The organism is Pseudoalteromonas sp. NZS71 (assembly GCF_015864715.1).
GTDB lineage: Bacteria > Pseudomonadota > Gammaproteobacteria > Enterobacterales > Alteromonadaceae > Pseudoalteromonas > Pseudoalteromonas arctica.
In genome coordinates this window covers 1-57,671 of record NZ_JADYWS010000016.1, presented here as the reverse complement: position 1 = coordinate 57,671, position 57,671 = coordinate 1, and the positions used below count along the sequence as shown (strand labels likewise).

Below are 57,671 nucleotides of genomic sequence, written 5' to 3'. Positions count from 1 at the left end.
TGCATTGCGCTGTTCCTCCTTGAGAGGCTGGTCAAATTCTCCTTCAAATGCAATGTCGGTATAGTGACCTTGTGCATTTGCTGAAAAGGAAACTATTCGAATGCGATCACCAGGACCTAAAAGTTGCTGCACTTGTTTATGGACACTTTTTTTAAGATTTGTATCTAAATTCACTGTCTGATCGACTAAAACAACAACATCTCTAATTGAGGTAGCTGGTTTTAATTCAGTCATATCAGCGTAAGTATAACAAGAAATAATGTCATCTCTATCCGTCTCAGCAAAGGCTAAAGAGCTAGTCATTACTGCTAGCAACATCAATTGCTTAATCATAATTTACCTTCTGCTTTTAATTTTTCAAGAACACGAGCTCTCTGCTCTTCTGGAGTTTCTTGTTTCTTAGCCTGTGCTTCGGCAAGAATCTGCTTTTCTAGTTCTTCATCACTTAACGATTGCTCTTTTGTTTCGGTAAGAATCTGGCTCTCAATCTCTTCATCTGTAGGTTGTTCAATCCGAGAATTAGAGCTCACAGCTTTAAATTCATCCGCCGTAACTTGGCTAGCAGACTTAGAAATAATATCTGAGTGCTCACGCTCTCTCTCAAGCATAGTTTGTGTTTGTCGATTTCGACTTGATAAAGACTGTTCTGACTCTTGCTCTACATACCTAAGGAAAGTTCGGTCAGATGCCTTCTTAAGTAAATCTGATACACTGCTATTCATAGTGCTATCTATAAGCACTTTGGCCATACGAGATTGCAAGTCTCCAAGTGTTTTTTGAGCACGTTGTGATATTCTCTTGCTCTTTGCATCCATTGCAGCTTCATATTGATTTTTTGTGTTGAACTTGTGTGTATTCTTCCAAGCCGACTTTGAATGTTTACCTACAAAACCAAACTTAAAAGAAACCCAAGTAGCGAATGCTTGTAAAACAATAAATAAAATAGCAAGCATACCAAATGTAGCCCAGCTACCTTCTTTTGTTGCCTGACAGATCTCACTTTCACCTTTTCCTACAGCTTCTGCTGAAACTTTCTGAGACTCAAGCGGAGGTGGTGGTGTTGAACTATATAGGTCATCCAAGCTTGTTAAAGCTGCATTTGATGTTGCTGAACTAGGTTGGCACATTGCATCTTGTGTTTGTGCAACTTCGAGTGTTTTAACTCGAACAAAAGTAATGATGATACCTATAGCAATAATTGCGACTAAAGCACCTATTGTAAATGTATGTTTCTTCCTTGGAGAATTAACATCTAACCGATTAAGCCGTTGCTTATATTTTGGTCCATTTTCATCAGTAAAATTGTCAATTTCGTAGTCAAAATCGATATCATCTAAAGTTCTAGGTCTACTTTCTGTATCATCAACTTGCCAGTTATTACGTATACGACCAAGAATGCCGTTACGATAAAGCTCATGACCCATCATATGAGTCAAAAATGCAAGAATAACTGCAAAAGCAATTGCCACAATCCAAGTCATTGTAACTCGTGTATTTTCAGATGCGCTTAAGTCAATGAAACCAGCCATTGTGTAGCTAAAACCCCAAGCTTCTAAAACGAGAACTGCAAACAAGCCAAGCATCAATAATGTACCTAAGGGCTTCCTCCCTGATTCACCTACAATTGATAAATATTTTTTACTAGATTCGTAATAATCTCCATCTTTATGAATTTGAGAGTACAATTCACCATAGTCTTGACAGACAACTGTTTCTGAATGAAACCAGCGTCCGGCAGTATCTGGGTTTTTAGCCAGTGAACGTAATTTACTAAATAAAAAGTTATGATATTTAAATCCTTTCCACCACAAACTAACAGCATCCCAGTTGGTGTATGCAATGTACGCAAAAATAGAAAGCGTAGCAGCGATAACAATAAGAATATCGCGATAAGTTTGTAATACACTGAATAAGTCCATCGTTTTATCCTTTTACTAAATTCATGTTGAATGCTTTTGCCATTAATTCATTATTTTCTTGATAAATAACAGCACTAGCTTGTGTCTGAGTAGAACCATTGGTACTAAATACCACATCACTACAGCGCATTAGTGCATTATCATCCTGAGCAAACATACGAACTAAAACAGTTCCGTCTCCACGGTATGTTTCTACACTTACAGGGTATTTAAGATCAGCCTTAGTTGCGCTGCCATCATATTGTTTATAGAAACTGAAATATGGTTTATGCGTAGGGTTAAGATTATTCTTTTCTATACCGATAGGACCAAGTGTTATTGCTGTAGAACCAGCCATACCGTACCATGCAGTTCCAAAAAGATTACTAATACTGTCTGCAACTTTAGCTTTCTGAATAGGCCTTCCGTTATATGGTTTAAGTGAAGATTGAACAACTGGTGCCGCATAGGCACAACTTCCCATAAATTCGGAATCGTCAGCATTTGCAGCTGTAAAAAAAGTCATAAACGACTCTTCTTCTCTTTCACCCAAAGCTGTTATCACATAACTCTTATCAAACTCTTCAAGTTTAACTCCCTGTAACCCAAGGCTTGTAGAGTGCTGATTATTACTTACAGACACGGTGGGGGTAGGTAGTGATTTTTTAGTTTTAACTTTAACAGGAAGGTCATTTATTACATTTTCAATACGTGTTTTCTTTGCACTTGCAACTTGGATAACCTGCTCATCTGATACAGTATTCGCTTGAGCCGACTCGCCGGTTGTATCTATGAGCACGTCTATTATTTCAAAGCGACGATTTTTGCTTTTTCCTTCATTCGTTAAGTTACTCGCTACAGGTTGTGACTCGCCCACACCTTCAAAAAACAGACGGTTCTCATTTACGCCAGCATTTACAAGTTCATTAGCAATAAATTTTGCGCGCTTTTCTGATAAGCGTTGGTTAAACGCTGCAGACCCTGAACTGTCTGTATGCCCAACAACATATAGTTTTGAAGCTGGATCAAGTGATTTTACATAACCTTTGAGAAATTTTTGTAAGTTTGCAAGTTGTTCAGAATCTGTTATTTGGGCTTTTCCTGAGTCGAACATTGGCTTTTCGGTGGATAATGAAAGCTGAGACGCTATCACGTTTTCAGTGGCGTTTTCTGAAAAGCTAGCCCCATTAGCTTCGTTATTAGAGATACGCTCAAATTCTGGTTTTAATGAGCTTTCCTCTGCAAGTTTGGCTAACTCCTCTTCTCTTTTATCTAAATAGTAGCCTGCGCCACATCCAGCAATAAAACCTACCCCTGCGCCCATGACTGCTTTTTTTGGATCGCCTGTTACCAAAAAAGTACCTAACGCACCAACTACAGCCCCACCAACACACCCTATAGTTGTGTTAGATATATTATTTGTAGCAGCACAACCGCTTAGTACTAACGGAGCTGCAAGCACTAAGGCAGCAGTTCTATGGATTTTTTTACATTTCATTTTTTATTTTCCTTTTTGAAATGATTACTTTTAATTTATACAACGCAAAAATAAACTGCAATTTAAAGCTTTGCCTGGAAGCTGCGCACCTAAAAATGATCAAATTACTCTGGTACTATTTGTTTAAACCGTGCGAACGTTCGCATGTTTTCATCTGCAATCATTACTTCGTAATCTGGATTTTGAGCAATTAGCTCGTATTGCCCATTCGATAGTTTATTAACTTTGCGCAATAAGTACTGGTCATCTCCGCCTATATCATCTCGCTCTATCGCGACAATTTGGCCACGTAACGATCCGGCTTTATCGGATGTTATAAGCTCAAGTAGCAGTAAATCGCCATCGTAAATTGGGTTTTTACCACCGTTCATAGAGTTGCCCGATGCGCGTGCTAAAAAATGCACGTTTGGATCAAGCTTGCCCGCGCCAAATGGTGCGTCCATTAATTCCATATCGCTTTCATCCCCTGTTTTAAAATGTCCGCAGGCAATTTTAATATTGGGGAAGTACGGTAGTTTTAATGCGTTATCTTGCTCTTTTACTGTATCTGCAAGATCTTTAAACTCTAACTGAGTTACATTGTCAGCTTTTTGCTCTGTATTTTGTTTCGTGGTTGGCGTTTTAACTTTTAGTCGCTGGCTGTATTTAGCTAAGGTGTATTCAACCAGCTCTAACACGGCGCTGTTTAGTAATTCGCGTTTTTCTGCGGTTACGTCAAACATGGCTTTTACGGTGTCGTTTTGTAAGGTAAACCATTGAGTGCCGTCTTTATTTTTATTGGTGTAGGCTTTAATTGGATTTTTACGCCAGTAGCTTTGCCATGTTTGGGAATCTGCAGCTGCTTGCTGTTCTTTAATAGGTAAATCGTGTTGCTTTAAATTTGGATGGCGCGCGAGTACCTTTGCGCTCATGGCTGCAAGTTCTGCAACTGTTGGGGATTTAGCAAAGCCATTTAAAGCGACATAAGCTTCAAGCAAAATAGCTTTGAAGCATTTGGTCATACTGGTTGTTTGTATGCCTTTATGTAAAAAGTCGTAAAACGGCGCTAATTGCTCAGCACTTTGCTGTGCTTCGTCATCAATGTTTTGTGTTTTAGCAATTAGCTCAAACCAACTAGTATAGTTGCTGTTTATCTTTTTTATATCGCCGTAGTGGTAGTAAAACTCACTTAATGTGGGTAAATGCCCAAGTTGTTCAGCCAGTTGCATTATATCTTCTAACGCTGTGGTGCGTTGTGATTTAGCAAGTTGTTGCCAAAAGTCGGTAACTTTTAAATCAATATTTATAAAGCAGCCATCAGCAAGGTTTGGTTTTTTAAGCTTTTTAACTACACCAGTTGGCGTGGTTTCATGAAGTAGCGCATAAGGTTTATTTAAAAAGCTGTGGTGGTTACCAATAAAATCGAGCACCACTAAATGTGTTTTACCTTCGAGGGTGCGTAAACCCCGCCCTAATTGCTGTAAAAAGAGTATTTTAGAGTCGCTTGGGCGCAACATTAATATGGTATCAATGCTTGGTAAATCAGTCCCCTCGTTAAACAAATCAACGGTAAATAATACTTCAACTTGACGCTGTTCTAATTGTTTTAGTGCATCATTACGGCGTACTTTTGACTGGTTATGTACAGATAGCGCTTTTACACCCGCATTATTAAATGCAGCCGCCATATAATCAGCATGTTTAGTAGATATACAAAAACCTAATGTGCGCTGCTGTTTGTATTGCTGCCACTGTAAAAGTGCGTGGTCTGCCCGTTTTTCGGTTGCAAATTTGTTTTCAAGTGCTGTTGGATCAAATCGGCCATTACGCCACGGAATAGCTTGGTAGTTTACGTTTTCATCCCAAATACCGTAGTAATGAAATGGAACTAACGTTTTTTGGTCTATCCCCTGCGTTAAGTTACGCTCAAATACTAGGTTGTTGTCGCATAACCCTAAAATATCAGCTTGGTCGGTACGCTCTGGTGTAGCTGTTAAACCCAGTAAAAACTTGGGTTCAAAGTAGTTTAAAAGCTGGCGATATACGCGCGCACTTGCATGATGAAATTCGTCAACAATAATGTAATCAAATGCTGTTGGTGCAAACTGCTTTAAGTGATTACTTCGGCCAATGGTTTGAATAGAGGCAAATAAACACTCAGCGTTTTTGTCTCGCTGTTTACCGTTATAAAACCCAGTAGATAGAGTAAGTAATTCAGAAAAAGTACGCTGTGCTTGCAAAAGTATTTCTTCGCGATGCGCTACAAATAAAACGCGTTTAGCTTTGAATTGTTTTACATCAAATGCACTTAACCATGTTTTACCCATGCCCGTTGCTAATACCACTAAACCACGTTTAAAACCCTCTGTACGGGTTTGCGCTAGGGCATTAAGCGCTTCAATTTGAGCTGGCCTTGGTGTTTTAGCTTCATTCTTTTCAATAACTTGCTCAGCTGTATCAGCGTGGTTTACCGATACAAACTGCTGTGTTTTACGCCTAGTAATGTAGCTATTTATCCATTCATGGCTTAAATGGGTAACAAATTCGTGATTAAAAATATTTTCAAAAGCTGTGCGAATACTTAAAAACTGCTTTGCTGCTTGGCTTGTTTTTGGTTGTGTATAATCGTGTCTAAAATTCCACTCATGACCTTTGGTTAATGCGCTGGCACTAATATTACTTGAGCCAATAAAGGCACAGCCATCAGTAATCTCTTTTTGGTCGTTTGTTTTTATAAAAATATACGACTTCATATGAAAACTTTGATTACTGTGCGTTTGGTAAATACGCACATCGGCTCCACGATCTACTAATGCCATAAGTTCTCTCAACGCATTAGGGTGAGTAATATCAAGGTAGTCTGAGGTAAGTAGTTTGAGCGTTGCGCCGCTTTGTAAAGCTTCGCTTAGGGGGTCGAACAACAGTGCTAAGCCACTTGGCTGAATAAATGAAACTGTAATTTCAATCTCAGTGGCATTGTTTATGGCATGTACAAGGTTGGGTAATAACGGATCATTATCACCCGTAATAAGCTGTCGGTTATTATTCTGCAGGTGTTGATGTTCGCTAAAACTATTCACTTATAATTTCGCTTTGCTATGCGTTAACAAGGCATTTAACCATACTTCGCTTTCGCGCCCTGGGCGCTGATCAACACTTTGCCAGTGCTTCATTATGCTCAATTGCGTGTGCTGATTGATTAAATCACTTAATAATTGCTCGGTTAAATCGGTAAATTCACGACCATTATGCACACGTTCTGTATCGCCATATTTAAACGATATATACAAAACGCCATTCGGTTTAAGCGCATTTTGTAGGTTTAAAAACACCTGCGGTAACTCAGCCTTTGGAACGTGCAATAAACTAGCGCAGCACCAAATCCCGTCGTATTGATTTACACTATTTAGCTCTTGGAATGTTTTAACCGCCACAGGTTGCTGTAAGTAACTGCTTGCCAACTCTGCCAGCTCTGGGCTTGCATCAAACGCACTTACAGTGAAACCCTGCGCTTTAAAAAATGCGGCATCGCGCGCACTGCCACAACCGGCATCTAAAATACTCCCGCGTTGTGCAACGTGCGGTAAAAACTCAGCATAAAGCGCCGACATATCAACGTTAAGTGTTGAGTCGCTAAAAGCTTTGGCGTTTTGGTTGTAATAAGTAAGTGTGGTGTTTGACACGAGACTCACCGCTCCTTGGCTAATCGTTTAACAGCTAAGGCGCTGTTAATACTGCATTCATTATTTGTTTAATCTACAGGAACAAGCGCATTAAATATAGGCTTAATAAGTAGAAATTTTTAAATTAATACGCCGTTGTTATTAAGCACTGATGCTGAGTGATACATACGCAGTATAAAATTTAAAATGCAATACAAACGCCCTTATCTGTGTTCCTCTAGTGTGTTGTCAGATTCCAAGGGCGCTTGCAATCCTTAGTAACGAGATATTAAGCCGCCTCTCATTAAAAATCTCTGCTCTAAAACACCAACAAACAAATTACCAATAACTTTTAAATCATCACTTTTATTTGCAAACAAGCCAAATACCGCTAAAATAATCATTAACACCTTAATGACCGAGTAGGCACTCATTAATGAGATCGGAACAAGCTTTAAAAATGGCGCAGCGATTAGGGGATTTAATACGCCAGCACCGCACTTTGCATTACACGCAAAGCACCTTTGCAAAAATGATTGGTGTGTCGCGCTCTACTGTGCAAAAACTTGAGCAAGGCGAGACAGTTAAAAGCGATATTTTATTTGAAGCTTTAGTCGTGTTGCAATTACAAGGATCGCTCCTTGATGAAATTAATGAATTAGCCGCCGATGTAGGTGGCTACAATGCACGGCAACGTAAAACCAATAAAGCGCAGGTTATTAACGATGACTTCTGAATGTTATGTGTTTATTGACGGGTTTGAAATTTATTATTTCAAGTATGGCGCTTTACGAACACAAGCGACATTGATGCTGCACGCTTAACAAGCGTGATTTCTACTATTGAATAAAAAACTCAAAAAGCGGTTATGCACTTCAAAATTGAATCTGCGTTATGTTTAGCGCGATATAAATCACGCTAAACGTTTTTTGTTACTTTTTTCTTAGCCAAAAAAGACTCGCAGGCACCGAAATCCACGCCTGCTTACCTAACGAATCAAGGTAAACAGCTACTTCTTCTTTACTGCCTGGGCTGAAATATGACGGCTGTTGTTCTTTTAGTTTTTCTTGTCCGGTGAGTATTTTGCTAAAGTGTTTATTTTGCTGCTGGAGCATTTTTTTGTATTCGTTAGCGGGTTTTGAATCACCATGCATTACAAAAGCACTTAGCGCACGGCTTGCTGTTGTGTGTAGTTCTTGAAAATCAAAGTCGGCCAATAGCGCTTCTAACTTTTCCCATTGTTTATTAATAATTAGGCAGTTCATTAATAAAAAGCGGTTTGCTTGATTGTCGTTTGGGTTTAGCTTTAATAACTCTTCGAGTTCTGATTGCGCTTTTTGGGTATAACCATGCAGTGCGTGTATTTTTGCTCGATGCGCGCGAAGCATCATATAAGGTCGGGTTTCGTGCAAACCCCAAAAGTACCCGGTGTTGTCTTTAATAAACTGCTTTGTTATGAGCCCACTTTCCATTATTTCTAAAAGCATTTGCATTGGCTCAAGTGCTTTTAGCTCGGTATCGGCAAGTACTAGTTCAAGTAGTTCATCAAATTCATCTAATTCATTTGGCTCTTCGTCTAAAAAGTGGTTGTTAAATTCGGCTTCGTTTTCATCAAATACTGCTCGCTCGTTACTAAATCGAAGTTCAAAAATAGCGTCGGCCATAAAATAAACATAATTACGTTTATATTCTTGGGCGTTGTATTGGGCAAATTCACCAAACTCTTTTGCGGCGATTTTGGGGCTTGTAAATGCTTTTAACACTGTAGTAAAGCTGTTTATAGAACGTTTTTGCTCTGTATTGAGCATGCGTTTATTTATATTTTTAAGCGCCTGTAAAACCCCTTTACAGTAATTTGGTAGGGGCATATTCGGCTTTAGTGACTCACGGTAGTCTTGTTTAGATAGGCTGCATTTTGCTGGCATTTTTAATTCGTTTTGAATTATTTTATCCATGCTTTGGTTATACAGAGCCATTAAGCTTTCGAGGTATTTTAGCTCAGTCTCGTTTTGAATATTAAACTCTCCAAATAGATCTGGGTGCCACTCACTGGGAACAAGTAGTTGAGGTAATACACCTAATCCCATTAAGTAGCCTTGGATAAAGTAATAATCTGGTTTTTTAGTGCTTAATTCACTGAGTTTTATAACATCACTGCGTATTTTGGCTGGTGACATAACGTGCCCTGCTATGTATAAATTTATTATTAGTGTACCCATAGATAAAGCTACCAACAACGCTAGTTTAGTTGTTTTATCCTAAAAATGAATTTTTAACGGAATATTTACAAATTTAACAAGCCCGCGCCGCTAAAATACAAAAGCTGGTTTATACTGTTGTAATAATAAGCAAAAATAATAACTATGAGGCGCAATGAATAAATTAATTACTGTATTTTTATGTTTGCTGTTTACGGCTCCGTTTAATGTGTTTGCTTGTGAGAGAACCTTTAGCGTGGCATCGCACGATGCTTTTTGGCCACCTTATGTAATGGGTATTAACGGTAAACTGCAAGGCTCGGAGGTTGATGCGCTTAACATTATATTTGCTGACTCCCCTTTTTGTTTTGAAGTTAAGTTACTACCAAATTCTAAGCGGGCTTTTATTGAGCTTAAATACGGCCGTATTGATTTAGGATGGGCAGCAAGTTATACCGATAAACGCGCTAAATATGTGCACTTTAGTGATACCTACCGAACTGAAGTTATGCGTTTGTACGAAAATACAAACAATCAGCATAACGTTAAAAACCTCGAAGATATTTTTAAACAAGGCCTTACCGTGGGCGCTAACTTTGGAAGCTATTACGGCGAGGAATTTGAGCAATATAAAACTAAATATAAAAAGCAGATTGAATACACTAGTGCAACTAGTAAGCGCTTTGAAATGCTTAATAAACAACGTATTGATTTTGCTATTGAAGACGAGTTAGTGGGGGCTTATTTTGGCAAAAAAGGCTCAAATATAAAATTAGTAACCAATATTGAGTATGTAAACAAGGACGACATTTATTTAATGTTTAGCAAACAAACGGTGTCGGTTACTGAGCTTGCGGTAATTAATGAATATATAAACAAAAATAAAACAGCACTTAAAGCGTTGTTTGAACACTAATTTAAGGAGTGTAATGAAAACTTTATTTTTAGCATTTACTACACTGCTATTTACTCACTTTAATGCCCTTGCGTGTTCAAAAACATTAGTAATGGGCACTAACGAAACTAATTGGCCGCCTTACCTTGTTAAGCAAGGTGATACATTTTTAGGCGCAGAAGTGGATGCTGCAAACGCTATTTTTAAAGATTCAAAATTTTGTATTAAATGGACTTATTTTCCGAGTTTTTCACGTGTTCAAGCTGAGCTTAAAAATGGCCGAGTAGATATGACCTACGCGGCAAGTTATACAGAACAACGCGCTCAATATGCGCATTTTAGCTTGCCTTACCGCGACGAGGTTATGCGGCTTTATAAACATAAAGATACGCCTGATGTAACAAGCTTAGCTGAGCTTTTTAGTAAAAAGTTTACAGCTGGTATTAACCGTGGGAGCTTTTTTGGTAACGAGCTTGAACAGTTAAAAACTAAGTATCCAACACAGGTGGTGCTTACTGCTCAAGCAAATAATCGATTTAGTATGTTAGATAAAAAACGAATTGACTATGTTATTGAAGACTCTGCTGTTGCACAGTACTTTGTAAAAAAACATCCCTCAATTACGCAGGTAAAGTCTATTACACCGATTAACGTTAACAACGTACATTTTATGCTAAGTAAAGAGTCGCTAACTCTTGATGACGTGGCAACCGTTAATCAATTAATTACTAAAAATGCAGCCGCTATAAAGTTAATTTATCAACCTGTGCATTAAAGCATGGGTAATAACTTAGCTCTTTGACTGCAACACTTCTTTAATATTACTGTCGGTGGTGCTTACGCTCCCCTCTGTAAGTAAGCAACACCGCTCACGCTAAAAATAGTGGCTTAAAATCGAGAATTGCCGTTATTTTCGCTTGGTTATAAATTAGCTGCCTTTTATCTTTCATTCGTTGTGGCTGATCTGTATAATTCGCCAGCTAATTTACCCTATTGTCTGGTTCTTGTTTGTGGCGTTTTGCTGCAGCGTACTCCTGTCAGTACTAATCTAGGATTACCCTTTTTGATCTCCACCGCAAATATTACGATGCAGTTTGGCGCAGAGCCGTTGTTTGAAAACATTTCAGCTAAATTTGGTAACGGTAACCGTTACGGTTTAATTGGCGCTAACGGCTGCGGCAAGTCGACTTTCATGAAAATTTTAAGCGGTGCGCTTGTTCCAAGTGCGGGTAATGTATCTATTACTCCAGGGTTGAAATTAGGTAACCTAAGCCAAGACCAGTTTGCTTTTGAGCAATACAGCGTTGTAGACGCGGTAATTATGGGCGACGTGGAGCTTTGGAAAGTAAAGCAAGAGCGCGAACGTATTTACTCGTTACCAGAAATGAGCGAAGACGACGGTATGAAAGTAGCCGATCTTGAAAGCATATTTGCTGAAATGGACGGTTACACGGCAGAGAGCCGCGCTGAAGAAATTTTGCTTGAAGCGGGTATCGATAAAGAATTTCATTACGGGTTAATGGCAAACGTTGCTCCAGGTTGGAAACTACGTGTGCTTTTAGCACAAGCGTTATTTGCAAATCCTGACATTTTGCTACTGGATGAGCCTACCAATAACTTGGACATTCATACAATTACGTGGCTTGCTAACGAGCTTAACAAACGTAAATGTACGATGATTATTATTTCGCATGACCGTCACTTTTTAAACTCGGTATGTACACACATGGCCGACATTGATTACGGCGAGCTGCGTATTTACCCTGGTAACTACGAGAAATTTTTAGATGCTGCGGGCCTACAACGCGAGCAACTTTTAGCTGAAAACGCTAAAAAGAGCGCTGAGATTGACGAGCTACAAGACTTTGTTAACCGTTTTGGTGCTAACGCTTCTAAAGCTAAACAAGCAAGTTCGCGCGCTAAAAAAATGGATAAAATTAAGCTTGATGAAGTTAAATCTTCAAGCCGTATGAGCCCATCACTTTCGTTTGACGAAGGTAAAAAAATGTATCGTCAAGCGCTTGAAGTTAATAAGCTTGGCCATGGTTTTGATGGCGAAACATTATTTACTGGTGGCGACTTACTACTAGAAGCTGGCGCTAAGCTTGCTGTAATTGGCGAAAATGGTGTGGGTAAAACTACATTTTTACGCTGTTTAGTAGACGAGCTTAAAAGTAATGAAGGCGAAATTAAATGGTCTGAAAATGCGACCTTTGGTTATTGCCCGCAAGACAGCACTAAAGATTTTGAAAACGATTTAACGTTGTTTGATTGGATGTCGCAATGGCGTACAGCTAAGCACAACGATTTAATGGTTCGTGGCATGTTAGGCCGTTTGTTGTTTACAGCAGACGATTCAAACAAAAAAGCGCGTAACTGTTCTGGTGGTGAAAAAAACCGCCTGTTATTTGGTAAGTTAATGATGCAAGACGTTAATGTGCTTGTTATGGACGAACCAACTAACCACATGGATATGGAAGCCATTGAAGCGCTTAACAATGCGCTTAAAGACTTTGAAGGTACGCTTATTTTTGTAAGCCATGACCGCGAGTTTGTATCGTCATTAGCTACGCGTATCATTGATATTAAAGATAAAAAAGTAATCGACTTCCAAGGTACGTTTGACGAATACCTAGCAAGTTGTGAAGAGAAAAAAGCGTAAACTTTTTCTTATTGCTTATAAAGCGGTGCTAAATTTAGCGCCGTTTTTTTATGTGTGGTGAAAGTTAAATTTTTAGAGGCCATAACCCCTGTAGACGCGCAGCTTGCTGGCGTTTAAAAGCAACGCTTTTACAATAGGTGGTTGAGTAATTAGAAGCTGCGCTTCTCGCGTGAGCAAGCTCTACGCCTACAACAAAATTTAACACTGCGGTTTGATTTAACTTGTAGACGCGCAGCTTGCTAGCGTTTAAAAGCAACGCTTTTACAATAGGTGGTTGAGTAATTAGAAGCTGCGCTTCTCGCGTGAGCAAGCTCTACGCCTACAACAAAATTTAACACTGCGGTTTGATTTAACTTGTAGACGCGCAGCTTGCTAGCGTTTAAAAGCAACGCTTTTACAATAGGTGGTTGAGTAATTAGAAGCTGCGCTTCTCGCGTGAGCAAGCTCTACGCCTACCGTGAAACTTAACGCTGTGGTTTAATTTAACTTGTTGAACACCCTTTTTTATCTATATTTATAAAAACCAATAAATTAAAACCTTTATGTACTCCTCTAAAAAATTATTAGTTGGGCGCCACTCTTCTAAAAATAAATTTTACTCTGTAACAATATGCACAAAACAAAGAATTCCGTTATTTAAAAACTTTGAAAATGCATGTACTGCGACAAGAGGCTTGGTTTATATGCAAAATAAGGTGGATACAATTTGTTATACCTTAATGCCAGATCATCTTCATTGGTTATTTCAATTGAAAGATTTACCGCTTGCTGATGTTATGAAGCAGTATAAAAGCATTACCACTGTGAAAATAAATAAGCTCAATTGCTCTACAGGGCCAGTTTGGCAACAAAACTATTTTGAGCACCAGCTTAGAGCAGAAGATGATTTAATTAACCAAGCACGCTATATCATTTCAAACCCGTTACGCGCTGAGCTTGTAAATGATGTTGGTGAATATCCATTTTGGGATTGTGTTTATCTTTGTGATCATGAGTTAAGTAATTAGAAGCTTCACTTCTGACGTGAGCAAGCTCAACGTATACAGCATCGCAGAGCTAATTATTCACATTATTTTATTGGTAAATACTGCATACATCACTGCTTTAAATCTAGTCATATTCTCCTGTAAGTCTTTGTCACTTAATGCTAATGTTTATGGAGTGAGTTATTTAAAACTTTAATGGCTAAACCAAGAGGTAACTATGTCTAATTGGGTTGAAGCAACAGTAAAAAGCGTAACATGGTGGAGCGAAACGCTCTTTAGCTTAACCGTTAATGCTAATGTAGAGCCGTTTAAAGCAGGGCAATTTACAAAGCTTTCTATTATGGATGGCGACAAGCGTATTGCTCGGGCTTATTCATATGTGAATGCCCCTGAAAACCCCGATCTTGAATTTTACCTTATTAACGTTATTGACGGTTTGCTTTCTCCTCGTTTAGCTACATTACAACCTGGCGAAACCGTATTAATAGAACAACGCGCAACTGGCTTTTTTACCCTTGATGAAATACCACAAAGCGATCAGCTTTGGATGTTAGGTACTGGCACTGCCATAGGGCCTTTTTTATCAATATTGCAACAGCCCGATGTGTGGAAAAAATACAAAAGCATAAACTTAGTGCATGGTGTACGTTTTAATAACGATTTAAGCTATCAAGCACTTATTAACGAGTTATTAAGAGTGTACCCCGAGCAACTCAACTATATTCCTGTTGTAAGTAGAGAAGAGCCATTACAAGGCTTAAGTGGGCGGATTACTAACGCAATTGAGAGCAACGGCTTGTTTGAACATGTAAAATTAAACCCTGAGCCTAGTAATGCACAATTTATGATTTGCGGAAACCCACAAATGGTAAAAGACACCACCGCGCTACTTCTCGATAAAAACTTTACGCGTAACCGCCGCAAAGCACCCGGTAACATTACCGTAGAGCAGTACTGGTAAGCTACAGTGGTGGTATTAACTACCCGATAACGTTAAAATTTGCTATGTTGCACCCTTATGCCAATTTCATCAAAAATATGATCATTCTATCGCATTAAATAACTCACTAACTGCGTTAAAAATTATTCATATAGAACAACTATATGTCATAATTTTCGCCTTGTTATAGTGCTATTTTCTTAACGCTATAATAGATCGCTTATTTAATGTAATTGGTATTACACGTGTTTAGTGTTCATTTTAGGAAAGTTATGAAACCGTTATCTATTATTTTTGCCTCGTTAATTACCACCGTTGCGCTTATTACTTACGCCGCAGAACAAAGCGAGCCTGAGCAAAAAGAGAAGCAAGTTGAAGCTCAAGCAAACGCTGAAAAACCAAAAGTTGAAGATGAGCAATCAGTAACTCAAGTCAAAGCTGACGACAAAGTAAATACGCTTGAATACAAAGCACCTGAGCTTAAAAAGCCAACAATTGATGCGACTAAACCAGACGATTCAAAGGTATTGGGTAACGAGCAGATTAAACCGACTGAAAAGCCTAAAAATAAAATAGAAAAAGCAGTGGCTGTAGCCGAAGCTGAAAAAGCAGTTACGCAAGCAAAAGAAGCGCTGACAGTTAAGCAACAAACTAAAGCTAAGCAATCGCGCGAATCACTTGCGGTAGTAGAGCAGTTAGTTAAAGCGTATAACGCGCGTAACATTGAAGAGTTTCTGCGGGTATATGCCGAAGATGTTGAGTTTTATATTTTCCCTAATGAGCTATTATTTAAAGGTAAAGAAAAACTAATAGAACGTTATGGGCTAATGTTTAAAAAGTTAAAGTGTATTCACTCATCACCCATTAAGCGCATAGTGCACGGTGATATAGTGATTGATCACGAACTATCAGAAACCTGCTCAACTGACGAAAAGGTAGTTGATAAACGTTCAGAACTTATTTCGAGTTACCAAATTAAAGATGGAAAAATAGTACGCGTACTGTTTTTTAGATAAAGGCTTTATATGCAAATAAATGACGACAAAAAAATTCGCTTAATGTATCGCATCGAGCCCGGTTGCCTTGGCCCTAAGGGTGCTGAGCATGTTGAAGATTTTTGTCGTTTTGCAAATAAACATATTAAGTCACCATTTTATGGCCAATTTGTATTTTTACCTCGTTACGATAAAGCCATAGACGAGCGACAATATAGCGTTAACAGCCGTAATTTATCTCTTGTGCAGGCTCGAGCTTACTTAAAGCACTTTGATATTAATATTGAAGAATTTGAAGAGCAACTCGACGAGCTCCTCACTAAAGCGATTGATTTATACTTTAAGCGATAGCGTTTAATTGCTGTTGCTTAGGTATTCTTCCCCTCCACAATGCGTTTTTATTTATTTTAATTATTATTAAAAGTATAAGTAATTTCTTCCACAAAGATAAAGTAATCAGTAATAACTGAGAAAAACCAGATCGGCCAATATGTATCACTTACTCTAAAAGCGCAGTGCCTCTTAACCTCTTTGTGAATTAATTAGCTCTTTAAAAGCTTTTATTTGCACAATGAGAAGTAAAAGAGGAGTAAATGAGAAAAGCCAAAAACAAAAACCAGTATTTTTATGTTTTATCACTACTCTAAAAGCGCAGCGCTTCTAACCTCTTTGTGAATTAATTAGCCCTTTAAAAGCTTTTATTTGCACGATGAGAAGTAAAATGGGAGTAAATGAGAAAAGCCAAAAACAAAAACCAGTATTTTTATGTTTTATCATTACTCTAAAAGCGCAGCGCCTCTTAACCTATTTGTGAATTAATTAGCTCTTTAAAAGCTTTTATTTGCACAATGAGAAGTAAAAGAGGAGTAAATGAGAAAAGCTAAAAACAAAAACCAGTATATTTATGTTTTATCACTACTCTAAAAGCGCAGCGCCTCTTAACCTCTTTGTGAATTAATTAACTAAATATTTTAAAAGCCCTAAAAACAAAAAAAGCGGTGTTAATTTTAACACCGCTTAATGCGAAATATATTTAGCTATATACTTTAGTAAGCTTGGGTTACAACATAGGTTTTATAACATCAAACACAGCTTCTATATGGTCGTCTCTGTCGTTTAGTGCCGCTATGTAACGGTACTTTTTGCCGCCTGCGTTTTCGAATATTTCACGATTTTCGCCTTCTAGCTCTTCAAGTGTTTCTAGGCAGTCGGCGCTAAAAGCAGGACTGATAATGGCTACATCGGTAATACCCTCATCAGGCAGGGCTTCAAGCGTTGCGTCGGTGTAAGGCTTTAACCACTCGGCTTTACCAAATCGACTTTGAAAAGTACTAATTACTTTGTCTTTATCAAGGCCTAGTTTTTCTACAACTAAGCGCGTGGTTTGTAAACATAGGCAATGGTACGGATCGCCTCGCTCTAAAAATAGTTTAGGCATACCGTGATACGAAAAAACAATTTTTTGTGGCATACCATTCGCTTCTAAATCCTCACTAATACTATTAGCAAGTGACTCAATATAACGGGTGTTTTTATGATAGCCATTAATAAAGTGCAGCTCTGGCACCCAGCGCCATTTACGCAGTACGCTCGATACAGCATCGAACGTTGAACCCGTGGTTGGGCTAGAATATTGCGGGTACATTGGTAAAATAATAATACGCGTTAAGCCTTTATCACGAAGCTCCTCAAGGCCGGCCTCTATTGAGGGATTGCCATAGCGCATAGCCATTACGACTTCGGTATTGGTATAACCTTGCTCTTTTAATAAGGTATTTAGCTTTACGCTTTGTTGGCGAGTAATGTGAGTAAGCGGTGAGCCATTTTCGGTCCATATACTTTCGTATAATTTAGCTGAACGCTTAGGGCGCACACGCAAAATAATGCCATGTAAAATTATCATCCATACTAGGCGTGGTATTTCTACAATGCGTGGATCTGATAAAAACTCACGTAAGTATATACGAAGCGCAGCAGCTGTTGGTGCATCAGGGCTACCTAGGTTAGTAAGCAGTATTCCCGTTTTTTGGTTAAAACGCCCATCATGGGGATTGTCAGTAACCGCAGAAAATCGCGACACAGAGTGCTCCTTCAAGCAAATTCAATAATGTATTTTATGCACATTGTAACGAAAAAAACTGCCGTTTAGATCAATCATTTAGCAGTTTTAACCATAATTCTAAATGGGGCTGGTTTTTTAGATTCTAGTTGCTGCAGTTTTTCTATTGATTTACGGCTAAATACATGACCTTTAGGCAGCAACATTATACCCGAATGGCTGTGCAGAGCATGGCCGAGTATCATTTGCTCTTTGAGTTCATGGGCATTACAAATTAGTACTGATCCTGCTGAACTTTTTTGTTCGTGTAGTTTTGCATGGCTTGCTTCAAGCGCACGAACTATTTTAGGGTGGTAAAACGAACCACTATAAAGTTTTACACTTTCGAGTGCGTCCTCATGGCGCTGCTTTTCATCGCTTGCATTACTTTGTTCAAACGCATCCCAGTAATCGCGCGCTAACCCTAATACCATAGCCCCTATCGGTATGTCGTTTCCAGCAAGGCCTTTGGGCATTCCATTTCCGTTAAAACGTTCAAACTGATAATAAATAGCATCCGACAAATCGTGTAAATGTATTGCTGGCATTAGCATTAATTGTGCAGTACTTGGGTGAGTATAAAAGGTCTTACGTTGTTGCTCATTTAGCCGATTTAGCGGTTTTTTATAAAGTTCAGGATCCATAGCAAGTAAACCTATTTGTGCTAAATAACCCGCCATTGGGGCAAGATCGATGCTTTTTTGCGACAGGTTTAAGTAAAGCGCTATTTGTGTGCAGGTATTTGCAATATTTTGTGCTTTGTTGCCATCAAGGTAAGGATTTGCGTTAACAAAATTATATAGCAGCTCAACGGTTGATTTGTGCTCTTGTTTTTCGCGTTCGTTGGCGTCTTCAAGCTTTTTTAAAACTTGTTTGATTTGTAAGGTACGTTTTTCTACTCGTTGCTCTAACGTGTTGTTTAGCTCAAGTAGTTCTTGGTTTTGTGCCTTAACTTGTGTTTCTAATTTTTTGTTTTGCTTTTTTAGCGCAAATTTTTCTAGGCTATCTTTAATGCTTCGAAGTAATAAATCGTTTTGCCATGGTTTTTGAATATAACCATTTATTTGCCCTTGATTAACAGCCGCTAGGGTTGTTTGTATATCGGCGTAACCGGTTAATAAAATGCGTTGAGTGTCGGGTGCCAGCGCACGCGCTTTTTCTAAAAACTCGGCACCGTTCATTACCGGCATCCGCATGTCGCTAATAATTAAACCAAATTCATGATTTTTAAAAAGTGTTAGTGCGTTTTGCGGATTATCGCAAACAATAACCGTTAAGCCATTTACTTCAAGTAGTCGTGTTAACGTACGTAGTACTATTTCGTCATCATCAATACAAAGTACATCAACCTGATTCATGGGTGTGTTTGGTGTTACTTGAGTCATTGCGCCGCCTTTAAATTACTTCTGGCTAAATAATAGCTTAAAAAAACATCCGTGACCTGTTTATGCTTACCTTTTATATAGAGTAGGAGTCACCTAATGTGGTTATTATCTATAAGTAGATAAATGCTCACACTAAAGTTGCAAATTTGCATGTAGACGACTAAACGTTAAGTATAAAGTTATCTATATGGATGAAAGGAATGAATGGATCAGATGGTAATTTTGAACGTGCTTTTTTAAACGAACAAAAGCTGCGCTTGGCCGCAGAACAATTACTCAAAGATAAAAGCACCGTTTTAGTTGCCATAAATAATGAATTACAAAAAAAAGTAGCCGATTTAGAACACCAGCAAATGCTGTTTGTGCAAACCGAAAAAATGGCAACCTTAGGAACGCTTTGTGCAGGCGTAGCCCATGAAATAAATACCCCGCTTGCCTATGCAATGAGTAATATAGAAAGCTTACAAAATTCTACCCCTTTGCTCATCACGTTGCTAAAGCTTAACGAGCAATACTTAAACAACGAAATTAAAGAGAGCCGTTTTAAACACGAAATCGACATACTCAATTTACAGTATCCGTATGCGTGGCTTTATAACAATTTGCAGGGACAAGTTAACGACAGCGTTGAAGGGCTCAAACGAATAAAACAAATTGTGCATGACTTATTAAACTTTGCCCACCCCTCCTCCTCGCAAGATAAGCAACTAACCGATGTAACAACGGGTGCTAATAATGCTTTAAGGTTATTAAGTAACAAACTCAAACTATGCGAGATAAAAACGCGGTTTGAACCCCTACCACTTATTTGGTGCAATTTATCATCAATTAATCAAATTTTTGTAAATCTCTTAATGAATGCTTGGCAAGCATGCGAGCTTGATTTAGAAAAAGGCTGCATTATTGAGGTCAACATTTTTGAACTAGACACAAATATCTGTATTGAGGTAAAAGATAATGGCTGTGGAATGAGTGAAGACACAATAGCGCATATGTTTGACCCTTTTTATACAACAAAAGAAGTTGGAGAAGGTACCGGTATGGGTATGACACTTGTATACGCTATGGTGAGCGATCATGGCGGAAAAATAGAAGTTAACAGCACATTAGGGACAGGTACGACCATCCGCTGCCTATTACCTTTAAAAGCGTAAACTAACGAACAAAACCACAATGTAAATAAAAAGTTAATATATCTTTTTTTGAAGTTTAATGCCCTTGCAGCATGTATTTTAATCGATTAAACGTGGTTTTTTCTTATCTTGAAATTTATTTGCATACTTAGACCAAATATTTAGTTTTTTTCATTTCTTTTTGTTTGCATATGTTGCTAGGATGTTTGCAACAGGTTATGAGCACCATAACCACACACATATTATAAGAACACAAAAAAACAGGGTCGTCACTATGCCAACATACCGTTTAAACACACTTGCTGTAGCCGTTGCTTTCGCGTTTAGCGCACCAAGCATTGTTAACGCAGAAGAAGCACCAGTGCAAGCTGCTAAAAACATTGAGCAAATATCTGTATTAGGATCGCGTGTATCTAACCGTACTTCTACTGAGTCTTCTTCTCCTATTGATTTAATTGACGCAGATGATTTAACCAAAGGTGGCTTTACCGAGCTTGGCCAAAGCCTGCAAGCGACAGCGCCTTCATTTAACTTTTCGCGTACACAAGTATCTGACGGTTCTGATTTATTTAGACCCGCCACACTTCGTGGCTTACAGCCAGATCAAACTCTTGTATTAGTAAATGGTAAACGTCGTCATAACCAATCAATTTTTGGCCTTAACGGTACAGTAGGCGCAGGCGCTGCGGGTACCGATATGAATGCCATTCCGCTAACGGCCCTTAAAGGCGTTGAAGTATTACGCGATGGCGCAGCGGCGCAATATGGCTCTGATGCTATTGCAGGCGTAATTAACTTATCTCTTAATAACTCAACCGGTATTACAACGGGTTTTGTACAATACGGCGGCACAAGTGAAGGTGACGGCGACACTATTTCAGCAGGTTTAAACCGTGGTTTTGATATAGGCAGCGAAGGCGGCTTTATTAACCTATCGCTTGAGTACCGTGATGCCGATGGCACTAACCGCGCCGAGCGTGATACGGGGGGTTCGCTTAATGTTGAACCAGGTACGTTAAGTGAAGATGTACGCTGGGGCCAAGGTAACTCAGAAAGTGAATTTACATCGTTATTTTACAACATGGCATTACCAATGGGCGACGGCGAGCTTTACTCGTTTGGTGGCTACTCAGAGCGCACGGCGCTGGGTAATGGTTTTTACCGTAACTTTAACGAAGCCTCTAAAAACGTAATACAAGTATACAGCGATGGTTTTTTACCGCGCATATATAACGAAGCACAAGATATTTCAGTCGCGCTTGGTTTTAAAGGCGATATAAACACAGATTGGAATTACGATGTTTCGGCCGTTTATGGTGAAAACCAATACGACTTTACATCACGCAATACATTAAACGCTTCTTACGCGGCTGAGTATTTATTTAATAACCCAAGTGCAAGCGATGCCGATATTGCAGCAAATTCAGGCCCTAGTGGCGGTTACTCAGGTGGTTTTAGATTTGATCAAACAACGGTTAACCTTGATGTAAACGGTATTGTAGATATTGGCCGTGGTGAACCTTTATATGTAACAGTAGGCGCTGAATACCGTAAAGAAAACTACGAAATAGTACCTGGCGATGAAGCATCATACGCCTGTGGACTAGCAAATATGGATACCTCGTACCCATCAGTAAACGATCCGGACCAATTTGCACAGTGTGGTTTTCAGGCTTATAACGGCCTACGCCCTGAAGCGGCTAACGACAGCGACCGTAACAGCTACGCAGTTTATGTAGACGTAGAAACTATGATCACCGATGCATGGAACGTCAGTGGTGCGCTACGTTATGAAGATTTCTCAGATGCAGGGGATGATTTAATTGGTAAATTAGCAACACGTTATGAATTTTCAGATGACTTTGCTGTACGTGGTGCGGTATCCACTGGTTTTAGAGCACCATCACTTCAACAAAGTGGTTATACAGCCTTTACAACTAACTTAGGTTCAGACGGTACATTAACGCAGTCGTTCACGGCAAACACCGGTACAGCTTTCCCAAGTGCGTTAGGCGTAGATAGCTTAAAGCTTGAAACTTCAACAAACTACAGTGCTGGTTTTGTTTACGATGTAACAAGCGAGCTTTCGTTAACGGTTGATTTTTACCGCGTAGAAATTGAAGACCGTATTACTCTTGGCAGCTTACTTACGGCTGACGACGTATCGTTTAGCTCAGAAGCAGTTGCAGCGCTTCAAGCAACAGGAGCAGTGCAAGCTAACTACTTCTCAAACTCGGTTGATTCTACTACGCAAGGTGTTGATATTATTGCATCGTACCGCACTGAAGTTGAAGGCGGCAATTTAGGAGTAACCTTTGCGGGTAACCTAAACGATACTAAAATTGACGGCGTAAATGCTGAAGACGGTATTCCTGAAGCGGTTGCTTTTGATGATTTACAACGTAGCTTTTTTACCGACGGACAACCTAGTGAACGTGCAACGCTTACGTTTGACTACGAACGCGATGCCTACACATCAACCATTCGCTTTAACTACTTTGGCGAAACAGACGTAAAATACTTTGGTAACGACCATATTTCATTACCAGGTGAGCTTTCGCCTACGGGTTCATTTAAACCAACAAGTACGGTTGAGTCTGCTGTGTTAGTTGATTTAAATGTTAGCTACCAAATTAACGACATGTTTGCGCTTTCGGTAGGTGCCGATAACGTATTTGACGAAACGCCAGACGAGCTAGGCGACGACGAAGTACTTAACTTTATCACCAACGGTGCATTTAAATACCCTGTACGCGCATTACCATACGGTTTTGACGGCAGAACGTACTACGCAAAAGTAAGCTTTAGTTTTTAATTTATAAAGCAAACTAAAGTAATATTAAGCGCAGTTATTAACTGCGCTTTTTTTATGCTTTTTTATTATTAAAAAAGTACCTTTTGGGCATTAAAAATACTTGCGCGGTTGAAAATTAAGCCTACAATCGCCATCTCTAAAATAGGCCAACATAAAAGCCTCTTTATTATTTAACTTAAAATAACCATTAGTTGATAGGAAATATATGACTAAAAAATCTAAAGCAAAAACCGCAAGCAACAGCGCGGTAGATACAGGGCGAGGCGTTATAAACCACAATGCACTAGCAGCGTTGGTCACCTCTAAATTATTTAAACCACAAGTGGTTAAAGCTAAAAAAGGCAAAGGCTCGTTTAAACGCAGCAACAAACATTCAGGACAAGAGTCCTATTTAATCGCGGCTTAAATAGCACCGATCAAATAGGGCTTTTGAATATAGTAAGCGAGGTTTTATACCTCGCTTTTACCTTTAAAGCATTTAAGCCACGTTACATGAGCGCGAAGTAAATTCGCACCTACGGGTTTGGTGTTTGCACGATGTAGGTGAGGTTTTATACCTCGCTTTTACTTTTAGTTCTTTATTATTTTAACTCCCAAGCTACCCTCTAAAAGCGCAGCGCCTCTAAACCTCTTTGTGGATAACAGCCCTTAAAATATGAATGCACAAAGAGAAGAAAAAGAGGAGTAAATGAGCAGACAAAGTCCATTTTTTTTAAGTTATATGATATTTCACCATCGAGGCGCTGTGCGCTACACAGAGAAAATACGAGTAATGGTTAGTCACTGCTCCTTGTTTCCTCCTTCACTTCTCGGTGGTGATTTAATTACTTGTTTACTAATGCATCCGACTAAATGTAAAAGCGGTGCTTTTAAACGCCAGCAAGCTGCGCGTCTACAGGTGCTTATACTCAAGTTAGAGTATCGTCTGTAGAAGGAACTTGCTCACGTTAGAAGTGTAGTTTCTAACCTTTAAAACTATTATTTTTAACTGTTTGTGATGGGTTTTCACCAAATAGTTGCGTGTAATCTTTAGCAAATTGTCCCGCATGCCAAAATCCCCAATTGGCTGCTATTACTGAAATTGGCTTATCTTGGTTTAATTTTTTTAGTTCCCGCCTTACATTATTTAAACGTGTTAAACGTAAAAACCGCAAAGGGTTAATTCCTAAAATACTCTCAAAACTATACTGAAGTGTGCGCCTACTTACAAAAGCAAGCTCGCACAGCTCGGTTATGGTTATTGGGTTTTGTGGATTTGTGGCCACGTAATCTTTTACTTTATCTACTACGGCTTTTCGGTGCTTATAACTTGGCGCAATATTTTGTTGTGGATTATCTGCTTGTAATAAGTGTAGTGCCAACATGTTTAGCATATCTTGTTGTGATTCGGTTTTAAGTCCAAAGCCCTTGCCTACAACCATGCTATTAATTATTTGCCTTGCCGTTTGCAATGATGAGTTGCTTACCGATAAGCGAGCTGATTGTGCAGATGACAGGTTTTTCAATGTTACGCCTTGTAGCTGCGCCATATATTCAATTGAATTCCAATCGATTACCAAACCATAAATATTAAATTGCTCAGGGGTTATCAGCTCAAAGTCATTATCACTTGTGCGGCACATAAATTGATTACTTACCACACTTAGACCATTAATCTTACTTTGCTGCGACTGACAAGGAATGCCAAGCCAAACCGAATTGGGGGCGATGTTACATTGCTGACGAAGCGCTCGCTCGGTGTATTCTTTAAACACATGAATATTGGCATAATCTGTTTCTTCAATAAAACCATAAAAGCTGCCGTCGCTCATTTGATCGTATTTTTGCTGCCATTGAGTAAGGCTATGCGCTTGCTCGTCTATGTCATGTGTTTGCACCTTGCTCTTAAGTGGTGCGCCGTACCTATTTTGCTGCGCCATATAGGGGATGCTCTTTTTCGTTACACTTTTATTATGGTTAAGTTAACACCGCTTTGCGTATGTAACCAATTGAATTGGATTAATAAATAATCTTTTGCCGAAATTCGATAGTTACTTGGTACAAAATAAGCTGTCTTGTAACTATTGAAAATTGATTTATAGCTAAAGATGCAGCAAAACCTATACCAAGGTTTATCATATTAGTTATGTGGAGTAAATCATGGGGCAAGCGTACAGTTACACTTTAGGCACACACACTTATAAATTCAAGAACTTAGCGCAGTTGATGGCTAAAGCAACGCCGCAACGTTCGGGTGATCGCTTAGCGGGCGTAATTGCACAATCAGCACAAGAACGTGCTGTGGCACAAATGACATTGGCCGATGTACCTCTTAAAACATTTTTAAATGAGGTACTTATTCCCTACGAAGATGACGAAATTACACGCTTAATTATTGACGAGCACGATGCCAATGCCTTTATGGCTATTGCACATTTAACCGTAGGTGACTTTCGTAATTGGCTTTTAAGTGACTTTGCAACACCCGCTGTACTTGCAAGTATAAGGCAAGGTATTACGCCTGAAATGGCTGCTGCTGTTAGCAAAATAATGCGCAATCAAGATCTCATATTAATTGCTAAAAAGTGCCATGTTACGAGTGCTTTTAGAAACACTATTGGCCTCTCTGGGCATTTATCTACACGTTTACAACCAAATCATCCAACTGACGATATTAACGGTATTGCTGCATGCATGCTTGATGGGCTGCTATACGGTAATGGCGATGCCGTAATAGGTATAAACCCAGCAACCGATAACGTTGCCCAAGCCATTAAATTAATGACATTAATGGATGATGTTATTCAAAAATACGCCATACCGACGCAAAGCTGTGTGCTTACCCATGTTACTAACACTATTGAATGTATAGAAGCTGGCGCACCGGTTGATTTGGTATTTCAGTCGATTGGCGGCACAGAGGCTACTAACTCAAGTTTTGGCTTTAATTTAAATACCTTAGCCGAAGCGCAAGATGCGGCCTTGAGTTTAAAGCGCGGTACTGTTGGCAATAACGTGATGTATTTTGAAACCGGGCAAGGCAGTTCGCTTTCAGCAAATGCGCATCATGGGCTTGATCAGCAAACGTGTGAAGCTCGCGCTTATGCAGTTGCTCGTAAGTTTAATCCGTTACTGGTTAATACCGTGGTGGGGTTTATTGGCCCTGAATATTTGTTTGATGGTAAAGAAATTACCCGAGCAGGACTTGAGGATCACTTTTGCGCTAAGTTACTAGGCATACCGATGGGGTGCGACGTGTGTTACACCAATCATGCAGAGGCCGATCAAAACGATATGGATAATTTGCTAACGCTATTAGGTGTTGCAGGTTGCTCGTTTGTAATGGGAATACCTGGCTCTGACGATATTATGCTTAACTACCAAACTACGTCGTTTCATGATGCATTATATGTGCGTCGAGTTCTTGGCTCTAGACCCGCCCCTGAGTTTGAAGCATGGCTAAGCAAAATGAAAATTATGCAAAGCACTACCGACATCACACTTTCAGATACCTTGCCTCCCGCTTTTGCTAAACCTCTGGGTGCAATTGCTGGAGGTGGCTCATGAAATCACGTTCAAAACCGACCACTCCATTAGATAACTCAGTAAATGAGCATAAAAATAACGGTAATGTAGTGCACAACCCTTGGAGTGATTTACGGCGTTTTACCGACGCCCGTATTGGGCTTGGTCGCGCTGGTATAAGTTTGCCAACCTCAGAAATACTGGCTTTTCAGCTATCTCATGCACAAGCGCGTGATGCGGTGAGTTTTCCGCTTGATATTAACGAAATGACTGAGCAACTAGGCAGTATTAGCGTATTAAAAGAGGTTGCCCCTCCCCTGCATTTACACAGCCAAGCCGTTGACAGGGTTACTTACCTTCAGCGACCCGATTTAGGCCGCAAACTTGATGAAAATGGTAGGCAAGTACTTCTCAGCTATATGAATAAACAAAAGCACACTACGCAGGCTAAATACGATTTAGCGATTGTAGTGGTTGATGGACTTTCGTCGTTGGCGGTACAAAAAAATGCATACCCATTTATAACAGAGCTATTAACGCACCTTACAACAGACAAGCAATTTAAAATTGCTCCCATTACTTTGGTTGAGCAAGGGCGAGTAGCGATTGGAGATGATATAGGTGAGTTGCTAAATGCGCAGGTGGTTATGGTGTTAATAGGAGAGCGCCCAGGACTTAGTTCGCCAGATAGCCTTGGCTTATATTTGACATGGGAGCCCAAAACAGGACTTAACGATGCATGTCGTAATTGCATATCGAATATTCGCCCTGCAGGCCTACCTTATACAGAAGCGGCGCGACGCGCACTGTACTTATTACGTGAAGCTAAAAAACTAAAACTAACTGGGGTTAATTTAAAAGACCGCACACAAGATGATGTAATTGAGCACCAGGTTTCAACCACTAACTTTTTAATTGCTGAGTAATTTTAATCTAGGAATTAAAAACACATGAAATAAAAAAATAAAAACTAAACATCAACGGAGAAAGGTTATGTCTACTAATAATAATACAGAGTACCTTGCTAAAAGACAGTTAAAACGAGGTACTGCGGGGTGGTTATTGCTCGCAGGTTTGGGTGTGTCGTATGTAATATCGGGTGACTTTGCAGGCTGGAACTTTGGTATCGCCGAAGCCGGTTGGGGTGGTTTTGCCATTGCTGCAGTATTAATGGCCGTTATGTATTTAGCGCTTGTACTATCGCTTGCTGAAATGTCAGCTGCAATACCTGCTGCAGGCGGTGGTTATAGTTTTGCGCGTCAAGCTATGGGGCCAGCGGGAGGCTATTTAACCGGGCTTGCCGTATTAATTGAATATGCCTTAGCACCCGCTGCTATTGTTATTTTTATAGGCTCGGCAGTTGAAGCCCTCACCGGATTTAATGGCCCATGGGTATATGCATTATTTTACTTACTATTTGTGGGAATTCATTTAGCGGGCGTAGGAGAAGCGCTTAAAGTAATGATGGTAATAAGTGGTTTAGCGGTATTAGCTATTATTGCAACGGCTTTTGTTTTAATCACAAATTTTGATGCATCGCGCTTATTTGACGTCCCCGTAACAAATGCAGTGGGAGCCAGTGAGTTTTTACCTTTAGGTTGGTACGGGGTTTGGGCTGCATTACCGTTTGCCATGTGGTTATTTTTAGCGGTTGAAGGTGTACCGCTTGCTGCTGAAGAAGCAAAAGATCCCGCTAAAGATGTGCCAAAAGGCATTATTGGTGCAATGATCTTTTTGTTATTTACTGCTTTTTTAGTTGTTGTTTTAGTGCCTGGTGCTGGCGGTGCTGCTGCAATGGGGGCAAGTGCAGTGCCTTTAGTTGATGCATTAAATGCATCGGGTAGTGAGGGCTTAGCAACCGTTGTAAATATATTAGGGCTTGCGGGTTTAGTTGCTTCGTTTTTCTCTATTATTTATGGTTATAGTCGCTTAGTGTTTGCTTTATCTAGAGCCGGTTATTTACCACGTTCGTTGTCTATTACGACTAATCGCAAAGTGCCAGCACGTGCGTTGATTGTACCGGCAGTATTTGGCTTTTTAGTATCACTCAGTGGTGAGGGTGACTTAATACTTGCAATGGCAGTAGTAGGTGCAACGCTCTCGTATGCATTAATGGCGCTGAGCCATATTTTACTTCGCGTTAAACAACCTGATTTACCTCGCCCGTACAAAACTCCAGGTGGCGTAGTTACGTCAAGTATTGCTTTAGTACTTTCGCTTATAGCATTAACGGGTGTGTATGCGTTTGACCCTCGTGCATTTTTATACACTATGGTGCTGTTTATTGTGGGCGCCGCATATTACTTTGGCTATAGCTCAAAACACTTGGTTGCTAAAAGCGCTGATGAAGAGTTTGCAATGTTGGCAAATGCAGAATCTGATTTAGAAATGGCTAAGTAGGTATTAATAGTTATTAAATATAAGTGAGGCTACCCCTCACTTATATTTTTATACGTACAATACGATGTAAAAATGGTGCCTGCATATAGGCATCAAGTCCCTTCTCTACTTTATTAATACCGTTTAAAACTAAAACTTTATGTTGCCGCGTAGCGCTTTGTTTTGGCCGTGTTTAGTTTTTTTGTCCATGCGCTTTCGCTGTGAATTACGGCTAGGCTTGGTGGCACGACGCGCTTTATTAACAACGGTAGCACTAAGAATTAAATCTTTTAAGCGCTTAAGGGCATCTTCTCGGTTTAGCTCTTGCGTACGGTGGCTTTGCGCTTTAATTATTAAAACGCCCTCTTTGGTAATTCTTGTATCATTTAAGGCTAGCAAACGCTCTTTATAAAAATCAGGTAATTTAGAGCGGTTAATATCAAAGCGTAAATGAATTGCACTTGCGACTTTGTTAACATTTTGACCACCGGCACCTTGCGAACGAATAGCCGTTAGCTCTAGTTCCCATTCATCGATAGTGACAGTATTTGAAATTGTTAACATTGTGTTCAGCTCTATTTGTCAAAAATGTATTATATCATCAGTACATTAGCTTGTGGTGAATGAACTAAATTCTTAGAACTTAAATAAATTCTCATAAATTGTACTATAAAATCAGCCAATATATTATTTTGTGTTGGCAAGTGTTGCTTATTAGTTTCTAATTGGCACAACTTTAATACTAGGAAATGCTCAATGAAAAAAATACTTGTATCACTTAGCTTATTAGCAATGAGTTTCTCAAGCCTTGCAGTAGATATTAACGAAGGTCAACTTCAAAGCTATATGAAAGCACTGCCAGCTGTAACGAGCTGGGCAAGCAGCCAAGAGTCTTTAAAAGACTTAGACTTAGCAAGTATGTTAGGTGGTTCTGCAGATCAAAGTGTTGACGAACAAAGCTCTTTAGCTAATAGCGCACTAAGCATGATTAAAGAGCAAGACCTATACAAAAGCTTCGCGGGTGTTACAGGCCGCTACGGCTTTACACCAGAGCAACTAGTAACTGTAGGTTCTGAAGTATCAATGGCTTATATCGAAAACCTTAAATCGGGTTTATCTGCTGATAATCAAGAAACAGCGAATAAAGTAATGGGCGGTTTTCAAAGCATGAAAAGTGCTAAAGATAAAGGCGCTAGTTCGTTAATGGGTTCGTTTGGTAAATCGTCAAGCGCAGCTGAGGAGTCTACAGAGTCTTTAGTAAGCGAAAGCAACCTTGAACTTGTGAGCGAATACATGCCACAACTACAAAAGCTTTTTGCACTTCTATAAGTTTTATTGTTTTATAAAAAGGTGGCTTTTGCCGCCTTTTTTAATGCCTAATTTTTATATGACTTAGATAAATTACAATATTTTATAAGTAATACTGACCGGGACTATATGCAAAAACGGGGGAGTAAATTATTACTCCCCCGTTTTTATTTAGCGTACAGATTATTTAAGATCGAATCTGTCTGCGTTCATTACTTTTACCCATGCGTTTACAAAGTCATGTACAAAGCGCTCTTTGTTGTCGTCTTGTGCATAAAACTCAGCAAGTGCGCGCAATATAGAGTTTGATCCAAATACTAAATCAACGCGTGTTGCAGTCCATTTTGTAGTGCCACTTTTACGGTCTACTATATTGTATAAACCTTTTTGAGTTGGCTCCCAACGGTTTGACATGTCAGTTAAGTTTACAAAGAAGTCGTTGGTTAATGAGCCTACGCTATTTGTAAATACGCCATGTTCGCTGCCAGCATAGTTAGTACCTAGTACTCGCATCCCACCAATAAGTACCGACATTTCTGGTGCACTTAATCCCATTAGTTGGCTGCGCTCTAGTAATAACTCTTCAGCTGATACTGCGTAATCTTTTTTCAGCCAGTTTCTAAAACCATCGTGAATGGGTTCTAGTACATCAAACGATTCTGCATCAGTCATTTCATCTGTTGCATCTCCACGTCCTGGAGCAAACGGCACGTTTACATCAACACCGGCTTGTTTTGCAGCTTGTTCTACGGCTGCTGTACCACCTAAAACAATTAAGTCGGCGATGCTAACAGGTTTACTCAAGCCAGCCTGCACTTTTTCAAGCGCACTAAGTACTGATGCTAAACGTTCTGGCTCATTACCTTGCCAATCTTTTTGCGGTGCTAAACGAATGCGTGCACCATTTGCGCCGCCACGTTTATCAGAACCACGATAAGTACGTGCGCTATCCCAAGCTGTATTTATTAAATCAGCGGCACTAACACCACAATTTAATAATGTGGTTTTTAGATTGCTAATTTCGTCGTCTGTTAATGTGTAATCAACGGCTGGAATTGGATCTTGCCAAATTAAGTCTTCGCTTGGTACGTCAGCACCTAAGTAACACGATTTAGGACCTAAATCGCGGTGAGTTAGTTTAAACCAGGCACGTGCAAACACGTCTGAAAAGTATTCAAAGTCGTTATAAAAACGCTCAATAATTTTACGGTACGTTGGGTCCACTTTCATGGCCATATCAGCATCTGTCATCATTGGGTTCAAACGAATTGATGAATCTTCTACATCGACAGGCTTGTCTTCTTCTTTAATATTAATAGGCTCCCACTGATGAGCGCCTGCAGGGCTTTTAGTGAGTTCCCATTCGTAGGTTAATAAAAGCTTACAGTATTCGTTATCCCATTGTGTTGGGTGCGTAGTCCATGCGCCCTCTACACCTGATGTAACTGTATCGCGGCCAATCCCACGTGTTGTAGTGTTATTCCAACCAAGGCCTTGCTCGTGTACGTCAGCAGCTTCTGGCTCAGGTCCTAAGTTTTCTGCTTTGCCATTACCATGTGCTTTACCTACTGTGTGCCCGCCTACCGTTAATGCAGCGGTTTCTTCGTCATCCATTGCCATACGCGCAAAAGTTTCGCGAATTTGGGCTGCTGTTTTAAGCGGATCAGGAATACCATTTACACCTTCAGGGTTTACATAAATTAAGCCCATTTGTACTGCGGCTAATGGATTTTCCATGGTATCTGGTTTATCTACACTTTCGTAACGACCATCACTTGGCGCTAACCATTCTTTTTCAGCTCCCCAGTAAACGTCTTTTTCAGGATGCCAAATATCTTCTCGGCCGCCGGCAAAACCAAAGGTTTTTAAACCCATTGATTCGTATGCCATGTTGCCTGCTAAAATAATTAAGTCGGCCCATGAAAGCTTGTTACCGTATTTTTTCTTTATTGGCCAAAGTAAACGGCGCGCTTTGTCGAGGTTACCGTTATCAGGCCATGAATTTAGTGGCGCAAAACGTTGATTACCTGTACCGCCGCCGCCTCTACCATCGGCTAAACGGTATGAACCCGCTGAGTGCCATGCTAGGCGAATCATTAAACCGCCGTAATGTCCCCAATCGGCTGGCCACCAATCTTGGCTATCGGTCATTAAGCTTTTTACGTCTGTTTTTAGCGCGTCAAGATCGATTGATTTAAATGCTTCAGCGTAATTAAAGTCGCTATTGTATGGGTTTGATTTGGTGTCGTGCTGATGAAGAATGTCTAAGTTTAGGGCATTTGGCCACCAATCAGTATTGGGATTAGACGTTTTAGTATTACTGCCGTGCATGACCGGACATTGGCCTGCTTTAGGGTTGCTCATTGTGGAATCCTTATAATAGAAAAGTAAAATACTTAATCAATCAGTATTGTTGCTTATGTATTTATAACTTTTTAAAAAGTAACGGTTATTTTTATTTAATCGGCTTGCTTATTATTTAGTGTGCCTGCCTAAACACTTACGTATCCTTAATATAGGCGCATAAATTATGCTACGCCAGCCTCAACATACTATTTAAAACGATTGCTCCAATTTATATTTTTGATTAGCCTTTTGCTAATGATGTATTTAACAATAGCTTTGTAATTACGTTCAGAATAATAGTAAAAATAAATCTGATGACGCTCGTGTAAGGTATTACGTAAGATAAAAAAACAAATTAGTGAATTAACCTTAACCTTTTCACTAGACCTGTGATCGAATTGAAAAATTTCGGCGTAATGGTATGTGAAGGGTTTGAAAGTGGCTTTAATTTATTTAAAGCGCACATTGGAATACCCCCCTTCACCATGAAATTGTAGTTATATAGTTATATAGTTATAATTATAAAGGTGCATTACTTAAGCCCAATGCACCTTTACTTTATAAACCGAATACTTTGAGTATTCTTATATTTTTAACTAATTGAATTGAATTAAGTATTTGTTCATAAAGATTCAGTTAGTATGAAGTTGTTCTCCTGTGAATCCCTACGACATATTGTTGTTTTAAGCAGTTTTTGCCAGCTCATATTGAGCTGGTTTTTTTTGCCTATTTTTTCTTAAAACCACCTAAGTATTAGCAAAATGCTCATGCTTTACCCTATTATTGCTAAGCTCACTGGGCTAAAAAATTCTTACAACTATTGCTCCTATCTAAATTAGGTCAATTTTAATCCTGAAAAGTCAACGCGCCCTAGTGCCATTCAGCCCTGCATGTTAAAGTTATTACAGTAATTAATTTAATTAGGCGTACCGATGCGTTATTACCTATCTACACTTTTTGTTTGTTTAACTTTTTTTTCGGGCATAGTAAATTCTGCTGAACAAAAACCAGCAGCCCCTACAGCACAACAAGAGCAACAAGCCCTTAAACAACTTAAAGAGTCTATGTTTAAACCGCTAATGGAGCGCTACATACTCGACGAGCTAAAAGCCGTAAGGCAAGATCAACAAAAACTCCGTGAGGATGTAACTAAGCAAGTTACTCATGCACAGCTTGATACTGCAGATCGCGCATTAACGTACACTACCGACACTATTAATAATGTATTTTTTATAATTACCGCTACGGCTTCTATTTTGGTTTTAGTGGGCTGGAACTCACTACGTGATGTTAAAAACAAAGTAGAAGATATTGTAAATACACGTGTAAGTGTAATTACTGACGAGTATGAAGACCGATTAAAAATTCTTGAAGAAAAACTACGCGTACGCTCAGAAGAAATACTCAGTAACCAAGAGCGCATATCGGTTACCAACGAGGTTCATTCGTTATGGATGCGTGCCAATTTAGAAAGTGATTTTGCTAATAAAATTGAAATATTTGATGAGATTTTAAAACGTAAACCAGAGGATGTTGAAGCCATTGCTTATAAGGCCGATGCGTTATTAGAAATAAATGAAACAGCGCAAGCCATTGAGTTGTGTAATCAAGCCATTGATATAGATAGTGTCTATGGTTATGCCTATTGGCAACGAGCATGTGCTTATGCGCTAACACATAAGCATGCTGATGCATTAGCCGACATTAAAATGGCACTTGAATACTCTCCAAATTTACGTAATGAGCTATTACATGAGAGCGCATTTGCAAGCTTACATGACAACGACAGCTTTAATACTATAGTAGCTGGTGAAGTTGTTTAAGCACTCAGTATTTGGCCTGTATGATTAGGCGCAACATCATAAAAAAGGGCCTTGGCCCTTTTTTGTTTTTAAAGGTTAAGTTTGTTGTGTAATTAAGTAATTAGAAGCTACGCTTCGCGCGCGAGCAAGCTCTGCGCCTACGTGGAAAACTTAACGCGGTGGTTAAAATTCACTTGTAGACGCGCTGCTTGCGGGCGTTTAAAAACGTAGTTTTTAGGATGGGTGATTAAGTAATTAGAAGCTGCGCTTCGCGCGCGAGCAAGCTCTGCGCCTACGTGGAAAACTTAACGCGGTGGTTAAAATTCACTTGTAGACGCGCTGCTTGCGGGCGTTTAAAAACGTAGTTTTTAGGATGGGTGATTAAGTAATTAGAAGCTGCGCTTCGCGCGCGAGCAAGCTCTGCGCCTACGTGGAAAACTTAACGCGGTGGTTAAAATTCACTTGTAGACGCGCTGCTTGCGGGCGTTTAAAAACGTAGTTTTTAGGGTGGGTGATTAAGTAATTAGAAGCTGCGCTTCTCGCGCGAGCGAGCTCTGCGCCTACGTGGAAAACTTAACGCGGTGGCTAAAATCCACCTGTAGACGCGCTGCTTGCAGGCGTTTAAAAACGCAGTTTTTAGATGGTTGAATTAATACCAACCCGCAATAATACTTAATCATTTTTAGGGGCTAAACGTGTCACTACCTGCGTTAAAAAATTCTCATTTAGAACAACTAAATAGCGAATTTTTTGCCTAGCTATCAACACGTTTTTCCATCCTCAAAATAGATCACTTAATTAAGCGAATTGGTATAAGTAATTAGAAGCTGCTACCCATTTTCTTCAGGCATAAAAAAAGCCGCATAAAATGCGGCTTTGGAGGTTTAGTCTCACTTCACTTTGGGCGTGTCTCCAAAACTTAGTGAATACGTTACCAAGGAACTGTTATGTATTATTTAAGCTATTGACTCTAACGCAATTTTAACCATTTCGTTAAACGTGCTTTGACGCTCATCAGCAGGTGTTGCTTCGCCAGTGATTACGTGGTCACTTACTGTAAATAATGCCATTGCGTTTGCGCCGTATTCAGCTGCAACGCCGTATAAACCTGCTGTTTCCATATCTACTGCTAGCATGCCTAACTTGTCTAAGTCTTTATAGAACGAGTCATCTGCTTGATAGAATGTGTCTGTCGTAAATACGTTACCTACTTTTGCTTTAATTCCTAGCTCTTTAGCAGCGTTTACGCCGTTTAAAAGTAGGTCAAAGTTAGCAATAGCAGCAAAATCGTAGCCACGTACGCGTGCACGGTTTACGTTTGAATCTGTGCTTGCACCTTGTGCAAAAATTACGTCACGAATTTTGATATCTGTGCCAATACCGCCACACGTACCAATACGTATAATATTTTTAACGCCAAAGCTTACAATTAGCTCACGTGCATAAATAGACATTGATGGAATGCCCATGCCTGAACCCATGATACTTACTGGCTTACCTTTGTAAGTACCAGTGAAACCGTACATGTTACGAACGCCTGTAACTTGTACTGCATCATCTAAAAAGTTTTCAGCAATATATTGCGCACGTAGCGGATCGCCTGGCATTAATACTGTTTCGGCGAAATCACCAACGTTTGCACTGATATGCGGAGTACTCATTAATTGTTTTCCTTTTTATTTGGCATTTTTAGCTCATTTAAAAAGCTGTCGCCGTAATCAAGCGCAGATAAGCTAAACCACTGTGCCAGTGTTTGACCTATATCTGCAAAGCTGTTGCGTTCACCTAATGGTGTGTTACTCATACCTGGTTGGTATGCAATAACAGGTACGTATTCACGAGTGTGCTCAGAACCTGGAAAGGTTGGGTCACAGCCATGATCTGCAGTGATCATTAATACGTCATCTGCTTTTAACTGATTTAGTATAGTTGGTAAATAGTCATCAAATTCTTTTAATGCTTTTGCGTATCCTACTGGATTACGACGATGACCAAATTTTTCATCAAAATCAACTAGGTTAGTAAAGATTAAGCTACGATCTGGCGCACTTTCCATTACTTCACTGGTTTTTTCTAGCAAGTTCATAAGCCCAGGTGCTTTATGCTTTTGGGTTATGCCCTGATGCGCGTAAATATCTGAAATTTTACCAATACTAATTACTTCGCCGCCGTCTTTTGCTAGTACATCTAGCAATGTTGGTGCTGGCGGAAGTACTGAATAGTCACGACGATTACCCGTTCGAGCAAAGTCTTGGCTATTTGAACCCAAAAATGGCCGCGCAATCACTCGTCCTATGTTCATTTCATCAAGTAGCGCCCGTGCGATTTCGCAAACTTGATAAAGCTTCTCTAGGCCGAATGACTCTTCATGCGCGGCTATTTGAAACACGCTATCAGCTGAGGTGTAACAGATTGGTTTACCTGTTTTTACGTGCTCTTCACCTAGCTGTTCTAAAATGGTAGTTCCTGATGCATGGCAATTGCCTAAAATGCCTGGAATACCTGTACGAGCAATAAACTCGTCTATAAATTCTTGTGGGAAACTTGGCTGTGTTTTTGGGAAATATCCCCAATCAAATAACACAGGTACGCCTGCCATTTCCCAATGACCTGATGGCGTGTCTTTTCCGCTAGAGATTTCTTTAGCGTAACCCCATGCACCTTGAGGAGCTTGGCGGTCTGAAATTAAACACGGTTCGCCACCGGCAGCTTCACATGCATCCACTAACCCAAGTTTTGATAGGTTAGGAAGAGACAGTGCACTGCCTGTTTCGTCGTAATATGCTTTTAGTAAGTGAGCGAATGTATTAGCCCCAAGATCGCCGAATTTATCTGCATCTGGTGCTGCACCGATTCCTAGGCTATCTGCCATTAAAATAATTGCTCTTGCCATTTTGACCTCACTTTGATTCTAGGTGGTTACTTTATCCGCTGATCGAATTTTCCGTACAGGACAAAAGTCCTGTTTCATAAAACCTAAACATTATAAATTTGCACCCTTGAGCGAAGCAAAAGAGATTAATCGTGTCTTTTTTGCTATTGTGATCTACCAACAATATATCTTTCTGTGTGGATGAGAACTTTAGTGACACGAACTACTATTATAGCCATTGCAGGCGCATCAGCGTCGGGCAAATCTCTTTTTAGCCAAACAATTTACAATGAATTGGTTAATGAGCTTGAACCAGGCGCTATCGCCATTATTGAAGAAGATGCTTATTACAAGGATCAGTCGCATTTGCCGATGGCTCATCGTACGCAAACAAATTACGACCATCCAGATGCATTTGAACACGCATTAATGCTTGAGCATTTAACGCAACTTCGTTGTGGTAACTCAGTAGAAGTACCAACGTATGATTATGCACAGCACACGCGTAGCGCAACCACACGACGAGTGCCAGCTGCTAAAATACTCATTGTTGAAGGTATTTTACTATTGAGTGATAAAGCGCTTAATAAAGAATTTGATATTAAGGTGTTTATAGACACACCTTTAGATATTTGTTTAATGCGTCGTATGCAACGTGATATGGAGCAACGAGGCAGAACATTACAATCTGTTGTTGAGCAATATCAGGCAACTGTTAGACCGATGTTTTATCAATTCATTGAGCCTTCTAAGCATAACGCTGATTTAGTTGTGACTCGAGGCGGCATGAACCGCGTTGCGATTGATATAATAAAAAGTAAAATTAAATATTTACTACAAGAATAACAACGGGAAACATTTGTATGACAACATTTATGAGCTTAGTAGGCATGTGTGTGCTACTAAGCATTGCCTTTGCTGCGTCAACTAATCGCAAGGCAATTAATTTAAGAACCGTTGGTATAGCATTTGCGATGCAAATTGTTATAGGCGGTTTTGTTCTGTTTTTCGAAGCAGGAAAAAATGTGTTAACTAGCATGTCATCAGCCGTCTCGTCGGTTATTGGTTATGCTAATGATGGTATTGGGTTTTTATTTGGTCCACTCGCCTCACAAGACACATTAGGTTTTATTTTTGCAATTCAAGTTTTGCCAGTTATCGTGTTTTTCTCAGCGCTTGTTGCTGTGTTATATCACCTTGGCATTATGGATTGGATAATTAGGATTTTAGGCGGCGGTTTACAAAAATTATTGAAGACCTCTCGCACAGAATCGCTTTCAGCAACTGCAAATATTTTTGTAGGCCAAACTGAAGCACCGTTAATAGTTAAGCCATTTATAGCAACGATGACAAAGTCGGAATTGTTTGCAGTAATGGTAGGTGGCTTAGCCACTGTAGCAGGCTCTGTAATGGCCGGTTACGTAATTATTGGCGTAGATCTTAAGTATCTTATTGCTGCGAGCTTTATGGCTGCACCAGGTGGTTTCTTAATGGCCAAGATGATTGTGCCAGAAACTGAAACGCCTAGAGATAACTTAGCTGATTTAGATTTAGATGACGAAGATAAGCCTGTAAATGTAATTGATGCAGCTGCATCAGGTGCTGCAAACGGTATGCATTTAGCACTTAATGTAGGTGCAATGTTACTTGCTTTTGTAGCGCTAATTGCATTATTAAACGGTTTATTAGGCGGTATTGGCGGGTGGTTTGATTACCCAACATTAACGCTTCAAGAAATATTAGGTTATGTATTTGCTCCAGTTGCATGGTTACTAGGTGTGCCATGGGATGAAGCGATTATAGCCGGCAGCTTTATTGGTCAAAAGATAGTAGTGAACGAGTTTGTTGCTTACTTAGACTTTATAAATTATCGCGATACGTTAAGCGCGCACACACAAGCAATCGTTACTTTTGCTTTATGTGGGTTTGCTAACTTATCATCGATAGCCATTTTACTAGGTGGGTTAGGCGGTATGGCGCCTAGTCGGCGGAAGGATATCGCACGCTTAGGGCTCAGAGCAGTGTTAGCAGGATCTATGGCTAACCTTATGAGCGCAGCAATTGCTGGGTTTTTCCTCTCGCTAGCTTAGAAACTTATTGAGATGAACACCGGTGTTGCAAAACAAGAGGATAGCGCTTTAAGGGGTTAAAGCTCTATCTGACTTGAACGATACTTCACCAAGGGCCGCAAGGCCCTTTTATCGTTTTAGGCCTTAATTTTTAGCCTCAACTACTTCAAACCTCAAGCCACTTATCTATCTAGCCCCCTTTATAGTTATACATAACTCAAATAAACCAATATCTTAGTAACAAGTTCACATAAATAATTTTTGTGTTTTTCATATTTTCAGCCACACTTATTATTACTTAAGCTAACCGAATGACGATTCGCTATTGTGAAATATATTCTTTATTCTCTTTTTTTAATTTGTTCTGTGTATGTTCAAGCAAAGGAAGCCCTGCTTGTTGTTACAGAGTTAGCACCACCAAACCAAGTATTGATTAATGGCGAGGTAGCAGGTGAAGGTACTCAGTTTATTAGAGATATATTTGCTGAGGCTGATCTCACACCTAACATTCAAATGTATCCTTGGGCACGTGCTTATAAAATTGCAGATGAGTTAAAAAACACCTTTATATACAGCCTTGCACGCACTGTAGAGCGAGAAAATAAATTTTATTGGATTGGACCAGTTGGACGATTTGAGCTGGGCTTTATCGGCCTATCAGAGCGAAATGATCTTATTATAAATAATACTGAACAAGCAAAAGTGTATAAAATTGCAATGCAACGCAATGACTTTTCAACACAAACCCTCACGAAACTTGGCTTTGAAGTTGTTTTAACCTCTGATATTCAAAAATCATACTCTTTACTATTAGCTAAAAAAGTAGATTTAATTGTAGACGATCCTTTATTCATGCAGCAGATGAGTGATTATCTAAAGCTCAAACCAGCACACTTAAAGTTTATTTATAAAATAGATGAGCTAACAATTGATGCTTATTTAGCTGCAAATAAAAAAACAGATATGCATTTAATAGAAGCACTGCAAGCTGCATTTTTAAAAATAAAGCAAAAGAAAGGGCTGCCTTACGAAAGATAAATCATTGAAGATAAGTATGCTTATGGGCGACAAAATCATCTTTCATTTTTAACTTTTTATATTCTTCATAAAATTACTTTATGACATGCTCTGGTACTGATTTATTAAATGCAATGTAATTGCTCACAAGCTTAGGAAGAGGTAATTCTTGCACTTCACTGCGTCAGTTGCTTTATATCCAAAGAGTTCTAGCTATACTTTATTGTAACTTTTGAACCTAAATTAGATCTATTTTTCTTCTTAAAAACAAATCCATATATTGTTTTCGCCTCTAAACATTAGTAAGTTTTCGCCCGCTTTAAAACCAATTTTATTTACGCCTAGAGCTGAATTGTTTTTTCGGCGTAAAATTTAGACCGCATACTTAATGGAATTGGTATAACTTACTTATCAGCTTTGAGCTTATAAAAGAAAGTTTGACTCGCGCCAGCGGCCCAGCCCAATAAAATTGGTGGGTCACGTTCGATGTTTTTAATTATTGAAACAATGCCAAAGTAAGGGGCTTTTAAACTAAGTTATAAGCACGCTTCCAAGGAAGCAATTTAAACTCGCAGGTTATATTAATAGCTGTGCAAATATCTTTTACGATATCGAGAGTAATACCAACAAGCTGATCTTTGTCGTTTTGAATTTGTTGTTTTGAAATTATAAGGGAGAAATGTTCGGTATAAATTACAAGCTTAAACTCACTTGCATTAGCGCAATGACTTAGAAGAATAGAAAAACGAATATTAGGAGGGGCTAAATAATAGCAATATCATTTAGTTAATTTACATTGATAATGGGCGTTGCTTGGTTTGAGTCAAATTTCAGACACAAAAAAAGCGCCTTAAGCGCTTTTTTTTCATTTTACTTAAAAAGTAAAATTATACAGCTGTGATGTTATCAGCTTGTGGACCTTTTTGACCTTGTGAAAGAGTAAACTCTACACGTTGGCCTTCAGCTAAAGTTTTGAAACCTTCGCTTTTGATTGCTGAGAAATGTGCGAAAACGTCTGGGCCATTTTCTTGCTCGATGAAACCAAAACCTTTAGACTCGTTAAACCACTTAACTGTACCTGATACGATGTTAGACATTGTAATATCCTGAAATAAAAATAAAAATATGCTCATAAGAGCGGGTGTAGCAAAAAATGAGATGGTACTTTAAAAACTTCAGGACGGTACTACAAGTATTACTTATATCGAAATGGAGATTTATAGCTTACATGCTTTCTTTCTAGCTGCGGTCCACTATATAGAGTTTAAATAATATGTCAAGTACCTATCTATAATCAGAATAATAAACAACCAAAACTACTTTTAGTTGTTATTAAAATTCAAATTCTAATGCGAGCCTAAAACTATGGTTTTTTTCTGATTGGCTTATCTCAGTGATGAAACCCGCTTCCCATTTTAATTGCTTTTGCCCATCAAAGCGCTGTAAACCTATAAAGCCAGGCCCTATACCAATAAAGTCTTCACCTACGTAAACCTCTATAGAAGGCTGGAAAGCAGAGCGATATCGATAGCGATATTGTGCTCTAAACTCACTTTCCCATTCATTTTTAATGTCTTGCCCCCACTCGTACACTAAAAAGGCATTCATAGTTAAGCTTGTTTTACCAAACTCTTTTTCGATCACAAAACCCGAAGTTGCCTCATACACATCTTCGTTATGTTTTTTTTCAAGCTCAAATAACGCGCCCCAATCAGCCCATAATTTACCTTGTTCAATTAATTGCCAACGTAGCTCAAGCTCATAAGCTTCTAATCCAAAGTCGCCGTTGTCGTCTCGCTCACCAACTAAATAGCCTTCGAGTGCCATTGTATCGTTAATAGCACCACCGCCACCCAAACGCTGCGCTAGTATGTTGCCACTATCTGTTTGGTGCGACACTAATCGCCACTCAAATTCACGCTCAAAAGGCAAAACATAGGGGTGATATACCTTATCAACAACAATACCATCGGCCTTTGCTTGGATTGAGAATACCAACAAACAAAGAGCGGTAAAACTAAGCGCTAAATATAGGTTGAGTGCTTTCATACACGTTCCTTAGTTATTGAAGCCGAAATAACATAACAAAGTAATAAAAATAACACGCTGCTTGTACTATATATAAGTACACTCATTAAATCAGGAGTGGCCTCGTAACCAACAAGAGCACGCAGTACACGGCCGAGCTCAGAGTTTTCGTTTAACAAATCACGTAAATCCCACACTGTTGAGGTGTTTGTAATTAAATCTATTTGACTCGCTAAATCCAGTGCAACTAATAATTTAGCCGCGCTGTTAAAAGCAAGCAAAGTAAAAAGCGGATACATACCAAAACGGTGCTTAATTGCATTCATTAAAAAGTACAGCAATACGCTAAAACTTAAACAAATTCCAACACCTAATAAAGTGCCAATAAATAAGCTTTGCCCTGCATCATTATTTTGCCAAAAACTGGTGAGGTAAATAATATAGTGGCTTAAATAGAGCGTTATTGTGCTTATAACTGCGATATAAAATGCCGCTGACTTTTGCTTTAGTGCAAATACCAATACAGCAATAAATATAGTGATACATAGCCCTATTTGTGAGTACTCTAACCCTTGGTGTTCAAACCACTGGCTCACCCACGACGCACTTTGCATGTACAAAAACGACATTACCGCGCCTATTACTAAAGCAGACCCTATTTTTAAAGAGCTTTGTTTTTTAACTACTTGTAGTAGCACTAATAAAATAGCCACTGGTAGTAATTGATTAAGGCTCATGACTAAACTAGTTATTAGCATGCTGCGCCCCTTCATCGCTAACTATAACAACGCCCCTTGCTGTATTTGGCGAAAACTCACCAAAAAACTCGTAATGCCCTTTACTTAGCGGTCCTATATAAATAATACTTTTACGATTTGGGTAGAGTACTTTTTCTCTGTTTAGATCAAAGCTATCAAACTCTTCTGGTGTACTATCTTGGTTTTCTATCAATAGTTTTACTTTTTTATTTGCGGGAATAATTATTTGCGAGGGATAAAACAAATGATCTTTTAAAATAATAAGGTACTCTTTACTCGCCGCGTTAAACGACAAAAATAGCAAACAACAAAGACATTGATTAAATAAACGTTTAGTCACTTTTTACTCCTGTAAAAGTAACCTTAACGGTTAGTCCGCCTAAAGGGCTATTCGCTAAATGAATACTTGCGCCATAAATAGCAATTATGTGTTGAACAATCGCCATACCTAAACCCGCACCTTGCTCGCCTGATGGATGTTGATCGCCACCCACGCGATAAAAGCGATTAAATATTCGGTCTTTTTGCTCTTCGGTCATGCCCGCACCAGAATCATCAATTTGCCAACTAAAGCCGTTATTACTTGACGCTAATTTAATTATAATTTGACCATTATCAGGTGTGTATTTTATGGCATTGCTAAGTAAATTAGCGATGAGTGTGGTTAATGTAAATTCATCACCATTAATTACAAAATCATCACCTTCGAGGCTAATCGTTTGATTTTTTCCGTCTATTTTGTCGTATTGCTCCGATACAACTTGCTGAGTAATCGCTAGCAATGACTGCTCGCTAAACTGCCTCTGCCATTGCTCAGGCTGAGTGCGCCCTAAAATTAGCATTTGTTCAACAATATTACTTAAGCGATTAATGCCTTGTGACATTGCTTGGAGTTCTTGATGGTTTTGCGAGTTGCTTTGCTTACTAGCTAAATTGTGTACATTAATTTTTAAGCTACTGAGCGGGGTACGTAATTCGTGAGCTGCATCTGAAGCAAAAAAGCGCTCTCGTAAGTAAGCGGTTTCTACTCGTTTAAATAAATCGTTTAAACGATTAATAACAGGTTTAATTTCTTCGTCGGTTACCTGCCAGTTAATTGGCGTAAAGTCGTTTGCTTGGCGAGTAGCCAACTGCTTAGATAGTCGGGTAAGAGGGGCTAATGCGTATTTAACAAAAAAACTTATAAAAATAGCAAGCAGAGGGACAGCCCATAACATAGGTAACATTGCAGATAAAATAACGGCTTCAGCTAATTCAAACCGCTTTGACATAGGCTCAGCAACGATGACTTTACGGGTATTTTTTCTCATCACAAACACTCGCATGCGCTGCCCTGCTACATTGGAAGTTTGAAAGCCCTCGCTAAAACTAATTTGGTTATTTGATAAACTCGATGAGCCACTAAGTAAACTATTATTTTGCCAAATTTGATACAACAACTGAGCACTATTATTGCTTACTTGTACTGCATTTGTGCTTAGTGCTAATGGTTGTTCAATTAAAACGCCAGCGACTATTTTAAGTTCATTATCAAGCAAGTTTTCGCCGTGGTGCATGCTTTTTTGATAGCCTTTTACTAATGCCAAAAAGCAAGTAAGCACCATCATTGAAAGTAAAATTAAGGTCAGACGTTTACGAATAGACATTTTCAACCCCGAAAGATAAACACACCCTAACGCTTACCAACCACGTAGCCAATGCCACGTAAGGTTTTAATAAAATCGCTAGGGAATTTTTTACGAAGATGATGAATATGCACCTCTATGGCATTAGAGCCAACTTCTTCACCCCATTGGTAAAGTTTGTTTTCGAGTTGTTGTTTTGATTGCACCCTTCCCTGATTTTCCATCAGCGCTTTTAAAAGCATGTATTCTTTACGCGGCAATGTAAGTGATTTCCCACTAACTGTCACCGTATGCGCTGAGCTGTCTATTACGACTTCTCCGTATTGTAACAAACTAGATTGAGTTTGATTAACACGTCGACTTGCTACACGTAGTCGAGCAAATAACTCAGCAGGATCAAACGGCTTCGCAAGGTAATCGTCAGCGCCCATGTCAAGCCCTTGGACTTTGTCATCAATACTGCCGCGAGCAGTTAAAATAACCACCGGAATAACTTTTTTTTGCGCTTTAATATGCTTTAAAACTTGCGAACCGTCGCCATCAGGTAATCCTAAATCGAGAATAACAAGCTCAATTTCACCACTAGAAAGGCACTCTAAGGCGTGTTTTACTGTGCCACTATGCTCTACGCTGTAGCCCTCTTGACGCAAAGAGCGAATAAGCCCTTGCGCCACTAAATGATCGTCCTCAACGAGTAATAAATGCATTATGTGTTTATCTTTTTAGTTTTTTATCTACTTTTACCAATAGCTGGCTTATTGCTTGTTGGCGATATTTATCTGCTTTTGCACGAGTATCACGAATGCCCGCGGCTTGTGCTACAAGTAGTCGTGCTTTAGCTTGTTTATAATCGCCTTCGTCATACAAGTATTCACCGTATAAGTAATTAGTATCAATGCCTTCGAGATTAAAAGCGAGCGCTTGTTTAAATAATTTTTCAGCTTTGTCGTCATCACCAAAACCAATTGGCCAACCAGGTACTTTACTGTAAAGCGTTGCAAGGCTTGCGTAAGCTGAGCCATTTAGTGCAGTGCCATCAATTGAGAGTGCATTTTCGAGTGACGTTTTTGCCTCTTTTGCTAAACCAAGTGCACCCAACCCGCCTTTTGCGCCTGCAAAACTGGCTAACACAATACCATTCCAAATATGTGTTTGTGCCGAGTTTGGGTAGTTTTTAACAAACAATGCACTTTGCTCACTTAGCTGTGTAAACGCATCTATTTGCGCATCATCTTCAAGTTCGTAGTTAGCAATTGCCCACTTTTGTTGAATAGAGGTTAAGTCTTGTGTTTCATCTGCGTGTACTGCGGTTGCAAATACAGTTGTTAGTACTAAATAAAATGCGAGTGTAAATTTATACATAATTTTGCCCTTGTGTGTTTGTTAACCTAAAAAACGTTTAATTTTAGGAAGTTGTTTTGCAATAGCGTTATCAACAACGCTTGGGAATGCGCCATTTATGCGTGCAAATAATTTTTCAGGAAAACCAATAAAACGCCTTGTTTGATTCGAATTTATAAGCACTAATAACTCTTGAGCAACTAATTCTGGTGAGTCCATTTTATTACCGAGTTCTTTATTCATTGCACGCGCTTTACTGCTATTAATGGATGTATCTGTTGCTCTAGGCGCTAAATAGGTCACTTTAACGCCTGAACCATTCAACTCACGTGATAATGCTTCTGTAAAACCACGTAAACCAAATTTACTGGCGCAATAAAGTGTTTGAAACGGGTAACCAATGCTGCCAAACGATGAGCCCACGTTAACAATGGTGCCTTTGGTATAGTGTAACTGCCCTAAAAATAGCTGGCATAATTTAATAGGCACCGACAAATTAGTAACGAGCATATTATCTATTTGCTCATTACTTGTGTGCTCTAAGCTTTGCATTGTATTTATACCGGCATTGTTAATAAGTAACTTAACGCCACCGAGTTGCTTGGCTTTTATTGCTAAGTTAATGCGTGTTGTATCGTCGGTTAAATCGCCAGCAAATATTTCACTGTCTGAGCATGCACTACTGAGCTCCTCAAGGGCTTGCGTATTTCGCCCTACAAGCAGTAACTTCCACCCTTTTGCATGTAGAGCTTTAGCAATAGCTTGCCCTATTCCGCCTGTTGCGCCGGTTAACACACATAAAGCGCTACTCATGCCAATTTACCTTGTGCACTTGCTTTAAAAAACGGTTCGTCATCGAGTCCACGAAATATATCGCCGTATAAACGATAAAAGCGCTTTGCACCATGTAGTATGGCTTGCTGATCCGCCTCATCTGTTATTTGGTTCATTAGGTTTTCAAAAAACTTTACATGCTCTATGTCAAGTGCGCCGTGAGAGGTTAAATAACTAAATGCTTTTTTAGGTAAGCCCACAGCATTTGCAATGTTTGAAGCCGCACCATCAGCAAGCGCTATAGAAGTGCCTTCAAGCACATGCACCATGCCAAAAAAGCTCAATGGATTTTTACGTGTAATGGAGTCGTACGCATACGACACCATCATTTCCGTAGCATATTGCGGCTGACTGCGACGAACTGTTTCTTTGTCAAAACCACAGGCTGCAATATCATTAAGTACCCACTCTTGATGACCTATCTCTTCTTCAATGTATTCTGCGACTGCTTCGCGCAGCCATTCTTGATTGTCGGTTAATCGTGCACCAACCGACATCATTAATGGCACTGTGTGTTTAACATGGTGGTATGCTTGCGCTAAAAACGAGGCGTATTCTTCAAGTGATGCTTCGCCTTTAAAAACACGCTGAATAATAGGCGCTGCAAGCAAGTAGTTTTGCTCTTGTTTAGTTTGCTCTTTGAGGGTGTTAAAAAAATCACTCATTAATTACTTCTCCAAGTCGGTAAAATTGATCAAACACAGCATGGTACTGCTTACTTATGGCATCTCGTTTTGGACGATTATTTGTGGTTAATAATCCTTGTTGCACACTTAATGGGGCAGTTAAACGATGCCATTTTTGAATTCGTGCATAGTCGGGTAGTTGTTTATTAATTGCGTTAATGTATTGCTCTAACACCGGGTTACTTAGCTTTGAATCGGCATAAATAATGGCGGTTAAAAAAGGTCGACCTTCACCAAACACAACCGCTTGTAAAATACCGCTTTGACTTAGTAATAGTGATTCAGGCCACTCGGCACTGATATTTCGCCCCATGCTGGTAATAATTAGGTTTTTTAGGCGGCCTTTAATAAATAAGGTATTTTGATGCTGATCGACCAGATCACCGGTTGCATACCACTGGTTTTTGTCGTGAGGTTGATGATTTAAGTAACCTAAAAACAAATCGCCTTTTATAAAAAGCTGGCCATTTTCAATTTTGGTTTGAATATGAGGTAACACAGAGCCTGCACTGTGAAGGTTATCGTTTGTGGGCGTATTTAAACTAACTACAGATGCCGCCTCAGAAAGCCCATAACCTTGGTATACCGGTAAATTTAAGCTACGCGCTTTGGTTAATAGCATTTCGCTGACAAGCGCACCACCTACTGCAATAAACTGTAACGAACTAGGCGGTTGCCACCCATCTTCTGCAAAAGCAACTAAGCATGCTAATAGTTCAGGCACTAAAATAAGCGTATTTGGCTTAACTTTATCAATAGCAGCTATAAGCTGTCCGGGTTGTTTTAATACAGTTCCAACAAATCCTAATTCATTTAACGGCATTAAATGCACTGTACCGCCACTTTTTAAGGGGGCATACACACCGGCTATATTTTCAAGCAATACAGCAAGCGGCAATAAACATAAATGAACAGGCTTTTTAATATTAATCTTATCGCACAGAGATTGAGCTACCTGCATTTGGCTCTTTGCAGATAAACACACGCCTTTTGGTTGCCCAGTCGATCCTGATGTAAACGTTACTTTTTGAGTTTCTGGAAAATAACTGACGGGTTTAACTACAACAATTTCGTAAATATATAACGTGTAAAACTCAAACATAGTAATCGATGCAGTCGGCTCCCCAAGTAAAGGGTTTAGCGTGTCGCTAATAAATAAATGTGCGCCGCATTGCGCTAGTACATATTGAGTTTGTTGTTCACTAAAAAAGTGAGCAATTGGCACAGCCACTTTATTAGAAACTGCAGTAGCGGCATCAATAACAAGCCAAGCTGGCGTATTATCGAGCTTATAAGCGACACATTTGCCGTTAAAGCTTTGTAGTATTTTTACTACTTTTTGTATTTGCTGGTTAAACTCATCACCGTTAATTTCAAGTGTTTGCTCTTTATTATGGGCAATAATTAATGGCGATACTGAATGTGTATTATAGTAATTCATACGTTCACCAATGCATTTACCAAAGAATTGATATTTGAGTGGTTTTGCTGCATCAAACTATAAAGCATTGGGGTATTTAGTACTTGTTGGTGAGCTTGCTCTAGGCTCACAATGCATACTGTTGGTTGGTTGGCGTAATAGCTGCCCCACTTTAATGGGTTCTCAACTACAAAACTGCTCGCAAGTGCAATTTCAGTACACGTAACACCAAGTAAGCGCAATAAAGCACGCACTTTGTTGGTTGCACAAAACACTAAATGTTTTGCCCCCACACTTTGCAGAGCTTCGTTAACAATAATAAAATGTGCAAGTGTTGCTCTTCGATTTGTAGAGCAGAGATTACCAAGTTCAAAAATTTTATTGCGAGAAATGCTCTCATCTAAAAAATCTTCAACGGGTGATGCTAAATATTGCTCAATAAACAATGGCGAAGTTGCTTGCCTTAGCCCTAACGTGCACTTTCCTTGCTCGGTAACGTATTGGCAAAGTAGTGGCATAAAAGAAGTAAGCTTAGCGTTATACGCAACTAAAAAACCTTCTTTCACTGTATTTTCGAGATTTTTTCGATGCACATCATCAATACGAGCACTAATAAACTGACTGTTATTTTGTGTTAAACCTAATGATGTAGAAGTGTGGGCTAATTGCATAAGCTCGCTCATTTAAACCTGTTTATATTTCAGGGTTTAAACTTAACGAGTGAAACTTAAAGAAAACTTAAGAAATTTAATTTAAATGAAAAAGCGTCTTAAGTGTTAAATCGCGAGGGCCTAGGCAGGCTAAATAGATCAGAATTCAACTAACTAACAAATTGCTATAACAAAACTTCTTTTTTAAAATTAAACTTAGGTTAATTATTACCCTAGCAGCTTTGTATTCATCACGTTAGTATAGTGTTCTACTTAAGTTACATAACGATAATTACATGAGCATAAAAACAAACGCGTTAATTTACTTTTTAGCTTTTTGCAGCGGCTTTTGCATAATGGGCATTGAGCTTTTAGGTGGGAGAATTCTTGCCCCCTTTTTTGGCAGTAGCGTGCATATTTGGGGCAGTATAATTACTGTGTTTATGCTTAGTTTATCTTTTGGGTATTTACTTGGTGGTAAACTCAGCACTAAAAATGCATCCCTTACCAAATATGGTTTAATATTTTTAATTGCCAGCATTATGGTTGTTCCTATTACATTATTTTCGCAGCCTATAATGGAATTTATATTTACCCATATTGAAGATAGCCGCTACGGCTCGCTCTTAGCGTCAACTGCTTTATTTTTTATACCTACCGTTATTTTAGGCATGATCTCGCCCTACTCTGTGCGCTTACTGGTAACAGATAGCGATAAAAGCGGCCAAGTGGCTGGGCGTTTATACTTTGTAAGTACGCTTGGCAGTGCCCTGGGTACTATAATTACCTCTTTTTACTTTGTACTCGCGTTTGACGTAAATACAATTATTAGCGCCTTTGCTTTAACGCTTGGGTCACTGGGTTTAGTAGCGATTGCTATTAATACCTTGGCTAATAATAAGGGGCTTGCTCATGCTTAAATATTTGCTACTGCCATTAATTGTATTGTCAGGTTCTGCGTTTAGTAAGGTTATTCATGAAGAACGCTCGCTTTATCGCAATATTATTGTTGAAGAAACGAGCGACTTACGTTGCCTTAAATTTAATACTAAAAGTAGCCAAACAAGCCAAAGTTGCATGTATAAAAGCAATCCCGACAAACTTGTTTTTAATTACACAAAATTGACGTTTGCGAGTCTTTTAGTAGCCGACAACCCTAAAAGTGTACTTATTATAGGATTGGGTGGCGGTACGCTTTCTAACGTTATTCATGAGCTATACCCCACTGCAAAAATTCATAATGTTGAAATAGATCCTGCAGTAACTAAAGTTGCACGCGATTACTTTAACTTTATAGAAAACGACTTAGTGACATCAAGCGTGCAAGATGGCCGTATTTTTATAAAGCGCGCCGCTATTAAAAAGCAAAAGTACGATTGGATTATTTTGGATGCGTTTAACGGTGACTATATTCCGGAGCATTTGCTCACTAAAGAGTTTTTTGAAGAAGTACAAAGCGTATTAGCCGATGGTGGCGTTATTGCCGCAAATACGTTTTCAAGTAGTAAACTTTATGAGCATGAGTCGGCAACTTACCACGCTGTATTTGGCGACTTTATAAATGTAAGCCGCGAAAATCGCAGCAACCGTATTATTTTAGCGGGGCTTAAATCAATACCGAGCGAAGCGCAAATTAACACGCGTGTTAATGCTCTCGCCCCTAAATTAGTAAAATACGGTGTAGATATAAAAGCGATTAGCCAGCTTATGCACTTTACTAAAGACGGCCAAGATTGGCCTGCAGATACAAAAGTACTTACCGATCAATACTCCCCAGCTAATTTACTTAACTTTTAAAATCCCCTAAACCTCACCATTTTTTACAGGTGAGGTTTAGCAAATATTTTGCCACTTCCCGCACCTACGCATATTTACTTAGCAAGCTAAGTAATGATAAAATAGTTAGCTTGCTAACTATGTTGGGATGGCTATGCCTACACAAAAACCTTTTCACGAGACGCTCGATTTAACAGTTATCGGTAATATGGGCCGAGTTCATCGCTTATGCCGCGAAGCAGTAACCATTGCTGTTGAGCCTTTGGGACTTACTCAGTCGCGCTGGACTGCACTAATGCATATAAATATGCGTGGTGAGGGACTAACACAACTTGAACTTGCTAATAGCTTAGGGATAGAAATGCCTTCACTGACTCGCACGCTTAAGCAATTAGAGGAGCAATCGTTAATCGTTCGCCGTGTAGACAAACATGATAAACGCAGTAAAAGACTCTATTTTACTGAGCAAAGTGATGCCATTTTACACTCATTGCAAGAGACCATTTCCGATATAAAAAATCAGTTATACAGCGGTTTATCTGTTGAGCAGCTAGATGCCATTGCATTTGGTTTGATCAAAATAGAGCAAAACGCCCTTAAATGTATTCAAGTTAATAAGTAAGGCTAAAAATGACACCGGATCAAAAGTTTGCACGCTATGTAAGGTTTTCTCTCATAGGGTTTATCTTAGTATTTATTTACTATTTAGTGGCCGATATGGTTTTGCCTGTGACACCACAGGCACGTGTATACCACCCTGTTGTGCAAATATCACCGCAAATTAGTGGCCGAGTCACTAGTGTGCAAGTTAATAATAACCAATCAGTTAAAGCGGGCGATATATTATTTAGTATCGATGAAGGCCCATATAATTTAGCCAAAGAGCAAGCTCAACTCGCGCTTGATGATGCCAAATTACAAAACAAGCGTCTTGATACCAATGTTAAAGCCCTTGAAGCACAAATTAGTGCTGCAAATGCTAAGCAGCATGAGCAAAAGCTATTAAAAAGCAGAGGCGAAAAACTCTATACTCAAAAGTCTATATCGGAGCAAGAGCTTGAAAGCATTCGTGCTAACTTTGAGGCCAGTAAAGCAAATGTTGCGGCCCTAGAAGCGCAGTTAGCTGAAGCGGTTTTAGCTAGAGGTGACTCAGGTAATAAAAACTTAGCTATGCGTCATGCTGCTAACCAGTTAGCGCAAGCTGAGTTAAATTTATCCTACACGCAAGTACGTGCACTAAGTGACGGCGTAGTTGCTAACTTACAATTATTAGACGGCGCGTACGCTGTTGCAGGTAGCCCATTATTAGCTATTGTCGCTAAAAAAGCCGACTTAGTTGCCGACTTTAGAGAAAAGTCACTCTCAAATATGAAGCAAGGCACTCAAGCGCGCGTCGTATTTGATAGCCGCCCAGGTGAAGTTTACGACGCAATACTAGAAACATTTGAAGCAGGTGTTAGCAACGGTCAACTTAGTGCAAATGGTTTACTAAGTACAACAGAAACCAGCAATCGTTGGGTACGTGACGCACAGCGTCAACGCATTCATTTAAAGCTCGTAAATCATCAAGACTTAATAGCGAACATGCCAAGCGGGTCACGTGCAACAGTACAATTATTACCCGAATCGACAATTGGGCAATGGTTTGGCTCTGCACAAATTAGATTTATTAGCTGGTTACACTACATTTATTAATGGAGGCTTTATGACTCAAATTGTTAGCCAAGGCCCACAATTAGACTCTAATGGCCTTCGCCAAGCACTACGCATTGCAGGTGGATGCACCCTTGGCTTTACTATTAGTAAATTAATGAACTGGCCAAATGGTATATTTTTTACCGTTTATCCTATGTTGATATTGGGCATGGTACCTACGTTAAGTCGTGGGCTTATAAATCAATTTATAGCATCTGCTGCATTTAGCGCGCTTATAGTGCTGATAATGCAGGGATTATTTTCTCACTTGCCAGTCGTTATGACATTGTTAGTGTTTGGTGTTTTCTGCTTTTTATTTCACCAAATGAGTAGCGGCAGCGCCTTTTTATTTGGCGCTTTAGGCGTGATCAGCCTTTCTATTCAGCTACATTTTTCGAGCTATGTTGATGAAGGAAGTAGTATTTATCCGTTAATTTTAACTAATGGTTTGGCTATATTTTTAACCGTTGTTATTGGAGCATTAATGCATGGCCTATTTCCTGATGTAACCGCAAGGCCCGGGCGAGTAATGCCAGCTAAAGCAAAAGAAAGTATTCGCCATGAGGTATTGTTATGCTCAACCGTGGCTACGCTCTCTTTTGTGGTTTTTCAGGTTCTTGATTTACAAGACTCAATATCTGCGCAGGCAGCTTCTGTGCTTATTTTGTTTTCATTGTGCTGGAAAGCCGCAGGTATGGCTGGTTGGCAGCGAGCAATTGGAACGCTTATAGGGTGTAATGCAGCGTTACTATCGCAACTATTTTTGTATAGTCACTCTGATTTTTTACTTTTTCCGATGGCTATTTTATGGATACTTTCGTTTCTTTTTGCGCGTTTTCATATTTTAGGCGGAGGCATACCTGGTATTGGTTTTGGTGTGCTGACTACATTCGGTATTTTATTTGGGAACTCACTCGGGCCAGGCCAAGATCTTGTTTATAGCGCAATGTACCGGTTTAGCTCGGTATCGGTGGCTATAATATTAAGTTTGTGCGTTGTATATGTTATGCACCATATACTTAATCGGTTTAGTGTAACTCGCCATCATACTTTTGATTAGGTAAATCTTGTTTTATAAAACTAAAGGCTGCAATTGCAGCCTTTTTTATAAGCTTAGTTAAGCTATTTTAATGATATAAATAAACTATAATTTTGTTTTAAATACTCACCAGCGGCTCTTTGTACACAATAAAGCTTTTAGTCTTTTTGGGTGATAAGGAGCGTAAGCACACCTGCTATAATCCCCCAAAAGGCAGACCCCACTGAGAGCAATGTTAAGTTAGATGCAGTTACTAAAAAAGTAACAATTGCGGCCTCCGTATATTTAGTACTACTAAGGGCTTGCTGCAAACTATTAGCAATGGTGCCAAATAGCGCAATGCCCGCCAAAGCTAAAATAAGTGCCTGCGGTAAACTTGCTACCAACCCAACTAATGTAGCCGCGCACAGCGCCATTAAAATATAAAATGCGCCCGCCGCTATACTCGCCCAATAACGTTTATCATGATTTTCATCCGCTTCATCACTCATACAAATAGCAGCAGTAATAGCGGCTAAATTAATAGAATAAGCTCCAAACGGGGCGGTAAGCATATTTACAAAACCAGTCACATTAAGAGATGCAGATATAGGCGCTTTATATTTATGCGCTTTTAAAACAGCAATACCCGGTAGATTTTGCGAGGTCATGGTAACTATATAAAGTGGTAAACCTATGCTAATGCATGCTTGCAAGTGAAAAACGGGTTCAATATAAGCAAATTCGCTCATTTTCCAGTGCAGTGCGCTGGTATCAATATGGCCCATTTGCCAAGCGAGTAGTACACCTATAATAAGCACACTTAACATAGCAAAACGGGCAAAAAAGCGTTTACCAATAAAGTACATAACAACCATTAAGCCAATCACTAAAGGCATGTCGTTCATAAAATTAAACACATCGATACCAAAGGTAACAAGTACGCCGGCCAACATGGCGCACGCAAGCTCACTTGGAATACGGTTCATTATTTTTTCAAACCAGCCCGTCACCCCCGACAAAAAAACGAGCAATGCACTGAGCATAAACGCGCCAATAGCCTCGTTTAAGTTATACCCTTGTGCACTTGAAATCAGTAATGCAGCCCCCGTGGTAGACCACGCAATTAAAACAGGCACTTTGTAATAGTACGACAAACCTATTGACGTTGTGCCCATCACTAAACCAAGCATTAAAATCCAACTAGCTACTAAATCGGGCGTGCCTCCAAGGGTTATCACCACCTGATAAATCAATGCAATGGAACTCGAAAAACCAATAATTACAGCCACAAGCCCTGCTGTAATTCGGTTAAGCAACTGATCAGACACCTTCATAAATCCCTCGTAATGCCATTTATGCAGCACACAACATACGTGCCCGATAAATGCATTGCAATTAGCGATTAGTTTACAAAGAGTGAAAAAAATTCACTTTTTATTTTTCATTGTAATTAACGTCAAAAAGTCACTTTTAACCATTGTATTTAACTAAACAAACAAGTACCCACAAACGCGCCAAAGGCCGCATAAACCCTACAAAAAACCAATACTAAAAAGAGTGAAAAACATACCAAAAATAAATATCCTTATATTTTATAAGGAATTATGAAATTTAGAATTAATTCTTTTCGGTTACATTTATTATCTTGATCTAATCCATTTAATAATATAAAACGTAACAAACAGTTAACCAAAAACACTAAAAGAGAAACAAATGAAGAGATCTGTCGTCTTACTAATTGCTATACCATTATCGGCATTTGCAGTTTATGGGCTATTTTTTAATGCAGATGAAACGGGCGAACCTATCGCGCCTGTTGCTATTGATTTTGTTCCTATTGATTTACAAAAAACGCGCAATACACATCCCCCTGCACCTATTGATATGAGTAAAGATCCAATTACCGTTAAACCTATTGTTGCCCCTGACAACAGCTTACCGTTTGAAGAATTTGATGCCGTAAATCGCCTATCCGACAAAGCAAAGCAAGTGCTTATAAACGCAAAAGTTTTACCTACCGACTTACATAACGAAGCCTACATTGAGTTTGATTTAAATTCTTTACAGGCTTTAGAAACTGGCGAAAATTTTGATTTAGCTATTCCGCAAACAGCCGAAACATTCACCGCAGAAGTGACTAATGTGATTGAGTCTGAAAATGGCGATAAGAGCATATTTGGCAAAATAGTGGGTGTTGATGGCCGCATGCATAATACCGTTTTAACGGTAGGTAAAGATGCCGTATATGGTCAATTTACTGCGCCTTCTGGCAATTATGTATTCGAAAGTAAAGGTAAGTACGGATGGATTGCAGCAAAACGCGATTTATATAAAAGCCACATAGAGCATGATGTAACCGCACCAAAACCCAAATCAGATAAAAGCATCGATATATTTGCACCAAAAATTGATGGCTAACCAATAATCAAAATATAAAAAACAACTAAAGCCGCACTATAAGGCAACTTTAGTGTGTCTGCTTTTTATGAGCTCAACCAAGTTAAAAACAAGTTCCAACCACAACAAGAGTAAGGAAATACAATAATGAAAAAAGTAATCACAACAACCGCACTGGCTGCGGCATTATGTGCAGCAAGTGTTGCACAAGCAGAAACAATCGATATCGGTATTTTATATACCGACCAATCAGCTGCTGCAACTAGCAATATTGACACTAAAATAAATCAACTAATTGCTTTTAGTAATCAGGTATATAGCCAAAATGGCGTTGATATAACACTACGCTTAGCTGGCAAACAAAACTTAGGTGACTATGCAGTAACGCCGTCTGAGGATTGGTTAGATTCGGTTACAAATAGCAGCTACGTAGATGGTTTACGCAGCGATTGGAAAGCCGACATGATTGCCGTATTAGGTACTGGTCAAAGTGCTGGCAATGGGCTTATTTCATGTGGTTTAGCATGGGTTGGCCAAGGCACTAATGGCAATCTATACAGCTCAATGAGCAGCCGTATGTACTCAATCACTGCAATTGATTGTGGTGCAACTACATTTGTACACGAACTTGGTCATAACCAAGGTTTAGCGCATTCACGCAAACAAGGTGATACGTCTGGCGGTGTATATGTAGATGGCATGGGTCACGGCGTACAAAACGAGTTTGCAAGTATAATGGCTTACCCGCACGTTTACGGTAGCGCTACTCAGTACGATTACTTCTCTAACCCTGGCTGGAGCGTAAACGGTATTGCATTTGGTATCACAAACCAAGCGCATGCAATTCGCACAGTTACTGCTACAAAAACAAGTATTGCTAACTTTAAATAAGCTGCCCAATAAAAAAGTGGGCTAAATAGCCTAATGCCAGTCAGTTAACAGCTGACTGGCTTTTTTTATTGGGGTATTTACTGGGTTTTGGTTTCACACACCTCGGAT

Annotated in this window: 53 protein-coding genes (1 of these 53 running past the window's edge); 27 read left to right on the top strand and 26 right to left on the bottom strand. The window is 39.4% G+C overall.

The features are described 5' to 3' along the window. The 6 genes from I6E85_RS11985 to I6E85_RS21165 all read right to left on the bottom strand — a co-directional run. Positions 1 to 333, bottom strand: the start of a protein-coding gene (locus I6E85_RS11985) for a hypothetical protein (protein WP_024591153.1). It extends 495 nt beyond the left edge of the window; 333 of the gene's 828 nt are visible here — the first part of the coding sequence; the start codon lies at positions 331 to 333; its stop codon lies off the left edge, out of view. Then, entirely contained in the window at positions 330 to 1,919 is a 1,590-nt protein-coding gene (locus I6E85_RS11980) for a hypothetical protein (RefSeq protein WP_024591152.1), read from the bottom strand. Before I6E85_RS11980 ends, I6E85_RS11985 begins: the two co-directional genes overlap by 4 nt. A gap of 4 nt (positions 1,920 to 1,923) precedes the next feature. After that, positions 1,924 to 3,396: an OmpA family protein gene (locus tag I6E85_RS11975; RefSeq protein ID WP_024591151.1), complete on the bottom strand. Its 1,473-nt coding sequence runs from the start codon at positions 3,394 to 3,396 to the stop codon at positions 1,924 to 1,926. 104 nt (positions 3,397 to 3,500) lie between these two features. Continuing rightward, complete coding sequence (locus I6E85_RS11970) at positions 3,501 to 6,455, bottom strand: DEAD/DEAH box helicase family protein (protein ID WP_024591150.1); 2,955 nt, start codon at positions 6,453 to 6,455, stop codon at positions 3,501 to 3,503. Next, on the bottom strand, positions 6,456 to 7,058 hold the full coding sequence (locus tag I6E85_RS11965; RefSeq protein ID WP_024591149.1) for a bifunctional 2-polyprenyl-6-hydroxyphenol methylase/3-demethylubiquinol 3-O-methyltransferase UbiG: 603 nt from the start codon (positions 7,056 to 7,058) through the stop codon (positions 6,456 to 6,458). It lies immediately after the preceding gene. Between the two features lie 254 nt (positions 7,059 to 7,312). Then, complete coding sequence (locus I6E85_RS21165) at positions 7,313 to 7,441, bottom strand: hypothetical protein (RefSeq protein WP_269208791.1); 129 nt, start codon at positions 7,439 to 7,441, stop codon at positions 7,313 to 7,315. Positions 7,442 to 7,473: 32 nt separating this feature from the next. Here I6E85_RS21165 and I6E85_RS11960 point away from each other — a divergent pair, with 32 nt between their 5' ends. After that, positions 7,474 to 7,773 (top strand): helix-turn-helix transcriptional regulator, encoded by a 300-nt coding sequence (locus I6E85_RS11960; RefSeq protein ID WP_024591148.1) that lies wholly within the window; start codon positions 7,474 to 7,476, stop codon positions 7,771 to 7,773. 196 nt (positions 7,774 to 7,969) lie between these two features. Here I6E85_RS11960 and I6E85_RS11955 read toward each other — a convergent pair whose 3' ends face one another. Next, complete coding sequence (locus tag I6E85_RS11955; protein ID WP_024591147.1) at positions 7,970 to 9,214, bottom strand: UPF0149 family protein; 1,245 nt, start codon at positions 9,212 to 9,214, stop codon at positions 7,970 to 7,972. Positions 9,215 to 9,410: 196 nt separating this feature from the next. Here I6E85_RS11955 and I6E85_RS11950 point away from each other — a divergent pair, with 196 nt between their 5' ends. The 7 genes from I6E85_RS11950 (at position 9,411) to I6E85_RS11920 (ending at position 16,064) form a co-directional block, all read left to right on the top strand. Then, on the top strand, positions 9,411 to 10,151 hold the full coding sequence (locus tag I6E85_RS11950) for an ABC transporter substrate-binding protein (protein WP_024591146.1): 741 nt from the start codon (positions 9,411 to 9,413) through the stop codon (positions 10,149 to 10,151). A gap of 13 nt (positions 10,152 to 10,164) precedes the next feature. Further along, positions 10,165 to 10,905, top strand: a complete 741-nt coding sequence (locus tag I6E85_RS11945) for an ABC transporter substrate-binding protein (RefSeq protein ID WP_024591145.1) — start codon at positions 10,165 to 10,167, stop codon at positions 10,903 to 10,905. A gap of 288 nt (positions 10,906 to 11,193) precedes the next feature. After that, positions 11,194 to 12,792, top strand: a complete 1,599-nt coding sequence (locus I6E85_RS11940) for an ABC-F family ATPase (RefSeq protein WP_076915521.1) — start codon at positions 11,194 to 11,196, stop codon at positions 12,790 to 12,792. 542 nt (positions 12,793 to 13,334) lie between these two features. Next, the gene (locus I6E85_RS11935) at positions 13,335 to 13,799 is read left to right on the top strand and encodes a transposase (RefSeq protein ID WP_081709166.1); all 465 of its coding nucleotides are present in this window, start codon (positions 13,335 to 13,337) and stop codon (positions 13,797 to 13,799) included. Positions 13,800 to 13,995: 196 nt separating this feature from the next. Next, positions 13,996 to 14,739 carry a ferredoxin--NADP reductase gene (locus I6E85_RS11930; protein ID WP_024591141.1) on the top strand — a complete coding sequence of 248 codons (744 nt, stop codon included), beginning with the start codon at positions 13,996 to 13,998 and terminating at the stop codon, positions 14,737 to 14,739. Between the two features lie 251 nt (positions 14,740 to 14,990). Then, on the top strand, positions 14,991 to 15,734 hold the full coding sequence (locus I6E85_RS11925) for a nuclear transport factor 2 family protein (protein ID WP_024591140.1): 744 nt from the start codon (positions 14,991 to 14,993) through the stop codon (positions 15,732 to 15,734). A gap of 9 nt (positions 15,735 to 15,743) precedes the next feature. After that, positions 15,744 to 16,064 carry a hypothetical protein gene (locus I6E85_RS11920; RefSeq protein WP_010555512.1) on the top strand — a complete coding sequence of 107 codons (321 nt, stop codon included), beginning with the start codon at positions 15,744 to 15,746 and terminating at the stop codon, positions 16,062 to 16,064. A gap of 709 nt (positions 16,065 to 16,773) precedes the next feature. Here the strand turns inward: I6E85_RS11920 and hemH are convergent. Both hemH and I6E85_RS11910 read right to left on the bottom strand, forming a co-directional pair. Then, the gene (hemH, locus tag I6E85_RS11915; RefSeq protein ID WP_007583511.1) at positions 16,774 to 17,793 is read right to left on the bottom strand and encodes a ferrochelatase; all 1,020 of its coding nucleotides are present in this window, start codon (positions 17,791 to 17,793) and stop codon (positions 16,774 to 16,776) included. A 74-nt stretch (positions 17,794 to 17,867) separates the two neighbouring features. Next, positions 17,868 to 19,196 (bottom strand): HD domain-containing phosphohydrolase, encoded by a 1,329-nt coding sequence (locus I6E85_RS11910; protein ID WP_024591139.1) that lies wholly within the window; start codon positions 19,194 to 19,196, stop codon positions 17,868 to 17,870. A gap of 200 nt (positions 19,197 to 19,396) precedes the next feature. Between I6E85_RS11910 and I6E85_RS11905 the strand changes: the two genes are divergently transcribed. The 4 genes from I6E85_RS11905 to I6E85_RS11890 all read left to right on the top strand — a co-directional run bounded on the left by I6E85_RS11905 (position 19,397) and on the right by I6E85_RS11890 (position 24,075). Further along, positions 19,397 to 20,350: a sensor histidine kinase gene (locus I6E85_RS11905; RefSeq protein WP_024591138.1), complete on the top strand. Its 954-nt coding sequence runs from the start codon at positions 19,397 to 19,399 to the stop codon at positions 20,348 to 20,350. Between the two features lie 253 nt (positions 20,351 to 20,603). Further along, positions 20,604 to 23,144: a TonB-dependent siderophore receptor gene (locus I6E85_RS11900; RefSeq protein ID WP_024591137.1), complete on the top strand. Its 2,541-nt coding sequence runs from the start codon at positions 20,604 to 20,606 to the stop codon at positions 23,142 to 23,144. 205 nt (positions 23,145 to 23,349) lie between these two features. Then, complete coding sequence (gene arfA, locus I6E85_RS11895) at positions 23,350 to 23,550, top strand: ribosome alternative rescue factor ArfA (RefSeq protein ID WP_024591136.1); 201 nt, start codon at positions 23,350 to 23,352, stop codon at positions 23,548 to 23,550. Between the two features lie 282 nt (positions 23,551 to 23,832). Beyond that, positions 23,833 to 24,075: a hypothetical protein gene (locus I6E85_RS11890; RefSeq protein WP_155945827.1), complete on the top strand. Its 243-nt coding sequence runs from the start codon at positions 23,833 to 23,835 to the stop codon at positions 24,073 to 24,075. Positions 24,076 to 24,106: 31 nt separating this feature from the next. On the opposite strand, the gene I6E85_RS11885 is transcribed toward I6E85_RS11890, so the two are convergent. Continuing rightward, positions 24,107 to 25,063 (bottom strand): helix-turn-helix domain-containing protein, encoded by a 957-nt coding sequence (locus I6E85_RS11885; protein ID WP_024591135.1) that lies wholly within the window; start codon positions 25,061 to 25,063, stop codon positions 24,107 to 24,109. A 220-nt stretch (positions 25,064 to 25,283) separates the two neighbouring features. Here I6E85_RS11885 and I6E85_RS11880 point away from each other — a divergent pair, with 220 nt between their 5' ends. The 3 genes from I6E85_RS11880 to eat all read left to right on the top strand — a co-directional run bounded on the left by I6E85_RS11880 (position 25,284) and on the right by eat (position 29,048). Then, positions 25,284 to 26,690: an ethanolamine ammonia-lyase subunit EutB gene (locus I6E85_RS11880; protein WP_024591134.1), complete on the top strand. Its 1,407-nt coding sequence runs from the start codon at positions 25,284 to 25,286 to the stop codon at positions 26,688 to 26,690. Next, entirely contained in the window at positions 26,687 to 27,574 is an 888-nt protein-coding gene (gene eutC / locus I6E85_RS11875) for an ethanolamine ammonia-lyase subunit EutC (protein WP_197236971.1), read from the top strand. The genes I6E85_RS11880 and eutC overlap by 4 nt, the downstream gene beginning before the upstream one ends. 67 nt (positions 27,575 to 27,641) lie before the next feature. Continuing rightward, the gene (gene eat / locus I6E85_RS11870) at positions 27,642 to 29,048 is read left to right on the top strand and encodes an ethanolamine permease (RefSeq protein WP_024591132.1); all 1,407 of its coding nucleotides are present in this window, start codon (positions 27,642 to 27,644) and stop codon (positions 29,046 to 29,048) included. Positions 29,049 to 29,177: 129 nt separating this feature from the next. On the opposite strand, the gene arfB is transcribed toward eat, so the two are convergent. Then, a complete protein-coding gene (gene arfB, locus I6E85_RS11865) occupies positions 29,178 to 29,591 on the bottom strand; it encodes an alternative ribosome rescue aminoacyl-tRNA hydrolase ArfB (RefSeq protein WP_007583522.1) in 414 nt (137 codons plus the stop codon). 192 nt (positions 29,592 to 29,783) lie between these two features. Here arfB and I6E85_RS11860 point away from each other — a divergent pair, with 192 nt between their 5' ends. Continuing rightward, positions 29,784 to 30,356, top strand: coding sequence for a hypothetical protein (locus I6E85_RS11860; protein ID WP_010555231.1), 573 nt, complete (start codon positions 29,784 to 29,786; stop codon positions 30,354 to 30,356). A gap of 162 nt (positions 30,357 to 30,518) precedes the next feature. Here I6E85_RS11860 and katG read toward each other — a convergent pair whose 3' ends face one another. Beyond that, complete coding sequence (gene katG / locus I6E85_RS11855) at positions 30,519 to 32,699, bottom strand: catalase/peroxidase HPI (protein ID WP_024591131.1); 2,181 nt, start codon at positions 32,697 to 32,699, stop codon at positions 30,519 to 30,521. A 914-nt stretch (positions 32,700 to 33,613) separates the two neighbouring features. Between katG and I6E85_RS11850 the strand changes: the two genes are divergently transcribed. Beyond that, positions 33,614 to 34,504 carry a tetratricopeptide repeat protein gene (locus tag I6E85_RS11850; protein ID WP_007583526.1) on the top strand — a complete coding sequence of 297 codons (891 nt, stop codon included), beginning with the start codon at positions 33,614 to 33,616 and terminating at the stop codon, positions 34,502 to 34,504. A 935-nt stretch (positions 34,505 to 35,439) separates the two neighbouring features. Here the strand turns inward: I6E85_RS11850 and deoD are convergent. Together deoD and I6E85_RS11840 are read right to left on the bottom strand one after the other, a co-directional pair. Continuing rightward, a complete protein-coding gene (deoD, locus tag I6E85_RS11845; protein WP_002959109.1) occupies positions 35,440 to 36,144 on the bottom strand; it encodes a purine-nucleoside phosphorylase in 705 nt (234 codons plus the stop codon). After that, positions 36,144 to 37,376, bottom strand: coding sequence for a phosphopentomutase (locus I6E85_RS11840; RefSeq protein WP_024591525.1), 1,233 nt, complete (start codon positions 37,374 to 37,376; stop codon positions 36,144 to 36,146). The genes deoD and I6E85_RS11840 overlap by 1 nt, the downstream gene beginning before the upstream one ends. Before the next feature lie 192 nt (positions 37,377 to 37,568). Here I6E85_RS11840 and udk point away from each other — a divergent pair, with 192 nt between their 5' ends. The 3 genes from udk (at position 37,569) to I6E85_RS11825 (ending at position 40,462) form a co-directional block, all read left to right on the top strand. Continuing rightward, on the top strand, positions 37,569 to 38,201 hold the full coding sequence (gene udk / locus I6E85_RS11835; RefSeq protein WP_007583533.1) for a uridine kinase: 633 nt from the start codon (positions 37,569 to 37,571) through the stop codon (positions 38,199 to 38,201). A 17-nt stretch (positions 38,202 to 38,218) separates the two neighbouring features. Then, on the top strand, positions 38,219 to 39,445 hold the full coding sequence (locus I6E85_RS11830) for a NupC/NupG family nucleoside CNT transporter (protein ID WP_007583535.1): 1,227 nt from the start codon (positions 38,219 to 38,221) through the stop codon (positions 39,443 to 39,445). A 306-nt stretch (positions 39,446 to 39,751) separates the two neighbouring features. Next, positions 39,752 to 40,462, top strand: a complete 711-nt coding sequence (locus I6E85_RS11825; protein ID WP_024591524.1) for an ABC transporter substrate-binding protein — start codon at positions 39,752 to 39,754, stop codon at positions 40,460 to 40,462. A gap of 866 nt (positions 40,463 to 41,328) precedes the next feature. Here I6E85_RS11825 and I6E85_RS11820 read toward each other — a convergent pair. The 11 genes from I6E85_RS11820 to I6E85_RS11770 form a co-directional block, all read right to left on the bottom strand. Further along, positions 41,329 to 41,538: a cold-shock protein gene (locus I6E85_RS11820; protein WP_002959120.1), complete on the bottom strand. Its 210-nt coding sequence runs from the start codon at positions 41,536 to 41,538 to the stop codon at positions 41,329 to 41,331. A gap of 235 nt (positions 41,539 to 41,773) precedes the next feature. Further along, the gene (locus I6E85_RS11815) at positions 41,774 to 42,490 is read right to left on the bottom strand and encodes a hypothetical protein (RefSeq protein ID WP_024591523.1); all 717 of its coding nucleotides are present in this window, start codon (positions 42,488 to 42,490) and stop codon (positions 41,774 to 41,776) included. Beyond that, positions 42,487 to 43,227 carry a hypothetical protein gene (locus I6E85_RS11810; RefSeq protein WP_024591522.1) on the bottom strand — a complete coding sequence of 247 codons (741 nt, stop codon included), beginning with the start codon at positions 43,225 to 43,227 and terminating at the stop codon, positions 42,487 to 42,489. Before I6E85_RS11810 ends, I6E85_RS11815 begins: the two co-directional genes overlap by 4 nt. After that, a complete protein-coding gene (locus I6E85_RS11805) occupies positions 43,214 to 43,567 on the bottom strand; it encodes a cupredoxin domain-containing protein (RefSeq protein ID WP_024591521.1) in 354 nt (117 codons plus the stop codon). Before I6E85_RS11805 ends, I6E85_RS11810 begins: the two co-directional genes overlap by 14 nt. After that, a complete protein-coding gene (locus I6E85_RS11800; protein ID WP_024591520.1) occupies positions 43,560 to 44,873 on the bottom strand; it encodes an ATP-binding protein in 1,314 nt (437 codons plus the stop codon). The genes I6E85_RS11805 and I6E85_RS11800 overlap by 8 nt, the downstream gene beginning before the upstream one ends. A 26-nt stretch (positions 44,874 to 44,899) precedes the next feature. Next, positions 44,900 to 45,559, bottom strand: a complete 660-nt coding sequence (locus I6E85_RS11795; RefSeq protein WP_007376647.1) for a response regulator transcription factor — start codon at positions 45,557 to 45,559, stop codon at positions 44,900 to 44,902. A 7-nt stretch (positions 45,560 to 45,566) separates the two neighbouring features. Next, a complete protein-coding gene (locus I6E85_RS11790) occupies positions 45,567 to 46,214 on the bottom strand; it encodes a hypothetical protein (RefSeq protein WP_024591519.1) in 648 nt (215 codons plus the stop codon). A 21-nt stretch (positions 46,215 to 46,235) separates the two neighbouring features. Further along, positions 46,236 to 47,006 carry an SDR family oxidoreductase gene (locus I6E85_RS11785; protein WP_024591518.1) on the bottom strand — a complete coding sequence of 257 codons (771 nt, stop codon included), beginning with the start codon at positions 47,004 to 47,006 and terminating at the stop codon, positions 46,236 to 46,238. After that, entirely contained in the window at positions 47,003 to 47,692 is a 690-nt protein-coding gene (locus I6E85_RS11780) for a TenA family transcriptional regulator (protein ID WP_024591517.1), read from the bottom strand. Before I6E85_RS11780 ends, I6E85_RS11785 begins: the two co-directional genes overlap by 4 nt. Further along, on the bottom strand, positions 47,685 to 49,154 hold the full coding sequence (locus I6E85_RS11775; RefSeq protein ID WP_024591516.1) for an AMP-binding protein: 1,470 nt from the start codon (positions 49,152 to 49,154) through the stop codon (positions 47,685 to 47,687). The genes I6E85_RS11780 and I6E85_RS11775 overlap by 8 nt, the downstream gene beginning before the upstream one ends. Further along, entirely contained in the window at positions 49,151 to 49,804 is a 654-nt protein-coding gene (locus I6E85_RS11770) for a thermostable hemolysin (RefSeq protein WP_024591515.1), read from the bottom strand. The genes I6E85_RS11775 and I6E85_RS11770 overlap by 4 nt, the downstream gene beginning before the upstream one ends. Positions 49,805 to 50,079: 275 nt before the next feature. On the opposite strand from I6E85_RS11770, the gene I6E85_RS11765 reads away from it, so the two are divergent. The 5 genes from I6E85_RS11765 (at position 50,080) to I6E85_RS11745 (ending at position 54,314) form a co-directional block, all read left to right on the top strand. Further along, positions 50,080 to 50,703 (top strand): fused MFS/spermidine synthase, encoded by a 624-nt coding sequence (locus tag I6E85_RS11765; protein ID WP_010555216.1) that lies wholly within the window; start codon positions 50,080 to 50,082, stop codon positions 50,701 to 50,703. Beyond that, complete coding sequence (locus tag I6E85_RS11760; protein WP_024591514.1) at positions 50,696 to 51,580, top strand: spermidine synthase; 885 nt, start codon at positions 50,696 to 50,698, stop codon at positions 51,578 to 51,580. Before I6E85_RS11765 ends, I6E85_RS11760 begins: the two co-directional genes overlap by 8 nt. 133 nt (positions 51,581 to 51,713) lie before the next feature. Then, positions 51,714 to 52,181: a MarR family transcriptional regulator gene (locus I6E85_RS11755; RefSeq protein ID WP_007583567.1), complete on the top strand. Its 468-nt coding sequence runs from the start codon at positions 51,714 to 51,716 to the stop codon at positions 52,179 to 52,181. An 8-nt stretch (positions 52,182 to 52,189) separates the two neighbouring features. Continuing rightward, on the top strand, positions 52,190 to 53,254 hold the full coding sequence (locus I6E85_RS11750; protein WP_024591513.1) for an HlyD family secretion protein: 1,065 nt from the start codon (positions 52,190 to 52,192) through the stop codon (positions 53,252 to 53,254). Between the two features lie 10 nt (positions 53,255 to 53,264). Further along, the gene (locus I6E85_RS11745; protein WP_024591512.1) at positions 53,265 to 54,314 is read left to right on the top strand and encodes a DUF2955 domain-containing protein; all 1,050 of its coding nucleotides are present in this window, start codon (positions 53,265 to 53,267) and stop codon (positions 54,312 to 54,314) included. 137 nt (positions 54,315 to 54,451) lie between these two features. Here I6E85_RS11745 and I6E85_RS11740 read toward each other — a convergent pair whose 3' ends face one another. Continuing rightward, the gene (locus I6E85_RS11740) at positions 54,452 to 55,609 is read right to left on the bottom strand and encodes a benzoate/H(+) symporter BenE family transporter (RefSeq protein ID WP_024591511.1); all 1,158 of its coding nucleotides are present in this window, start codon (positions 55,607 to 55,609) and stop codon (positions 54,452 to 54,454) included. A gap of 379 nt (positions 55,610 to 55,988) precedes the next feature. Here I6E85_RS11740 and I6E85_RS11735 point away from each other — a divergent pair, with 379 nt between their 5' ends. Beyond that, a complete protein-coding gene (locus I6E85_RS11735; RefSeq protein ID WP_024591510.1) occupies positions 55,989 to 56,693 on the top strand; it encodes a hypothetical protein in 705 nt (234 codons plus the stop codon). 126 nt (positions 56,694 to 56,819) lie between these two features. After that, the gene (locus I6E85_RS11730; protein WP_007583576.1) at positions 56,820 to 57,563 is read left to right on the top strand and encodes a zinc-dependent metalloprotease family protein; all 744 of its coding nucleotides are present in this window, start codon (positions 56,820 to 56,822) and stop codon (positions 57,561 to 57,563) included. Positions 57,564 to 57,671 lie beyond the last annotated feature (108 nt).

Bases quoted from the DNA above. Each gene is read 5' to 3' on its own strand.
- I6E85_RS11770 (WP_024591515.1), bottom strand. From the start codon at position 49,804: ATGCAATTAGCCCACACTTCTACATCATTAGGTTTAACACAAAATAAC.
- I6E85_RS11735 (WP_024591510.1), top strand. From the start codon at position 55,989: ATGAAGAGATCTGTCGTCTTACTAATTGCTATACCATTATCGGCATTT.
- eutC (WP_197236971.1), top strand. From the start codon at position 26,687: ATGAAATCACGTTCAAAACCGACCACTCCATTAGATAACTCAGTAAAT.
- I6E85_RS11880 (WP_024591134.1), top strand. From the start codon at position 25,284: ATGGGGCAAGCGTACAGTTACACTTTAGGCACACACACTTATAAATTC.
- I6E85_RS11850 (WP_007583526.1), top strand. From the start codon at position 33,614: ATGCGTTATTACCTATCTACACTTTTTGTTTGTTTAACTTTTTTTTCG.
- I6E85_RS11730 (WP_007583576.1), top strand. From the start codon at position 56,820: ATGAAAAAAGTAATCACAACAACCGCACTGGCTGCGGCATTATGTGCA.
- I6E85_RS11820 (WP_002959120.1), bottom strand. From the start codon at position 41,538: ATGTCTAACATCGTATCAGGTACAGTTAAGTGGTTTAACGAGTCTAAA.
- I6E85_RS11775 (WP_024591516.1), bottom strand. From the start codon at position 49,154: ATGAATTACTATAATACACATTCAGTATCGCCATTAATTATTGCCCAT.
- I6E85_RS21165 (WP_269208791.1), bottom strand. From the start codon at position 7,441: ATGATTATTTTAGCGGTATTTGGCTTGTTTGCAAATAAAAGTGATGAT.
- katG (WP_024591131.1), bottom strand. From the start codon at position 32,699: ATGAGCAACCCTAAAGCAGGCCAATGTCCGGTCATGCACGGCAGTAAT.
- I6E85_RS11755 (WP_007583567.1), top strand. From the start codon at position 51,714: ATGCCTACACAAAAACCTTTTCACGAGACGCTCGATTTAACAGTTATC.
- I6E85_RS11945 (WP_024591145.1), top strand. From the start codon at position 10,165: ATGAAAACTTTATTTTTAGCATTTACTACACTGCTATTTACTCACTTT.
- I6E85_RS11760 (WP_024591514.1), top strand. From the start codon at position 50,696: ATGCTTAAATATTTGCTACTGCCATTAATTGTATTGTCAGGTTCTGCG.
- I6E85_RS11885 (WP_024591135.1), bottom strand. From the start codon at position 25,063: ATGGCGCAGCAAAATAGGTACGGCGCACCACTTAAGAGCAAGGTGCAA.
- arfA (WP_024591136.1), top strand. From the start codon at position 23,350: ATGACTAAAAAATCTAAAGCAAAAACCGCAAGCAACAGCGCGGTAGAT.
- eat (WP_024591132.1), top strand. From the start codon at position 27,642: ATGTCTACTAATAATAATACAGAGTACCTTGCTAAAAGACAGTTAAAA.
- I6E85_RS11800 (WP_024591520.1), bottom strand. From the start codon at position 44,873: ATGTCTATTCGTAAACGTCTGACCTTAATTTTACTTTCAATGATGGTG.
- I6E85_RS11765 (WP_010555216.1), top strand. From the start codon at position 50,080: ATGAGCATAAAAACAAACGCGTTAATTTACTTTTTAGCTTTTTGCAGC.
- I6E85_RS11930 (WP_024591141.1), top strand. From the start codon at position 13,996: ATGTCTAATTGGGTTGAAGCAACAGTAAAAAGCGTAACATGGTGGAGC.
- I6E85_RS11840 (WP_024591525.1), bottom strand. From the start codon at position 37,376: ATGGCAAGAGCAATTATTTTAATGGCAGATAGCCTAGGAATCGGTGCA.
- I6E85_RS11980 (WP_024591152.1), bottom strand. From the start codon at position 1,919: ATGGACTTATTCAGTGTATTACAAACTTATCGCGATATTCTTATTGTT.
- I6E85_RS11905 (WP_024591138.1), top strand. From the start codon at position 19,397: ATGAATGGATCAGATGGTAATTTTGAACGTGCTTTTTTAAACGAACAA.
- I6E85_RS11910 (WP_024591139.1), bottom strand. From the start codon at position 19,196: ATGACTCAAGTAACACCAAACACACCCATGAATCAGGTTGATGTACTT.
- I6E85_RS11795 (WP_007376647.1), bottom strand. From the start codon at position 45,559: ATGCATTTATTACTCGTTGAGGACGATCATTTAGTGGCGCAAGGGCTT.
- I6E85_RS11935 (WP_081709166.1), top strand. From the start codon at position 13,335: ATGTACTCCTCTAAAAAATTATTAGTTGGGCGCCACTCTTCTAAAAAT.
- I6E85_RS11960 (WP_024591148.1), top strand. From the start codon at position 7,474: ATGAGATCGGAACAAGCTTTAAAAATGGCGCAGCGATTAGGGGATTTA.
- I6E85_RS11975 (WP_024591151.1), bottom strand. From the start codon at position 3,396: ATGAAATGTAAAAAAATCCATAGAACTGCTGCCTTAGTGCTTGCAGCT.
- I6E85_RS11740 (WP_024591511.1), bottom strand. From the start codon at position 55,609: ATGAAGGTGTCTGATCAGTTGCTTAACCGAATTACAGCAGGGCTTGTG.
- I6E85_RS11750 (WP_024591513.1), top strand. From the start codon at position 52,190: ATGACACCGGATCAAAAGTTTGCACGCTATGTAAGGTTTTCTCTCATA.
- I6E85_RS11860 (WP_010555231.1), top strand. From the start codon at position 29,784: ATGAAAAAAATACTTGTATCACTTAGCTTATTAGCAATGAGTTTCTCA.
- I6E85_RS11925 (WP_024591140.1), top strand. From the start codon at position 14,991: ATGAAACCGTTATCTATTATTTTTGCCTCGTTAATTACCACCGTTGCG.
- I6E85_RS11950 (WP_024591146.1), top strand. From the start codon at position 9,411: ATGAATAAATTAATTACTGTATTTTTATGTTTGCTGTTTACGGCTCCG.
- I6E85_RS11815 (WP_024591523.1), bottom strand. From the start codon at position 42,490: ATGAAAGCACTCAACCTATATTTAGCGCTTAGTTTTACCGCTCTTTGT.
- I6E85_RS11955 (WP_024591147.1), bottom strand. From the start codon at position 9,214: ATGTCACCAGCCAAAATACGCAGTGATGTTATAAAACTCAGTGAATTA.
- I6E85_RS11785 (WP_024591518.1), bottom strand. From the start codon at position 47,006: ATGAGTAGCGCTTTATGTGTGTTAACCGGCGCAACAGGCGGAATAGGG.
- I6E85_RS11890 (WP_155945827.1), top strand. From the start codon at position 23,833: ATGAGCAGACAAAGTCCATTTTTTTTAAGTTATATGATATTTCACCAT.
- I6E85_RS11790 (WP_024591519.1), bottom strand. From the start codon at position 46,214: ATGTATAAATTTACACTCGCATTTTATTTAGTACTAACAACTGTATTT.
- I6E85_RS11745 (WP_024591512.1), top strand. From the start codon at position 53,265: ATGACTCAAATTGTTAGCCAAGGCCCACAATTAGACTCTAATGGCCTT.
- I6E85_RS11780 (WP_024591517.1), bottom strand. From the start codon at position 47,692: ATGAGTGATTTTTTTAACACCCTCAAAGAGCAAACTAAACAAGAGCAA.
- I6E85_RS11810 (WP_024591522.1), bottom strand. From the start codon at position 43,227: ATGCTAATAACTAGTTTAGTCATGAGCCTTAATCAATTACTACCAGTG.
- arfB (WP_007583522.1), bottom strand. From the start codon at position 29,591: ATGTTAACAATTTCAAATACTGTCACTATCGATGAATGGGAACTAGAG.
- I6E85_RS11900 (WP_024591137.1), top strand. From the start codon at position 20,604: ATGCCAACATACCGTTTAAACACACTTGCTGTAGCCGTTGCTTTCGCG.
- I6E85_RS11920 (WP_010555512.1), top strand. From the start codon at position 15,744: ATGCAAATAAATGACGACAAAAAAATTCGCTTAATGTATCGCATCGAG.
- I6E85_RS11830 (WP_007583535.1), top strand. From the start codon at position 38,219: ATGACAACATTTATGAGCTTAGTAGGCATGTGTGTGCTACTAAGCATT.
- deoD (WP_002959109.1), bottom strand. From the start codon at position 36,144: ATGAGTACTCCGCATATCAGTGCAAACGTTGGTGATTTCGCCGAAACA.